A 55464-nucleotide genomic window follows, 5' to 3' on the forward strand; every position below is an offset into this window, starting at 1 on the left:
TGCAGCACGCCAGTCGCATCATTGGTGACTGGATCGGCTTCTATAACCACCGCCGGCCGCATCAGGCGCTGGGGATGAAGACACCGGCTGAGGCGTTTGCTTTAGCTGCTTGAGGTGAGCAGGTTTGGCTGGGTCATTACAGCCAGGCCCAGGCTGGGCTCATCCAGCATCAACACCTGCGGCTTGGCCATCAATGCTCGGCCTACCGCGAGCATCTGGCGTTCTCCGCCGGAGAGCGTGCCGGCGGCCTGCTTGCGGCGTTCCTTCAGGCGCGGGAACAGGGTGTACACAAAATCCTGCTGATCCAGATAGCCCGCTTCACCATGGCGACGACGCTTGTAGGCCCCCAGCAGCAGGTTGTCTTCCACCGTCATGTTGGCAAACAGTTCGCGCTTTTCCGGCACCAGCGAGAGGCCGCGTGCGACGCGCTCTTCGATCTCCATCCGTCCCACATCCTCGCCCTGGAAGACGATCCTGCCACTGGCCGTGGCGCCCGTGGGCAGCGCGCCCATCATGGCGTTGAGCAGGGTGGACTTGCCGGCGCCGTTGGGGCCGATGACGGTGACGATCTGGCCGGCACGCAGGGACAGCGTGGCATCGGCCAGCGCGGCGACCTTGCCGTAACGGGCCGAGAGGCCACTGACCTCCAGCAGGACCGGGGCAACGGCAGTGCGTACTTCAGCCTGCTCCTGCAGCGGCAGGCTCATGGTGACGGCGGGCATCATTGGGCTCCTCCGAGATAGGCTTCCAGCACGGCCGGGTGGACCTGGATCTGTGCCGGTGTGCCCTCGGCAATCTTGGTGCCGAATTCCATGACCACGATGTGGTCGGTCAATTGCATGACGAAGTCCATGTCATGCTCCACCAGCAGCACCGCCATGCCTTCGCCGCGCAGCTTGTCCAGCAGGGCTGCCAAAGCTTGCTTCTCCTTCAGGCGCAGGCCGGCGGCGGGTTCGTCCAGCAGGAGCAGCGCCGGGTCGCAACAGAGTGCGCGGGCGATTTCGAGGATGCGCTGCTGGCCCAGCGCCAGGCTGCCGGCAGGCCGGTCCAGCATGTTGCCCAGGCCGACGCGCTCCAGCTGGTGGCGGGCTTCCTGCAGGATGCGCGCCTCCTCGGACGCATTGGCGCGCACCAGACTGGCGAGGATGCCGCGCTGCGGGGCATGTTCACCCCGACGGAAGGCCCCCATGGCAGCGTTCTCCAGCACGCTCATGCCCGGCACCAGGCGTACATGCTGGAAGGTGCGGGCGATGCCGCGGCTGCAGATCTCGCGTGACGACAATCCCGCCAATGACTGGCCGCGATAGTCGAGCTTGCCGCTGGTGATCGACAACACACCGGTCACGAGGTTGAAGGTGGTCGACTTGCCGGCACCGTTCGGCCCGATCAGGCCGACGATCTCGCCAGCCTTGACCGCGAAGCTGACATCGTTGACCGCCACCAGTCCGCCGAACTGCTTGCGGGCCGATTCGACCTGCAGGATGACTTCCCCCCGCTGCGGCTTGGGCAACTGCGCCAGCGGCGCGCCACCTGTCCGCAAACTGTGCACCCGGCGCTGGCCGAAGCGCGCCTGCAGGCGCGGCCACAGGCCTTCGTTGGCGAACTGCAGGAAGATCACCAGGGCAATGCCGAAGACGATGGCTTCGAAGTTGCCGCCGCTCCCCAACAGGCCCGGCAGCCACTCCTGCAGGAAGTTGCTCAACACCGCCAGCAATCCCGCGCCCAGCAGCGCACCCCAGACATGGCCGGCACCGCCCACCACCACCATCAACAGGTAGTCGATGCCGTATTTCAGTCCGAAGGGCGTGGGATTGACCGCCAGTTGCAGATGCGCGTAGAGCCAGCCCGAAATGCCCGCCAGTACGGCAGCATAGACGAAGATGACGATCTTCAGGCGGGCGGTATCCACACCCATGGCCTCGGGCATGACATACCCATATTTGAGCGCCCGCACCGCACGACCGGCGCGCGAGTCGAGGAAGTTGACGACCGAACCCAGCGCCAGCATCACCACGCCCCAGATCAACAGATACATCGAGCCACCGTTGCCGAACTCGAAGCTGCCGATGCTGATGGCGGGGATGCCATTGATGCCGTCATGCTTGCCCAGCATCTCCAGATTGCCGAACAGGTAGTACAGCGACAGCCCCCAGGCAATCGTGGACAAGGGGAGATAGTGGCCGGAAATGCGCATGGTCAGCGCGCCGATCACCAGCGCCGAGCAGGCGGTCAGGGCGATGCCGGCCAACAGGCCGACCCAGGGCGAGAGGCCGAATTGGGTGGTGAGATAGGCGGTGGTGTAGGCGCCGATACCGACGAAGGCGGCCTGCCCGAACGAGATCAGGCCGGCCACGCCGGTCAGCAAGACCAGCCCCAGGGCGACGATGGCATACAGCCCGACATAGGACAGCAGGGTCACCCAGAACGGCGGCAGGCCCAACTGCGGCAGGGCCAGCACGATGGCGAAGAACAGCGCCGGCAAAGCGGCGCGATGGTGCATGAAGGATGGCATGGATGGCATGGTGGAGACCTCAGGCTTCTTCGTCGATGTGGTGGCTGGTCAGTGAGCGCCACCGCAGGATGGGCAGGATGACCGTGAAGACGATCAATTCCTTGAACGAGCTGGCCCAGAACGAGGAAAAGCTCTCGACCAGGCCCACGGAGACCGCACCCAGTGCCGCCAGCGGATAGCTGGCCAGTCCGCCGAAGATGGCGCCGACGAAGCCTTTCAGGGCGATGATGAACCCCGATTCGTAATTGACGATGGTGAAAGGCGCGATCAGGATGCCGCACAGCGCACCGATGCCGGCCGCCATCGCAAAGGACAGCTTGCCGGCCTGGTTGATACCCACACCCACCAGCCTGGCGCCGAGCCGGTTGACGGCGGTGGCACGCAAGGCCTTGCCGGTGAGCGTACGTTCGAAGAAGAGATAGATCAGCGCGATCAGCGCCGCCACCGTCACCAGTACGATCACGCTCTGTCCCGAAACGGGACTCTCGCCCAGGTTGAACTGCAGATCGGTGAAGGGCCGGGTGTTGCTGCCTTCCGGCCCGAACATCAAGAGCCCCAGCCCGACCATTGCCAGATGCACGCCCAGGGACACGATCAGCAGCACCAGCACGCTGGAATGCGCCAGCGGCTGGTAGGCCACGCGATAGATCATCGGCCCCATCGGCACCACGATGAGCAGTGCCAGCAGGATCTGCAGCGGCATGGCCAGTATCTGCAGGTCGATGTAACGGGTGATTGCGAGCACCAGCAGCGGCATCAGTACCTGCGTGGCCAGCATCCAGGGCCAGCGTCGCCGCAGGCGCGCACGCGATTGCGGCAGGCGTAAGGCACTGACGGCTTCCACAGCCAGCGTCACGCCGCCCAGTGCCAGCAACAGCAAGGCTGTGCCGGGGGCCTGGCCGTTCTGGATCGCCGCCAGCGTCAAGGCGCCGAAGGCGACGAACTCACCCTGCGGCAGGAAGATCACCCTAGTCACCGAAAACACCAGCACCAGCGCCAGCGACAACAGCGCATAGATGGCACCGGTGGTGATGCCGTCCTGCACCAGCACGGTCAATATGCTTGCATCCATTTGTCTCCTCCTGTTCTGCCCGGGCGTCGCAGTTCGGGCTGCGGCTGGCCGGGCAGGTCTCCGACTCCGTCGAGCCGTTTATATTTTTTATATCATTTACGCAATCGATGACTTCCGGCATCCGGCCGTTCAGTCATATGACTATGCGACCACCGGTCGCTTGGCCACCAGGGTCAGGATGTCGTAGGACGCGACCAGCTCGTCATCCTGGTTGCTGACCTCGACATCCCAGGCCACCACACCCTGGCCCTGCCCGTTGGCGTCCGTCCTGTTGCGGTCGATCTTGCGCTTGCAGGTCAGGCGCGCGCAGATGGTGTCGCCGATGCCCACCGGTTTGACGAAGCGCAGTGTGTCCAGCCCGTAGTTGGCCAGCACCGGCCCGGGTGCGGGCGAGACGAACAGGCCGGCCGCTGCCGAGAGCACGAAATAACCGTGCGCAATGCGCTTGCCGAAGGGCGACTGGCGCGCGGCGATCTCGTCGAAGTGCATGTAGAAATGATCGCCGGAAAGACAGCCGAAATTCACGATGTCGGCCTCGGTGACGGTGCGTCGATGGGTGCTCAGCGAATCGCCGATCTGCAGGTCTTCGAAATAGTGACGGAAGGGGTGGATGTCCGATTCACGGACTTGGGCGCCGCGCACATGCTCGCCGACCACCGCTGCCAGCATGGTGGGCGAACCCTGCACCGCACTACGCTGCAGGTAATGCTTGACCGCCCGCGCCCCGCCCAGTTCTTCGCCGCCGCCGGCACGACCGGGGCCGCCGTGCTTGAGCTGCGGCAGGGGTGATCCATGGCCGGTGGATTCCGGCGCCGATTCGCGATCCAGCACCAGCAGGCGGCCATGCCAGGCGGCGGCCGCAGGAATGACACGTGCCGCCACGGCGGGTGTGCGCGTGACCAGGCTGGCCACCAGGCTGCCGCGTCCCCGGGCGGCCAGGGCCAGGGCTTCGTCCAGGTCGTCGTAGGGCAACAGGGTGCTGACCGGGCCAAAGGCCTCGACTTCATGCACCGGGCTGCCGGCGGCGGTGTCGCGCGCCAGCAGCAGGGTCGGCGCGAAGAAGGCGCCCTCGGCCACACCCTCGCCCTGCGGCTGGAATGCCGTGCCGGCACCGAGCAGAATGTCCGCGCCCTGCTGCAACAGCGCCAACCGTTGCTCGACATCGCGCTGCTGGTCGCGGGAAGCCAGCGGCCCCATGCGCACCGACTCCAGCGCCGGGTCGCCGACCACGATCTGGCGCAACCGCGCCGCCAGCCGTTCAGCCACGGCATCGACCTGCTGACGCGGCACGATGGCGCGCCGGATGGCGGTGCATTTCTGGCCGGCCTTGGTGCTCATCTCGCGCGCCACTTCCTTGACGAACAGATCGAACTCTTCATCGTCGGGGGTGACATCGGGGCCGAGGATGGCGCAGTTCAGCGAATCGGCCTCGGCATTGAAGGGAATGGAATTGGCGATCAGATGGGGATGGGCGCGCAGCCGGGCTGCAGTGTCGGCCGAGCCGGTGAAGGTCACCACGTCCTGCACCTGCAGACGCTCCAGCAGGTCGCCGGTACTGCCGATGACCAGTTGCAGGCTGCCCACGGGCAACAGGCCCGATTGCTGGATCAGGCGCACCACCGCCTCGGCCAGGTAGCTGGTGGCGGTGGCTGGCTTGACGATGCAGGGCATGCCGGCCAGGAAGGTGGGAGCGAATTTCTCCAGCATGCCCCAGACCGGGAAGTTGAAGGCATTGATGTGCACCGCCACGCCGCCGCGCGGCACCAGGATGTGGCTGCCGGCAAAGCGGCCCTGCTTGCCCAGCGACAGGGCCGGGCCTTCGTGGACCAGGTTGGAGGACGGGAACTCGTTGGCGCCGATGCTGGCATAGGCAAACAGCGTGCCACCGCCGCCCTCGATGTCGATCCAGCTGTCGGCGCGGGTGGCACCGGTATGGGCGGAGACGGCGTACAGGCTTTCCTTGTGCGCCATCAGGTATTTGGCCAGCGCCTTGAGGATCGCAGCGCGCTGCTGAAAGTCCAGCGCCATCAGCGCGGGCAGGCCGTGGCGGCGGGCGTGTTGCAGCGCTTCGCCGAAATCGATGGCCTCATAGTGGGTGCTGGCGACGGTGCGGCCGTTGACCGCGCTGTGCAGCGCTTGGGCCGGACTTTCGCCGAACCAGCGGCCGGCGATGAAACTCTGTAGCAGGGGGGGACGGACGGTCATCGGAAACTCCTGTATGCGGGTAGGCGCACCACCCCGGAGCTGTGCCAGGGGTACGCGGTGAGTGATAGCGGATGCGGCGGGCGCGGCACCAGGCGGAGCGACGCGGCCTCACCCGGCTCAGGGGGTAGCGGGACTCAGGGCTGGTATTGCCAGGCACCGTCCACGATCTTGACCATCACGGTAGCCCGCTGGTCCAGCCCCAGGTGATCGGTAGCTGACATGTTGTAGATGCCGTGCACACCGGTGACCTCGCGGGTCGCTTCCAGGGCGTCGCGCAGGGCGGCGCGGAATTCAGAGCTGCCCGGTTTGGCGTGCTTGAGTGCTACGGGAATGGCCGCCTGCAGCAGCACACCGGCATCCCAGGCGTAGCCGCCGAAGAGCGAGACGCTGTCCTTGCCGTGCGCCGCTTCGTAGCGGGCGGTGTAGTCCAGCGCCACCTTGCGGATGGGATTGGTGGCCGGCAGTTGCGCGGCCACCAGCACGGGGCCGGCCGGCAGCAGCGTGCCGTCGAGCATCTTCCCGCCCAGGCGCAGGAAGTCGGCATTGGCCACACCGTGGGTCTGGTAGATCTGGCCCTTGAAGCCGCGTTCCTTCAAGGCGCGCTGCGGCACCACCGCTGGCGTACCGGAAGCCGCGATGAGGATGGCGTCAGGCTTGGCCGCCACCAGTTTCAGCGCCTGCGCGGTCGCCGAGGTGTCGGTGGGCGCGAAGCGTTCGTTGGCCACCAGTTCCAGTTTCTTGATGCCGGCGGCCTTCCTGAATTCCTCGTACCAGCCCTCGCCATAGGCATTGGCATAACCGATGAAGGCGATGCGCCGGTAACCGCGCGCTACCATGTCACGGGCGATGGCCAGGGACATCATGATGTCGTTCTGTGGCGTCTTGAAGACCCATTTCCTTTTCGCATCCATGGGCTCCACGATGCGGGCGGCGGCGGCCAGCGAGATCATCGGGGTCTGCGCCTCGGCCGCCACTTCGGTCATGGAAATGGAATTGGGACTGACCGAGGAACCGACGATGACATCGACATTGTTTTCGCTGACGAAGCGCCGGGCGTTCTTGACAGCCTGTGTGGTGTCGGAGGCATCGTCGAGGACGACGTAGTTGATCTTCTGGCCGGCGATAGTGGTCGGCAGCAACGCGATGGTGTTCTTTTCGGGGATGCCCAGCGAAGCGGCCGGGCCGGTGGTCGAGACGGTGACACCGACGTTGACGTCGGCGCGGGCAGCGAGCGCGCAGCCGGCCAGGGCCAGCGCGAGCAGAGGTCGGACAAAGTGCATGGAGTCTCCTTGGTGGTGTTGTCATTGTGGTGCTGCATGCCTGCAATGACGCTACCGGTCAGGGACTCACGTCATCGTTTCTTCCTGGCGGCGCCGTCCAGGCCCACGGCACCGATACCGCCGAACAACAGATCCGACACGACCACCGCCATGCGTTCATGGGTCAGCTCGCCATCGGGCTTGAGCCACATGAACATCCAGTTGATCATGCCGAACAGCAACATGGCCAGCGGCTTGGCCATGCGACTGCGATCCAGCTCCGGGCGCACCGCGCACATGGCATCGGCCACCGCCTGCACCACCTTGCGTTCGCCACCCAGGATGCGTTTCTGGTCGTCCGCTTCCAGGAAGCGCACATCCTCGGTCAGTACCCGGTGCTCGTTCTGGGCGTCCCGATATTCCTCCACGAAGCGCTGCACCAGCAGTCGCAGACGCGGTTCCGGCGCCAGTTCCTGCTGCGCCACGTCGTCCACCAGGCTGCACAGGCGATCGATATGACTCTCGCAGATGGTCATCAGCAGCTGGTGCTTGTCGGTGAAGTAGTGGTACAGCGAGGCCTTGGACAGCCCGCATGCCAGCGCCACCTCATTCATCGATGTGCCGACGAAGCCATTGCGCGCGAACAAGGCTGCCGCCTGCTCAATGATCGTCTCGCGCTGGTTGTCGTATCCCGCTGCACGCTTGCGTGGCATAAGTGCGTCCTTCTTCGATATTTCCGTAAAGTCATGATTGTGCCGTAAATCAAAACTCTTACGAAACATCCGCGCCACATCCGCCGCCATCGCTGCCGCCTGCTCCGCCTCCGGGTGTTCCCGTCTCCCTGCCCTTCGCGGGCTGCCGGTCCTGCGCTGCCCCGGGGAGGTCAGGAAAAAATCCTCAAAACATTATTGACCAACCGGTCGGTCGAAATTATTATTCCCTAAAAATCAGCGACAGGCAAATGCTTTTTTCCGGCCTCCGGCCAGCGCAAAAACAGTGTCTGCAACGCTGCAACAATCAGGCGGCACGCCCGACCAGGGCGGCTGCGCAAGGAGACGCGGTGCCCTGCTATTCGATCGAAGGCGTGATCCCGGTGGTTGATCCGCACGCCTATGTCCATCCCACGGCGGTGCTGATCGGCGACGTCATCGTCGGTCCGGATTGCTATGTCGGCCCGGCGGCCTGCCTGCGCGGCGACTTCGGTCGCATCGTGCTGGAGCGCGGCGCCAACGTGCAGGACACCTGCGTGATCCACGGTTTTCCCGGTCACGCGACCGTGGTGGAAGAGAACGGCCATATCGGCCACGGCGCGGTACTGCACAGCTGCACCGTGCGCCGCGATGCGCTGGTGGGCATGAATGCGGTGGTGATGGATGAGGCGGTGGTGGGCGAGCAGGCCATCGTGGCGGCCTGTGCCTTCGTGCGGGCCGGCATGCAGGTGACCCCGCGCACGCTGGTGGCCGGTGTCCCGGCCAGGGTGGTGCGCGAACTGACGCCCGAAGAAATCACCTGGAAACAGGCCGGTACCCGTACCTATCACGACCTGGCCCGGCGCAGCCTGCGCAGTCTGCGCGAGGTCAGCCCGCTGGGCGCGATCGAGGAAAACCGTCCGGCACCGGCGGCACCGCACGTGCAAGCCCTGATCGCCGCCAGGCGGGCGTAGCGGCGCGGTACGCGCTTGTCCGGTTTGCCGGTTGTCTTTTTAGCAGTTTCAGTTTTTCAGTTTCACTCACCTGAAGCGGGCCGATGCGGTCAGGACCTCGTTCGCCCGTCGCTCAGCGTGCAACCCTTTGATGGAGAAGCACCATGTATGCACAGATGGTAGACACCGGCCTGAGCAAGGTCCGTCAGGTCGAAGAGATGTCGCCGGAAGAACTGGCGTTCCAGGCGCGTATCGATGCGGGCGTCAAGATCGAGCCCAAGGACTGGATGCCGGAGGCGTATCGCAAGACCCTGATCCGCCAGATCTCGCAGCACGCGCATTCGGAAATCGTCGGCCAGCTGCCCGAGGGCAACTGGGTCACGCGCGCGCCGACCCTGCAGCGCAAGGCCATCCTGCTGGCCAAGATCCAGGACGAGGCCGGTCACGGCCTGTACCTCTACAGCGCCGCCGAAACGCTGGGCGTCTCGCGCGAGGACCTGCTGGCCGAGCTGCACGCCGGTCGTGCCAAGTATTCCAGCATCTTCAACTACCCCGCCCTGAACTGGGCCGACATGGGTGCCATCGGCTGGCTGGTGGATGGCTCGGCGATCATCAACCAGATTCCGCTGTGCCGTTGTTCCTTCGGGCCCTACTCGCGTGCCATGGTGCGGGTGTGCAAGGAAGAATCCTTCCACGCCCGCCAGGGCTACGACATCATGCTGGCCCTGTGTCGTGGCACCCCCGAGCAGAAGCAGATGGCGCAGGATGCGCTGAACCGCTGGTGGTGGCCGGCGCTGATGATGTTCGGTCCGTCCGATGCGACGTCGGTGCACAGCGCGCAATCGATGCAGTGGCGCATCAAGCTGTTCTCCAACGACGAACTGCGCCAGCGCATGGTCGACCAGACCATTCCGCAGATCGAATACCTGGGCCTGACCGTGCCTGACCCCGACCTGAAGTGGAACGAAGAACGCGGTCGCTACGACTTCGGCCAGATCGACTGGGACGAATTCCACAACGTCGTGCGCGGCAACGGCCCCTGCAACCGCGAGCGCCTGTCCACCCGCAAGCGCGCCTACGAGGACGGCGCCTGGTTCCGCGATGCCCTGGTGGCGCACGCCGACAAGCAGGCCAGCCGGAAGGCCGCCTGATCCGCCGGTTGTCCAATTTCAATCCCTTTCGCTTCAATTCACAACAATGCCAGTGGCCGCTCCCTGCGCGGCCCGCCAACAAGGAAATCGATCATGAGCAAGGAATGGCCTCTCTGGGAAGTCTTCATCCGCAGCCAGCACGGTCTGGCCCATAAACACGTCGGCAGCCTGCATGCCCCCGATGGCGAGATGGCCATCAACAATGCCCGCGATGTCTACACCCGCCGCAACGAAGGCGTGGGCATCTGGGTGGTGCGCGCTGCCGATATCGTCTCGTCCAGCCCGGGTGACAAGGCGCCGCTGTTCGAGCCGTCCAACAGCAAGGTCTATCGCCACCCGACCTTCTTCCCCATGCCGGCCGAACTGAAGAACCTCTGAACCGGAGCCCGACATGACAAGCAAAACCGATTACGTGCGACGCCTGGGCGACAACGTCCTGGTGCTCTCGCAACGCCTCTCCGAATGGTGTGGCAAGGGGCCGGCGCTGGAAGAGGACATGGCCCTGATCAATGTCTCGCTGGACCTGATCGGCCAGGCCCGCCTGTGGCTGAGCTACGCCGGCGAGCTGGAGGGACAGGGCCGCAGCGAAGACCAGCTGGCCTTCCTGCGCGACGCCCACCAGTTCCACAACCTGCTGCTGGTGGAGCTGCCCAATGGCAGCTATGCCGATACGCTGGCACGCCAGTTCCTGTTCGATGTGTGGCACTACTTCCTGCTGCAGGGCCTGTGCCAGTCCGACGATGCCCGCATCGTCGAGATCGCCCAGAAATGCTTGAAGGAAGTGACCTACCACGTGCGCCGTAGCACGGACCTGATCATCCGCCTGGGTGACGGCACCGAAGAGAGCCACCACCGCATGCAGGCCGCCATCGACAACTTGTGGATGTACACCGGCGAACTGTTCACGCCCGATGCGCTGGACACGGCGATGCAGCAACAGGGTCTGGCGCCTGCCCTGGATGAACTGCAGCAGAAGTGGCAGCAGCATGTGACCGAAGTCCTGCAGCTGGCCACCCTGCGCATTCCTGCGGCCGGTCTGTGGATGCAGAGCGGTGGCAAGCAGGGCCGCCATACCGAACATCTCGGCTACCTGCTGGCGGAAATGCAGTTCCTGCAACGCAGCTATCCCGGCGCGGCGTGGTGAGCGTGAGTCCGGCAACCCCGCCCGCGCAGGCGCAGAGCGACCTGGAAGCGCTGCAAGTGCGCATCTGGCAATGGCTGGACCAGATCGCCGATCCCGAGATCCCGGCGATCTCGGTAGTCGATCTGGGCATCGTACGGGCAGTGGAGTTGCGGCACGACCCGGCGCAGCAGATGCTCTGCACGGTGGTGATCACGCCCACCTACTCCGGCTGCCCGGCCATGGGCGTGATCGCCGCAGACATCGTGAGCACACTGCGGCAGCACGGGGTGCCGCACGTCAGTGTGCGCACCCAACTGGCGCCTGCGTGGAACACCGACTGGATGAGCGAAAAAGGCCGCCGCAACCTGAACCACTACGGCATTGCCCCGCCGGCGCAACAGGTGATCGACATCGGCGGTATCAGCCCGCAGCGTCATGCCGCGCCGAAAGTGCCCTGCCCGCACTGCGGCTCGACGCAGACCGTGTGCGTGAGCCAGTTCGGTTCGACCTCGTGCAAGGCGCTGTACCAGTGCAAGGACTGCCGCGAGCCATTCGACTATTTCAAGGCCCACTGAAGCAGGCCGCAGCGTGGCACCCGCCCCTCCCAGAACATGACACAAGGCACAACAACATGAGCAAATTCTATCCACTGACCATCGACAGCGTGAAGCAGGATACGCGCGACACCATCGTGGTCTCCTTCGACGTTCCGGCTGAATTGCAGGACAGCTTTTCCTATCTGCCGGGCCAGCATCTGACGCTGCGCTCGCAGGTCAATGGCGAGGAGCTGCGCCGCTCCTACTCGATCTGTTCGGCCGTGCAGGAAAGGCGCCTGCGGGTGGCCATCAAGCGCGCGCCGGGCGGGCTGTTCTCCAACTGGGCCAATGACCACCTGCAGGCCGGCCAGCAGATCGAGGTCATGCCGCCCATGGGGCAGTTCAATGTGCCGCTGGATGCGGCCAACCGCAAGCACTACCTGGCCTTCGCCGCCGGCAGCGGCATCACGCCGATGATGTCCATCATCAAGTCCACCCTGCTGACCGAACCGCACAGCCGGTTCACGCTGGTCTATGCCAACCGGGCCTCGTCCTCGGTGATCTTCAGGGATGAACTCACCGACCTCAAGGATAGCTACCTGGATCGCCTGAACCTGGTCTATGTGATGAGCCGCGAGCAACAGGATGTGGAACTGTTCAATGGCCGCATCGACCGCGCCAAGTGCGATGCCTTCCTGGCGTCCTGGATCAGGCTGGAGGATATCGATGCAGCCTTCCTGTGCGGCCCGCAGCAGATGGTGGACGCCATCGGCCAATCGCTGCAGGCGCACGGCCTGCCAAAGTCGCAGATCAAGACCGAGCTGTTCGCCGCCAGCGTGCCGGCGCGCAACCACGCAGCACGCCCGGTGATCGGCAGCAGCCAGTGCGAGGTGACGGTGATCGTGGACGGCACCCACAATGTCTTCACCATGGAAAAGGAGAAGGAGTCGGTGCTGGAAGCGGGCCTGAAGAACGGCATCGACCTGCGCCACTCCTGCAAGGGCGGCGTATGCGCCACCTGCCGCTGCAAGCTGGTGGAGGGCAAGCTCGACATGGATGCCAACTATGCGCTGGAAGACTATGAGATCGCGCGCGGTTTCGTCCTCAGCTGCCAGTCCTTCCCGGTCAGCGACAAGCTGCTACTGGACTTCGACCAGGACAACTGAGGCGGCCCGACCATGAACGCCCCATCCATCCTGTACGAATGCAAGGACGGCATCGCCGTCATCACCCTCAACCGCCCCGAGCGGCTCAACTGCTTCACCGAGACCATGCACCAGCAGCTGTACCAGGCGCTCACCGGCCTGCTGGACGATCCCGGGGTACGCGTGCTGTTGCTTACCGGCGCCGGGCGCGGCTTCTGCGCCGGGCAGGATCTGGCGGACCGCGCGGTCAGTCCGGACGGTGCCCCGGCCGATCTGGGGCAGTCCATCGAGCGCTTCTACGGTCCGCTGGTCAAGGTCTTGCGCGCCCTGCCCTTCCCGGTGATCTGCGCAGTCAACGGCGTGGCCGCTGGCGCGGGCGCCAACCTGCCGCTGGCCTGCGACATCGTGCTGGCGGCGCGTTCGGCCAGCTTCATCGAAGCCTTCTGCCGGCTAGGCCTGATCCCCGATACCGGCGGCACCTATTTCCTGCCGCGCCTGGTCGGGACCGCGCGCGCCATGGGCATGGCGCTGCTGGGCGACAAGATCAGCGCCGAGCAGGCCGAGCAGTGGGGCCTGATCTGGAAGTGCGTGGACGATGCCCAACTGATGGAGCAAGCCTACGCTCTGGCGCGCCGTTTCGCGACCGCCCCCACGCGCGGCCTGGCCGCGACCAAGGCCGCCCTGTACAGCAGCCCGGCGCATACGCTGGCGCAGCAACTGGAGCTGGAGGGCAACCTCATGCGCACCCTCGGTTACACCCGCGATTACAGCGAAGGCGTGGCAGCCTTCCTGGAAAAACGCTCACCCCACTTCACGGGAGAATGAGATGAACTCCGTTCCCCTCTCGCGCGCCCTGCCCGCCACCGCCGTGGTGGCCGTGATCGGCAGCGGGACCATGGGCGCCGGCATCGCCCAGGTCGCCGCCATCGCCGGCCATCCGGTACTGCTCTATGACAGCTACGATGGTGCCGCGATCAAGGCCATCGCCACCATCCGCGCCGAACTCGACCGCCTGGCCACCCGCGGCAAGATCAGCGAGGAACTGGCGCAGGCGGCCAGTGACCGCCTGTCGGCGGCCGGTTCGCTCAAGGCCTTGTCCTGTGCCGCCCTGGTGGTGGAGGCCATCGTCGAGCAGCTGTCGGCCAAGCAGCAGCTGTTCGAGCAGCTGGAATCCATCGTCGCCGCCCACTGTATCCTTGCCAGCAATACTTCGTCCCTCTCCATCACGCGCATCGCCGCGTCGCTGCGCCAGCCGCAGCGCCTGGTGGGCATGCATTTCTTCAACCCGGTGCCGCAGATGGCGCTGGTGGAGATCGTACGGGGCCTGAGCAGCGATGCCGTGGTGGCGCAATGCGCATATGACACCGCGGCAGCCTGGGGCAAGGTGCCGGTATTCGCCAGTTCCACCCCGGGCTTCATCGTCAACCGGCTGGCCCGGCCGTACTACGCCGAAGGCCTGCGCATCCTCAACGAGCGCGGTGCGCAGCCAGCCACCGTCGATGCCGTGATGCGCGAAGCCGGTGGCTTTCGCATGGGGCCGTTCGAGTTGATGGACCTGATCGGACATGACGTCAACTTCGCAGTCACGCAATCGGTATTCCAGGCCTTTTTCAATGATCCACGCTTCACGCCCTCGCTGATCCAGCAGGAGCTGGTGCAAGCCGGCCATCTCGGACGCAAGAGCGGGCGCGGCTTCTATCGCTATGACCAGAATCAGGCGCCGCCGCTGGTGGAGACCGAACCGCCTTGCGGCACGCCGCCCGTGCCGCTGCAGCTGTTCGGCACACATCCGCTGGTGGAAGTCATCCGCGCGCGCTACAAGAAGGGACGCGTCGAGTATCACCCGTGGCGCACCGACAACCTGCTGATGAAGGCCGGGCCCTGCCGGCTGTACGTGACCGAGGGCCGCACCGCGACCCAGCATTCCTACGATTACGACATGCCCGACCTGGCGCTGGTAGACCTGGCGCTGGACTATGCCAGTGCCACCCGGCTGGCGCTGACCAAGGCCGACCAGTGTCGCCCGCGTGCCTACGAAATGGTGGTCGGAGTATTGCAGGCCTGCGGCTTCGAAATCTCGCCGGTGGCCGATGTGCCGGGACTGATCGTCATGCGGACGGTCTGCATGCTGATCAACGAAGCCGCCGATGCGGTCAACCAGGGCGTGTGCAGCGCCGCCGATGCCGACATGGCGATGCAGAAGGGCGTCAACTATCCGCGTGGCCCGCTGGCCTGGGCCAATACGATCGGCATCAATACCGTGGCCAATGTGCTGCGCCAGCTCAGCGCCACCTATGGTGAAGACCGCTATCGCGTCTCGCCGCTGCTGCAGCGCCTGCAGGCCGCCAAGAGGAAATTCCATGAATGAGACCACATCCCCCGTGTCTGCGGTATCTGCCGCACCCGCCACCGCGCTGGAAGCCCAGGCCCTGGCCGAGGCCACGGTGCGGGCCATGTACCCGCGCGACCACGCCTCCCAGGCGCTGGGCATGAAGATCCTGGAGATCGCGCCGGGCCGGGCGCGCATGAGCATGCTGGTGCGCAGCGACATGCTCAATGGGCACGCCACCTGCCATGGCGGCTTCATCTTCGCGCTGGCCGACAGCTGCTTTGCGTTCGCCTGCAACAGCCGTAACCTCAACACCGTGGCATCGGGCTGCAGCATCGATTACGTGGCGCCGGCCTTCCGCAACGACGTACTCACCGCCGAGGCGCAGGAGGCCGCCCTGGCCGGGCGCACCGGGGTGTACGACATCACCGTGCGCAACCAGGACAACAAGCTGGTTGCCCTGTTCCGGGGCAAGTCCTATCGCATCAAGGGAGAAGTCATCGCCGGCCTGCACGCGGCGTCCTGAGCCCCGCACCACCCGAACCAGAACAACCTGAACAAGACCACAACGAGACTGGAGACGAGCATGACCACCCGCAATCCCCAACCCGGCGAACTGGACGCCATCGAGACCGCCAGCCGAGACGAACTGCAGGCCTTGCAACTGAAACGCTTGAAGTGGTCGCTCAGGCATGCCTACGTCAACGTGCCGCACTATCGCAATGCCTTCGACCAGGCCGGCGTGCATCCGGACGATCTCAAGAGTCTGTCCGACCTGTGGCGTTTTCCCTTCACCAGCAAGAAGGATCTGCGCGACCACTATCCCTTCGGCCTGTTCGCCGTGCCGCGCGAGCAGGTGGTGCGGGTACATGCCTCCAGCGGCACCACCGGCAAGCCCACGGTGGTCGGCTATACGCGTAACGACATCGATACCTGGGCCACCGTGGTGGCGCGCTCGATCCGGGCAGCTGGCGGACGGCGTGGTGACATCGTGCAGATATCCTATGGCTACGGCTTGTTCACGGGCGGCCTGGGTGCCCACTACGGAGCGGAAAAACTGGGCTGCACCGTCATCCCCATGTCGGGCGGCCAGACCGAGAAGCAGGTGCAGCTGATCCGCGACTTCAAGCCCGGCATCATCATGGTCACGCCCTCCTACATGCTCAACGTGATCGAGGAATTCCAGCGCCAGGGACTGGACCCGGCTGCCAGCTCGCTGCGGGTCGGCATCTTCGGCGCCGAGCCCTGGACCGATGCCATGCGCGAAGAAATCCAGCAGCGCGCCGGGATCGACGCGGTGGATATCTATGGCCTGTCCGAAGTGATGGGCCCGGGCGTGGCCAGCGAATGCATCGAGAGCAAGGATGGCCCGGTGATCTGGGAAGACCACTTCTATCCGGAAATCATCGATCCCGATACCGGCGAGGTGCTGCCCGATGGCGAGGAGGGCGAACTGGTCTTTACCTCGCTGTCGAAGGAGGCCCTGCCCATGATCCGCTACCGCACCCGCGACCTGACGCGCCTGCTGCCGCCGACTTCGCGCTCCATGCGCCGCATCGGCAAGATCACCGGGCGTTCGGATGACATGCTCATCATCCGCGGGGTGAACGTGTTCCCGACCCAGATCGAGGAACTGATCCTGAAGCTGCCGCAACTGGCACCGCAATACCAGCTGCAGATCGAGCGCCATGGTCACATGGACAGCATGTGCGTGTTCGCCGAACTGCGCGAAGACGCCTCCACCGAACATGTGGAGGCGCTGGAGAAGGAACTGCAGCACAGCATCAAGACCTACGTGGGCATTTCCACCAAGGTCACCGTGGTGCCGGCCGGCATGATCGAGCGCAGCTCGGTGGGCAAGGCCAGGCGCGTGATCGACAACCGCAAGAAGGCGGACACTCCCGGCAGCTCGGCCATCCCGGCCTGAGGCTGCACCGCTCCTCCCTCACAGAAAGACCACCACATGGAAGCATTGATCTGCGACGCCATCCGTACGCCCTTCGGCCGCTATGGCGGCGCACTGGGCACGATGCGCACCGACGACCTGGCGGCTGCGCCGATTCGCGGCCTGATGGAACGCAACCCGGGCGTGGACTGGCGCCACCTCGATGACATCTTCTACGGCTGCGCCAACCAGGCCGGCGAGGACAACCGCAACGTGGCGCGCATGGCGGGCCTGCTGGCGGGTCTGCCCATCGAGGCGCCGGGCACCACCCTCAACCGCCTGTGCGGCTCCAGCCTGGATGCGGTGGGCATGGCCGCGCGCGCCATCAAATCGGGCGAAGTGCAGCTGCTGATTGCCGGCGGCGTGGAGAGCATGACGCGCGCGCCCTTCGTGATGGGCAAGGCCGGCTCGGCCTTCTCGCGCGACGCCGCGATCTTCGACACCACCATCGGCTGGCGCTTCGTCAATCCGGCGATGAAGGCGCTGTACGGCATCGATTCCATGCCGGAAACGGCCGAGAACGTCGCCACCGATTTCAACATCAGTCGCGCCGATCAGGACGCCTTCGCGCTGCGCAGCCAGCAGCGCTGGGCGGCCGCGCAGCAGGCCGGCTTCTTCGCCGGCGAGATCGTGCCGCTGGCGATCCGGCAGAAAAAGGGCGATCCCCTCATCATCAGCACCGACGAACATCCGCGCCCCGATACCACCCTGGCCACGTTGTCCCGGCTGCTGGGTGTGGTGCGGCCCGACGGCACGGTGACGGCGGGCAATGCCTCCGGTGTCAATGACGGCGCCTGCGCCTTGCTGCTGGCCTCGCCTGCGGCGGCCGGGCGCTACGGTCTGACGCCGCGCGCGCGGGTGCTGGGCATGGCCGCGGCTGGCGTAGCCCCGCGCATCATGGGCTTCGGCCCGGCTCCGGCGGTGCGCAAGGTGCTGGCCCAGATCGGCCTGAGCCTGGCGCAGATGGATGTGATCGAACTGAACGAAGCCTTTGCCGCGCAAGGCCTGGCAGTGCTGCGCGAGCTGGGCTTGCCGGACGATGCGGCGCACGTCAATCCGAATGGCGGCGCGATTGCCATCGGCCATCCGCTGGGGGCTTCCGGCGCACGGCTGGTGACCACGGCGCTCCACCAGCTGGAACGCAGCCGGGGGCGCTATGCGCTTTGCACCATGTGCATCGGCGTGGGGCAAGGGATCGCACTGGTGATCGAGAGGCTGACGTGATGACCACTCAAGCGGAACGCGAAGACATCCAGGTGGCGCGTCATGGGGCGCATGTCCTGCATCTGCGCCTGAACCGGCCGGCGCTGCGCAATGCCCTGCGCAACCAGAGCCTACTGGAGATCGCCAGTGAACTGGCGCGCGCCGAGAGCGACGACAGTGTACGGACGGTGGTCATCAGCGGCAGCGAGCAGGTCTTCGCGGCCGGCGCCGATCTCAACGAGATGATCCACAAGGATGCCGTCGCCACCCAGCTCGATATACGCACCCAGTACTGGCGCGCCATCGCGCGCTTTCCCAAACCGCTGCTGGCGGCCGTGAACGGCTATGCGCTGGGGGCGGGCTGCGAACTGCTGATGCAGGCCGATATCGTCATCGCAGGTCGCAGCGCACGGATCGGGCAACCGGAAATCAATCTCGGCACCCTGCCCGGCGCCGGCGGCACACAGCGTCTGATCCGCACGGTGGGCAAGCCGCTCGCGATGAAGATGGTGCTCTCGGGCGAATTCATCGTTGCCGAAGAAGCGCTGCGCGCCGGGCTGGTGGCCGAGGTGACGGAAGACGAGGACACCCTGGGACGCGCGCTGGCGCTGGCCACCACCATTGCGCAGAAGTCACCGCTGGCGGTGCGCCTGGCCAAGGAAGCGATGCTGCAATCCTTCGAGCTGGGACTGGAGGCGGGTCTGCTGTTCGAGCGCAAGTCCTTTGCCCTGATGGCTGCCAGCGCCGACCGTCAGGAAGGCATCGCCGCCTTCCTGCAGAAACGCGCCGCCGTGTTCAGCGGACGCTGAAGCAGGCTCGGCCCAGCGCGTCGGGTCCGATGTTTGCAGCCTGGCAACAGGACTGGCGCGGCGGCCACACTTCACGAGCTTGCCATCGGGATCGGGTAAAATGCCCGGCCACGGCAGGCCCTGAACGCGCAGCGGCAATTGCATCCAAGCTTGCACCTGCATCCGCGCGCCGCGCCTCGCCCCGATACCAACCCGCCGGTTCCACGCCGGCCCTTCGCCAGTGCAGCACCATGAGCAAGCAAGCCCCCAGCGCCCGCGGCCGCAGCAAGAGCCGTGGCAAACCTGCCGCCGTTGCCGCCGACACTGCGCCGCAGGCGCACGAGATCCGTCCCGGCCAGTCCATCGAACTGTTGAAGGAACTGCACATCCTCACCCGCGACGGCAAGCTGAACCAGGACAGCCGCCGCAAGCTCAAGCAGGTCTATCACCTCTACCAGTTCATCGAACCGCTGCTGCAGGAAGTCCTGGATGACCATCCCGACGTGAGCCTGGTGGACCATGGCGCGGGCAAGTCCTATCTGGGTTTCATCCTGTACGACCTGTTCTTCAAGGCGCTGGCCGGTGCGCCGCGCATCTACGGCATCGAGACCCGCGAGGAACTGGTGCGCAAGTCCGAGGAACTGGCGGCGCGCCTGGGCTTTGGCGGCATGTCCTTCCTCAACCTGTCGGTGGCCGATTCGATCCGCTCGCCCAGTCTGCCGGAACGGATCGACGTGGTCACCGCCCTGCATGCCTGCGATACCGCCACCGACGACGCCATCCATTTCGCGCTGGCCAAGCAGGCGCGCTTCATCGTGCTGGTGCCGTGCTGCCAGGCCGAGGTAGCGTCGGTACTGAACCGCAACAAGGGCAAGTCGCTGGCCAATTCGCTCACCGAAATCTGGCGCCATCCCTTGCATACCCGCGAATTCGGCAGCCAGGTCACCAATGTGCTGCGCTGCCTGCAGCTGGAGGCGCATGGCTACAAGGTCAGCGTGACCGAGCTGGTGGGCTGGGAACACTCGATGAAGAATGAACTGATCATCGCGCAATACCGCGACCTGCCGCGCCGCCGTCCGGCCGAGCGCCTGCAGGAAGTGTTGCGTACGCTGGGACTGGAAGAGATGGGGACGCGCTTCTTCGCGCCGCAGGCGGCCTGAGCCGCGCGCGGACGGGAACGTTTCTTGCTGGTAAAAATCAGGTGCGTCGGCGTCAAGCCGGCGCCAATGCTGTCGATATATTGCATGAGAGCAAGGCCGGCCGCCACAAGCGCAACCGGCCGCTGGGAGGCCGGGCGACCGGCCAGGGCAAGGGGCCGGCCGGGCGCCGGAAAATGCAGATGAGCACATGAGATCCACCATCGCTATGGAATCACTGATTGCCGACAACGAACAACTGCGGGCCGAACTGCAGGAGCTGCTGCAACAGGCGCACATCAACCAGTCCATCATCGAACGGCATCAGGCCTTCGACCTCAAGCTGATCGGCGCCAGCGAATTCCGAGAGCTGATCGAAGTCATGCTCACGGTGATGCCGGGCGTCTTCAGCCTGGAGACCGTGACCCTGTCGCTGATCGATGGTGACTATGCGATCCAGCGCATCCTGCGTGACCTGCAGATCGGCGTCAACGAATTCCCCAAGCTGCTGTTCCTGTCGCAGCCGCTGGCCTTCATTGATGACCAGCATGCACTGCCAGAGGACAAGCCGCGCCTGGGCGAATACGTGGCCGCGCTGCATGGGCCGCTGTTCCCGCATTACGAGCCGGTCAGCGTGGCGGTGCTGCCGCTGGTGCGCCAGCACCGGCTGCTGGGCTATCTCTCGCTGGGCAGTGCCTATGGCGAGCGTTTCACGCGCTCGCTGGCCACCGATTTCATCGAACGCCTGGCCACCATCGCCGCGGTGTGCCTGGAAAACGTCATCAACAACGAACGCCTCAAGCATATCGGCCTGACCGATCCGCTGACCGGGGTGAACAACCGCCGCTACATCGAACAGCGCATGCAGGAAGAAGTGGCGCGCAGCCAGCGCGATCGCTCGGCCCTGTCCTGCCTGTTCATCGACATCGACCATTTCAAGCGGGTCAATGACCAGTTCGGCCACCAGAGCGGCGACGACGTGTTGCGCGAAGTGGCGGCGCGGATCAAGAAGGAGCTGCGCCTGTCGGATGCGCTGGGCCGTTTCGGCGGCGAGGAATTCGTGGTGCTGCTCACGCATGCCACGCGCGACGATGCGGCGCGCATCGCCGAGCGCATCCGCGCCGGCATCTGCAGCCGGGGGGTGATGATCGAAGGCTCGCGCGATCCGTTGAAGATCAGCGCTTCCATCGGCGCGGCGTCACTGTCGCCGCCGGATCGCGGACGTCCGGCCGGGGAAGTCAAGCAGGCCATGCTCAAGGCGGCCGACCAGGCGCTGTACCTGGCCAAGGAGGCCGGCCGCAATCGTGTGATGCTGGCGGCGTCGGACTGATCAGGCCGGCTGCGCGGCCGGCCGGCGGTCGCGCACGATCCAGGGTGCGGCGATGATGAGGATGCCGCCCACCACATCCTGCGGACGCAAGCCGGCCGCTCCCAGCAACCAGGCTGAGCTGCTGGCCACCAGGATTTCGGCCAGCATGATCACGGCCGTGATGTTGGCCGGCAGGCGCGCCACGCCATATTGCAGACTCAGATTGGACACCAGGAACAGCACCGCCCACAGCCCCACCACCGGCCAGGCGGCCGACGGCAGTTGCCAGGGCCAGGCGATGGCACCCGCCAGCGACAGGCCCAGGCCCAGCAGACCCGCCAGCAGGCCGCTGCCAGCCAGCATGGCGACGGCGCGGGCGCCATCGGAGAGCCCCTGGAGCCGACGCAGCAAGACATTGGTGATGGCAAACAGCAGACCGGCCAGCACCGCCATCCAGTCCGGCAGGCTCTGCGGCAAGGGCAGACCCAGGCGGGGCTGGTACAACACGACGAAGGCGCCGCCCAGACCCAGCGCCACGCGCGCCAGGGAGCGCGCGGTGATGGCTTCGTGCAGCACCAGTCGCGCCAGGATCACGGTCCAGATCGGCATCAGATAAAACAGCAGGATCACCCGCACCACATCGCCATAGGCCACCGCCACGTTGAAGGTACAGTTGGTCAGACCGGTGGCCAGGCCCACGCACCACAGCGTCGGATGACGCCACAGTTGCGGCAGCTCACGCCAGCGCAAGACCATGAGCAGCAGCGCACAGGCGCCGAAGATGGCTGCGGTGGCCCACACCGGATGCAGGCCCATGCCTTCCAGCGCACGCATGCCGGTCCAGGACAGGCCCCAGATGGTGGAGTTGAGCAGCAGCGCGGCGACGGCGGATTTTGGCAGTGAGTGCATGTGGTACGGGGGAAGCCAGGGGGATGCATACCGGGCGGATGGATCTGAGGCTGGCGCGAGTCTGGCATTTCCCGCACCGGAGCCGATCTGCGCCTGCCGATAGTCGGTATTAAGCCTGGCTTATGGTGTTCTCGATGCGCATTGATCAAACCAAAATGCCGTTCAGCGTGTCACTGAACGGCATCTGGGCCAAGGACGATGGGGATGGACTCAGGAAGCCTTGGCCCCGGCCTGCAGGCGCTCGTACTTTTCCATCAACTGCTCGCGGCTTTCACGCCAGGCCGGATTGAAGGGGATGCAGGCCACCGGGCAGACCTGCTGGCACTGCGGCTCCTCGAAGTGACCGACGCACTCGGTACACTTGTCCGGATCGATCTCGTAGATCTGCGGACCCATGTAGATGGCCTCGTTGGGGCATTCCGGTTCGCAGACGTCGCAGTTGATGCAATCGTCGGTAATCATCAGTGCCATTGCCGCACCTCGCTTGCTTGAAACATCATTGCCCTACCTTTACCTCTTGTGGATCGCCTGGCCTTATTGCTTGGCGATCTTTTCCTTGAGCCATTTCTCGACCGAAGGAAAGACGAACTTGGAGACGTCGCCGCCCAGCTGAGCGATCTCGCGCACGATGGTGCCGGAGATGAACTGGTACTGGTCGGAGGGCGTCAGGAACAGCGTCTCGACGTCCGGCAGCAGGTAGCGGTTCATCCCCGCCATCTGGAATTCATATTCGAAGTCGGACACCGCGCGCAGGCCGCGCACGATGACGCGGGCATTGTTCTGGCGCACGAAATCCTTCAGCAGGCCGGAGAAACTCTCCACCTGGACATTGGGATAGTGGCCCAGCACTTCATTGGCGATCGACAGACGCTCTTCGAGCGAAAAGAAGGGTTTCTTGTTTTTGCTGTCGGCTACGCCCACGACCAGCTTGTCGAACAATCCGGAAGCGCGGCGGACCAGGTCCTCATGCCCACGCGTCAACGGATCGAATGTCCCTGGATATACAGCTGTGACCATGGTGTCTCCTCACCGGCTATTCAATCAGAAGGCGCATTATGCCTCAATTCGGGCACTGCTTTTGCGTTGCAATAAATGATAGAAGACCATGCCGGCCTTGTCGGCGCGGACCACTTCCCAGTCTTGCATCCACGCCGGGGCATCGTCGCCGTCGAGCGGGAATTCGGCTTCGGCATAGACCAGCCCGGATGGGGTGAGCAAAGTCATGCAGGCCGGCAACACTTTTTCCAGCCAGCCCTGGTGATACGGCGGGTCGATGAACACCAGGCTGTAGCCACCGGGCACGCGCTGGGCCGCATGCTGGGCAGCCGCCAGGGCGTCGCCGCGCAGGATGGAGATGGCGTCGGCCTTGAGCTTGTCGCGATTGGCTTCCAGCTGGCGTACCGCCGGGCTGCTGTTTTCCACCATCACCACGCGACGCGCGCCACGGCTGGCGGCCTCGAAACCAAGGGCGCCGGAGCCGGCGAACAGATCCAGGCAGGCCACCTGGGCCCAGTCGCCATCGATCAGGTGGGTGATCCAGTTGAAGACGGTTTCGCGCACGCGGTCCGGCGTGGGGCGCAGACCTTCGGCGTCCAGCACCGGGAGCGGGGTGCGCTTCCACTGGCCGCCGATGATGCGGACCTGGTGCGGGCCGCGGTTGACGGGCTTGCGCGGCTTGCCGGGTGGGGCGGACTTGGGGGGACTGCTCTTGTTCATGACTTTCCTTGCTGCTTCCTTATTGAGCCTCTATTGGGCGTCGTCACCGACGATGACCGTGGACAGCTGCGTCGGCTGCACATGGCGACGGAACGCGGCGCGCACGTCCTGCACGCTGACGGCGCGGACGCGTTCGATCCAGTGATCCAGGTAATCCAGTGGCAGGCCGTAGAAGCCGATGACCGAGAGGTTTTCCAGCAACTTGGCGTTGCTGTCGATGCGCAGCGCGAAACCGCCGGCCAGGTTGTCCTTGGCGGCCTTCAGTTCGGCGGCGGTGGGGCCGTCCTGGAGGAATTTGTCGAGCGTGGCGCGGGTCACGCGCAATGCTTCGGCGGTCTGTTCCTTCTTGGTCTGCAGGCCGATCTGGAAGGGGCCGGGCTGGGCCAGTGGCGAGAAACCGCTATAGACGCTGTAGCTCAGGCCGCGCTTTTCGCGCACCTCGTCGGTCAGGCGCGAGACGAAACCGCCGCCGCCCAGCACATAGTTGCCCACCGTCAGCGCGAAGAAATCATTGTCGCCACGCTGCAGGGCCGGGGCACCGATGAGGATATGGGATTGCGAGGCCGGATGGGCGATGCGCGTTTCTCCTCCTTTAGGCGTGGGCACCGGTGGCAGCGCCGGCAAAGGTGCGCCCTGTGGCAACTGGCGGGTGAGCGCGCTGGCAATGGCACGGGCCTGGGCTTCGGTGATATCGCCGATCAGGGCGATGACGGCGCGATTGGCCACGTAATGGGCGCGGTGGAAGGCCACTAGGTCATCACGGGTGATGGCCTGCAGGCTGGCTTCGTCCGCGTCGACGGCGTAGGGGTGCGTGCCATAGGCCGCTTGCATGAAAGCTTTTTCGGCGATGGCTTCAGGCTTGGTCAATTCTTCCTTGATGTTGGCGATGGCCAGTGCCTTGTCGCGATCCAGCCCGGCCTGCGGGAAGCTGGGATGGGCCAGCATGCGCGCCAGCAGACCTAATGCGACGTCGCGCTGGGCCGGGGCAGACAGGGTGCGCAGGCTCACGCCGGCGCGGTCCTGGCCGGCCCCACCCTGCTGCTGGGCGGCGACATCGGCGAAGCCATCCAGGATCTGCGCTTCGGACAGGGCAGCATTGGCACCATCAGCACCCTGGCCGGCGTCCACGCCACGCGTGAGGCTGGCCACGGTCAGTTCGGCCAGGCCAGCCTTGGCGGCGGGATCACGGCGCTGGCCGGCGTCGAATTGCACGCTCACGTCCAGCATGGGGATGGAATGGTTGGCCACGAACAGTACGCGGGCGCCGTCGGGCTGGGTCCACGACTGGATGGCCAGGGCTGCCGAAGCAGGGGCGCTGCTCAGCAGGCTCAGCGGAAGGAGGAGAAAACCTAAGTATTTTTTCATGGAAGCCTGGAATCGAAACCTGCGGATCATCCGCGTTGTGCATCTTGTTCATTGCCCTTGGCGCTGGCCAGCCACTGCAGGATGGGCTGCCATTGCTCCAGATCACGCTGTACGCGGGAGGGGGCGATATCCCACAGCGTCAGGCCGTGCGCGGCCAGTTGGACGTAGTTCTGGGTGTCGCGCAGATAACCCAGCACCGGCAGTTTCAGGCCCTCGATGAAGCGCTGCAGCTGCTCGGCCGAGCGGGTACGGGCATCGACCCGCATGCCGACGATGCCGACCTCGATCTCGCCTTCGCGCACCGCCTTTTCACCGGCCAGCCGGCGCAGGAAGTCCTGGGTGGCGAGGATGTCGAAGATCGAGGGCTGCAACGGCACCAGCACCTTGTCGGCCAGCTTGAGGGCGTCGTTGAGGCGCCAGCCATGCAGCCCGGCCGGGGTATCGAGCACGACGTGGCTGGTGCCCTTGGGCGGCTTGGCGACGTAGTCTTCGCTGACCTCCCAGGTGGCAATCGGACGGGCCTGCTCCGGGCGGATGGCGAGCCAGGCGCGTGAAGACTGCTGGCGGTCGATATCCCCCAGCAGGACGCCATGGCCCTGGCTGGCGAAATAGCCGGCCAGGTTGGTGGCCAGGGTGGTCTTGCCTACGCCCCCCTTGGGATTGGCGACGACGATGACGGGCATGTTTCCTCCTGCAAGAACGGGGAAGACGAGCGGCGCGACGCGCCTCAGTGCAACAAGCCGGCCGGCGGCGGTGCCGGCTTCCTGCCCTCCAGCGGCAGCGGCACCAGCGTGGCCACGGTCAGGGTATCGTCCGTGAAGTATTTGCGGGCCACCGCCTGCACCTGCGCGGCGGTCACGCTGTTGAGGCGATCGATGATGCGGTCGATGTTCTTCTGGCCCAGCCCGACGGTTTCCATCATGCCGATTTCCATGGCCTGGCCGAACACCGAGTCGCGCTTGTAGACCTGGGAGGCGATCAGTTGCGTCTTCACGCGCTGCAGTTCCTGTTCCGACACGCCCTCGCTGGCGATGCGGCTCACCTCGGCCCGCAGCAGGGTTTCCAGCTGTTCGGTGGTGACGCCATGGGCCGGGCTGCCTTCCAGCGTGAACAGCACCGGGCCGCGCGCCACGCCGCTGTAGCTGGCGCCGACCGCGGTGGCCTGGTTGCCGGTGCGCACCAGATGCGCGGTCAGGCGGGCGTTGTCATAGCCATCCAGCACGGCAGAGAGCACGTCCAGTGCATAGGCTTCCTGGTCCTGCTCCACCTGGCGCAGGGCCGGCACCTTCCAGGCCATCACCACATAGGGATTCTCGGCCGGGGCCTTGACGGTGACGCGGCGCATGCCCAGCTGCTGGGGTTCGTTCTGCGGCTTGACCGCCGGCAGGGCATGGCCCGGAATCTTGCCGAAATACTTCTTGGCCAGGGCCAGTACGCGCTGGGCATCGACATCGCCGGCCACCACCAGGGTGGCGTTGTTGGGGGCATACCACTGGCGGTACCAGGATGCGATGTCCTGCACCGTCATGTGCTGCAGGTCGTCCATCCAGCCGATCACCGGATGGTGGTAGGGATGGGCGGTCCAGGCGGCGGCGTTGAGAGCTTCATTCAGGAGGCCCATGGGCTGGTCATCGGTGCGCCAGCGGCGCTCCTCCATGATGACGCGGATTTCCTTGGCGAATTCGTTGGCGTCGAATTGCAGGTTGGCCATGCGGTCGGCTTCCAGGGCCATGACCTTTTCCAGATGGCTCTTCTCGATCTGCTGGAAGTAGGCGGTGTAGTCATTGGCGGTGAAGGCATTTTCCTGCCCGCCCAGTTCGGCCACCAGGCGGCTGAACTCGCCCACCTTATGGTTGCGGGTGCCCTTGAACATCATGTGTTCCAGCGCGTGGGAGACACCGGTGGTGCCGTTGAACTCGTCGACCGAACCGACCTTGTACCAGACCATCTGCACCGCCGTGGGTGCGCGCCGGTCTTCCTTGACCACCACCTTCATGCCATTGCCGATCACGAATTCGCGCGCCGGCTCGGCCTGTGCCGGGGTGATGCCACCGGCCAGCAGGCTGAAGAGGGCAGTGGCGAGAAGGGCTCTGATCTTCAAATTCATGGGCTGTGCTCTGATAAAATGCTGGATTCATTGACCCTGGCGGCCATGCGCGGGTCTTGTGGAAGGGCAATTGTAACCTGTCCACTGCGGTTGTCAGGACAGCCATGCGCGCCTCCCCTCCCGCCTTCCCGCCCCGGCCGCAGCCCGAATCCAGCCTATCGCCATCCGATGTTCAGTTTCTTCAAGAGAAAACCCAAACCGGAAGCGCAGCCCGCGCTGCCGCCCCAGCCCGAAGCGGCGCCGCAGCCGGCTGCCACTCCCGTAGAGCCGGTACCGGCCGTACCTGCTGCTCCCGTTGCACCCGCACCGATGGTGTCTGCGCCCGCAGTCGCGCCTGTCGCGGCGCCTACCGTGGCCCCTGCGCCGCCAGTGCTGCCCGAGGCAGTTGCACCCGTCGAGGATGCGGCCGAGGAAGAAGCCGAGATCGTCGCCGCGCCCGAGCCGGAACCGGAGGTCAAGCGTTCCTGGCTGTCGCGCCTGAAGGCGGGCCTGTCCAAGACCTCCAGCAATCTCACCACCCTGTTCGTGGGAGCGCGCATCGATGACGATCTCTACGAAGAACTGGAATCGGCATTGCTGGTGTCGGACGCCGGCGTCGAGGCCACCCAATGGCTGCTGGACGAACTGAAGAAGAAGGTCAAGGCCGAGCGCCTGACCGAGGCCGCCCAGGTGCGTACGGCCTTGCGTACGCTGCTGATCGATCTGCTGCAACCGCTGCAGCGTCCGCTGGTGCTGGGCCGCGAGAAGCCGCTGGTGATGATGATCGCCGGCGTCAACGGTGCCGGCAAGACCACGACCATCGGCAAGCTGGCCTTGCACCTGCAGGCCCATGGACAGTCGGTACTGCTGGCCGCCGGCGACACCTTCCGCGCTGCCGCCCGCGAGCAGCTGGCTGTCTGGGGCGAGCGCAACAATGTGCAGGTGATCGCGCAGGAATCCGGTGATCCGGCCGCGGTGGCCTATGACTCGGTGCATTCGGCGCAGGCGCGCGGCACGCATGTGGTGATGGTCGATACCGCCGGCCGCCTGCCCACGCAATTGCACCTGATGGATGAACTCAAGAAGATCAAGCGGGTCATTGCCAAGGCGATGAGCTCGGCCCCGCATGAAGTGCTGCTGGTTATCGATGGCAACACCGGCCAGAATGCGCTGGCCCAGGTCAAGGCCTTCGATGATGCGCTGGGGCTGACCGGGCTGGTGGTGACCAAGCTGGACGGCACCGCCAAGGGCGGTATCCTGGCCGCCATCGCCAAGACCCGCCCGGTGCCGCTGTATTTCATCGGCGTGGGCGAGAAGATCGAAGACCTGCAACCGTTCAACGCCACCGAATTCGTCGATGCCCTCCTGAGCTGAACTGATGATTGAATTTACCCGGGTTTCCAAGCAATACGCGCGCGAGGTCTACGCCCTGCGCGACATCACGCTGTCGGTAAAGAAGGGCGAATTGATCTTCCTGGCCGGCCCTTCGGGCGCCGGCAAATCGACGCTGCTGAAGATGATCGCGGCCATCGAGCGGCCCACGGCGGGCAAGCTGAGCGTCAACGGCACCGACATCGGTGGCATCAAGGCTTCCGGCCTGCCCTACCTGCGCCGCAATCTGGGGTTGATCTTCCAGCAGCAGAAGCTGCTGCTGGACCGCAACCTGCTGGCCAACGTGATGCTGCCACTGATCGTCACCGGTTCCTCGCGCCAGGACGCCGAAAAGCGCGCCCGCGCCGCGCTGGACAAGGTGGACCTGCTGGGCAAGGCCATGTGTGAACCGCTGGAACTGTCCGGTGGCGAGCAGCAGCGGGTGGCCATTGCACGGGCCATCGTCAACCGTCCGCAGATCATCCTGGCCGACGAACCGACGGCCAACCTGGACCGCGCCAATGCCAACAAGGTGCTGGCGGCCCTGAAATCCTTCCATGGCGTGGGCGTGACCTGCCTGATCTCGACCCATGATGAGCAATTCCTGACCGGTGCCGACCGCATCGTCTATCTGGACCGTGGCCGCATCGTCGATGGCTGGCACAACGGCGTGGCCAATCCGGTGGAGGTATCGCCATGAACTGGCTGAGACAGCATTTCGCCGCCATCGCCGACGCCTTGCGCCACCTGCTGCGCTCGCCGGGCAACTTCGTGCTCAACGTGCTGGTGGTCTCGATTGCGCTGGCGCTGCCCTTCGCGGGCCTGTCGGCGCTGGAAAACGTGCGCCCGATCTCGGACCAGATGTCGGTGGAGCCGGAAATCAGCATCTTCATGAAACCCGAGGCCAGCCGCGAGGCTGCGCTGGCGGTGGGCAAGACCATCAACCAGGTGTTGAAGGACAGCAATACCAACGGCAAGGTCGAGTTCATCCCGCGCGAGAAGGCCTTCGATGCCTTGAAGAGCAAGACTGGCCTGGCCGATGTGCTCAATACCTTGGGCAGCAATCCGCTGCCGGACAGCTTCGTGGTGCGCCTGCCGGGCTTCGAGAACGCCATGAATGCCGGCCGCGTCGATGACATTGCGCAGCAACTGAAGAAGCAAGCCGGCGTGGATACGGTGCAGATCGACTCGGAATGGGTCAAGCGGCTGGCGGCGTTGCTGCGCATCCTGCGGCTGGTGCTGCTGTTCCTCGGCATCACGCTGGGTGCGGTGGTGGTAGCGGTGGTGTTCAATACGATCCGCCTGCAGGTGATGACGCAGCGCGACGAAATCGAGGTGTCGCGCCTGTTCGGGGCGACCAATTCCTTCATCTACCGGCCCTTCTATTACACCGGCGCCCTGCTGGGCGGATGCGCCGGACTGGTGGCGCTGGGGCTGGTGGTGGCGGCACAGCAACCGCTCAATGCGGCCATCCTCGATTTCGCGCACCTGTATGCGTCGGAATTCCAGCTGGCCCTGCCCAGCCCCATGGCCATCGCCCTGCTGCTGGCTGTGAGCGCCCTGCTGGGCCTGTTCGGGGCGATGCTCTCGGTGCATCGGCAACTGGCCCGCAAGGCCTGACGCTGTTCCTGGCGCATCCAGATCGAAGCCCGCAGCAGCGGGCTTCGGCTTTTCTGGCATCGGAAACGTCGGTGGAACTCCTCGCCCTGCAATAATTCCAAGTCCTGTACGTCTTCCCACGGGTGGTCGCCGGCCTTGCCGGCAAAGCGGCACTTCTGTCTGTGCTCCCTTTTCTGCCCTGGCGTCTGCCCCTTTCCAGCCCCGTGGCGCGCTGCAAAAATTGTTACAAGTTTCTCGCCTGCTTTTGACCCGCATCGCAACTTTTGTCGCCCAAAGGCGACTAATATGGAGGGGAAATAATGCAATGAGGGACTGATCAGCAATAGTCGTCGACTATCAACGCTTCCCAATCATGCTATTAGCACTCTGGGGTGACGAGTGCTAGAATACCTTATCGAATTGCTCCAGTTTTATGTGAGCACTGCAACAAACCGAGACGATGCGCCCGCTGCGCATCTGCCGCGCCAAGCCACCGGCGCCGGCCCCAAAGCTTACCGCTTCATACTGTTTCCGCTAGGAACGAGGAGAATCCATGAAAACTGCGTCTGCACAAACTGCACTCATGCCTGCCGAGTCCAATGCACTCGCGCTGGGTTTTTCCGGCAGCCTGGGCAATATCGACGCGTATATTTCCGCAGTGAACCGCCTGCCCATGCTGACCCACGAGGAAGAGATCAAGCTGGCGCGCGACCTGCGCGAAAAGAATGACCTGGGCGCCGCCCAGAAGATGGTGTTGTCGCACCTGCGCCTGGTCGTCTCGATCGCCCGTGGTTACCTGGGCTATGGCCTGCCGCACGCCGACCTGATCCAGGAAGGCAACATCGGGCTGATGAAGGCCGTCAAGCGTTTCGATCCGGCGCAGAACGTGCGTCTGGTGTCCTACGCCATGCACTGGATCAAGGCCGAGATCCACGAGTACATCCTCAAGAACTGGCGTCTGGTGAAGGTTGCTACCACCAAGGCCCAGCGCAAGCTGTTCTTCAACCTGCGCAGCCACAAGGAAGGCCTGGATGCGATGACCCCGGCTCAGGTTGAGGCGCTGGCCAAGACCCTGGACGTCAAGCGCGAAGAAGTGATCGAGATGGAAACCCGTCTGTCCGGTCGCGACATCGCCCTGGAGTCGCCCACCGACGATGAAGATGACAAGTTCGCGCCCATCGCCTACCTGTCTTCCGACAATTCGGAGCCGACCCGTGTCATCGAGGCCAAGCAGTACGATCGCCTGCAATCGGAAGGCCTGGAAGCCGCACTGTCCAAGCTGGATGACCGCTCGCGCCGTATCGTCGAAGCCCGCTGGCTGGCCAATGACGATGGTTCGGGTGCCACCCTGCATGAGCTGGCCGATGAATTCGGTGTGTCTGCCGAACGTATTCGCCAGATCGAAGCGGTGGCATTGAAGAAGATGAAGACTGCGCTGCAGGCTTATTCCTGAGCCGCCTGATCCGCATCGCAGCATCAAGAAAGGCGCCCTCGGGCGCCTTTCTTGTTTCCAGCTCTGGATGAGCTCTCCGGCTCAGCTCAGCAGTAGCTTGATGTCATGCGTCAGGGTCTGCGGTCCCTGGCCGTGCTTGACGAACAGGCGGATGTGGCCCTGGGTATCGAACACATAGCTGCCGGCCGTGTGGTCCATGGTGTAGCTGCCTGGCTGCTTGCCAGGTACCTTCTGGTAGAACACCTTGAATTCCTTGGCGACCTTCTCGGTCTGCGGCAGGTCACCGCGCAGGCCCAGGAAACGCTTGTCGAAGGCCGGTACGTATTGCGACAGCACTTCCTGCGTATCGCGCTCGGGATCGACGGTGACGAAGAGCACTTGCACCTTGTCCGCATCGGGCCCCAGTTCCTTCATGACATTGGCCATCTCGATCATGGTGGTCGGGCAGACGTCCGGGCATTGGGTGTAGCCGAAGAACATGACCACCACCTTGCCCTTGAAATCGGCCAGCGTGCGCGGCTTGCCGTTGTGGTCGGTGAGGGCGAAGTCCTTGGCGTAGTCCAAGCCGGTGACATCGGTATTGTTGAACTTCAGCTCAGGCTTGGACGGGCCGCAGGCCGCCAGCAGCGTTGCGCAGCCGGCCAGCAGCAGCGCCGAGAAAAATCTTTTCATGGGCTCAGAAACCGCGGAACAGAAAATAGTGATCCACCAGCAGCACCGCAAACAGGATGGACAGGTAGACGATGGAATAGGCGAAGGCCTTGCGCGCGATCAGGTCGGTGTAGCGGCGATAGATCTGCCAGGAATACCAGAAGAAGATCGCTCCCAGCACGACCGCCGTGGCCAGGTAGATCAGGCCGCTCATGCCGATGGCGAAGGGCAGCAGGCTCACGGCGAAGAGCGCGATGGTGTACATCAGGATGTGCAACTTGGTCACATCCATGCCGTGCGTGATGGGCAGCATGGGCAGGCCGGACTTGGCGTAGTCGTCACGGCGGTACATGGCCAGCGCCCAGAAGTGCGGCGGCGTCCAGATGAAGATGATCATCACCAGCACCCAGGCCTGCATCGGTACGTCGTTGGCGATCGCGGCCCAGCCCAGGGCGGGTGGCATGGCGCCGGCCAGGCCGCCGATGACGATGTTCTGCGAGGTGGCCGGCTTGAGGATGATGGTGTAGATGATGGCGTAGCCGACGAAGGTGGCGAAGGTCAGCCACATGGTCAGCGGATTGACCAGGTTGTACAGCACCCACATGCCCAGGCCGCCGAGTACGCCCGAGAACACCAGCGTCTGCGGCACCGTGATTTCGCCGCGCGCCAGTGGCCGGCGGGCGGTGCGGGCCATGCGCGAATCGATCTCGCGCTCGACCAGGCAATTGATGGCGAAGGCGGCACCGGCCAGGAGCCAGATGCCGACCGTCCCGAAGATGACCTTGTGCCAATCCGGCAGATCGGGCGTGGAGAGGAACATGCCGATCACGGCACAGAACACGGCCAGCTGCGTCACACGCGGCTTGGTCAGTGCCCAGTACTGGGCGATGCGGTTGGGTTGGGCGGTCAGTGTGGTCATAGCGTGACGGGCCGGGCGGATGCTGGTGGAGCAGCGACGGCCAGGCCGGAGGGTGCGTAACGGACCTTGTAGTTTAACATGACCATGAGGATGACCAGCAGCGCCGCCCCGCCGTTATGGACCACGGCAATGGCCAGCGGCCAGTTCAGATAGATGGTCGCCAGACCGGTACAGAGCTGCAAACCCAGCACGGTCAACAGCCAGCGGGCAGTCTTGCGCAAGCCCTCGTCACGCAGGGCGCGGTGTGCCAGCCATACAACATACAAGATCACGACAAAGGCAAAACTGCGGTGCACCCAGTGGATCGCGGTCAGCGCTTCGACCGGCAGGAAGTCGCCGGCCGAGGTCATGCCCAGGTGGCGCCACAGGGTAAAGCCATGCTCGAAGTCCATCTGCGGCACCAGCTGACCGTTGCAGAGCGGGAAATCGGAACAGGCCAGCGCTGCATAGTTGGTACTGACCCAGCCCCCCAGCGCGATCTGCAGCGCCAACAGGGCGGCGCCGATGGTAGCCGGCACGATCAAGGCACGCCCGGCCGCAGAAACCGGCACATGGGACTCCTGTCGCGCGCCCAGCCAGGCCAGCATGGCCAGCAATGTCAGGCCCAGCAGCAGGTGAATCGTGACGATGACCGGTTGCAGCTTCATGGTCACGGTCCAGGCACCGAAGGCCCCCTGCAGGCAGACGAAGCCCAGCAGGGCCGTAGGGAACCAGGGACGGAACTGCAGCTCGCTCCCGCCCGACCTGATCCAGCGCCGCCACGCCGTCACCATCAGCACGATGATCAGGAAGCCCACCGCCATGGCGAAATAACGGTGGATCATCTCGATCCAGGCCTTGGCCCAGGTGACCGGGCCGAAGGGCATGGCTTCCTGGGCGGCATTGATGTGTTCATGCGCCAGCAGCGGATTGGCATGGCTGTAGCAGCCCGGCCAGTCGGGGCAGCCGAGGCCGGAATCGGTCAGGCGCGTGAAGGCACCGAACATGATCAGGTCGAAGGTAAAGAACAGCGTCACCCACACCAGCTTGCGGTATTTGTTGGCCACACCCTGTGCGCGCGAGACCAGCGCCAGGGGGATCAGGGCGACCACGAGCCCGGTCAGGCCCAGTTGTATCAGCGTCGTTGCATTCATCTTGATTCAAACTTGCGTCAGCATGCGTGCCGGCCCGGGCATCACCCGATGGCCGAAGCGCGCAGCAGCTTGGAAATGTCCTTCTTCATCTTGCCGGGATCGGGATCCTTGGGGAAGCGCATCATCAGATTGCCCAGCGGGTCGATCAGGTAGATGTGGTCTTCGACCGAGGTACCAGCATCGACCGGCAACCAGGACTGCAATTTGCCGGCGTCAACCCGAAGGATATCGGTTCCGTCGTATTCGCGCAGGAGCAGGGTCTGGATCGGTGCGCGATCGGTCACCAGCCAGACGCGTTCGATGCGCTCCATCTCCTTGCCCTGCATCAGCCGCAGCTGGCGCATGGTCAGCAGTTTCTGCTGGCAGGGCGCGCCGCATTCGCCGCGATCCACCTGCAACATCACCCACTTGCCCTTGTAATCCTCAAGCCTGGCGGGACTGCCATCGATGGCGCTGCTGCCCAGGTCGGGAATCGGATACTGGCGCGGGTCGATCAAGGCGCCGTAGTTGTTGCGGCTCTGCGGCTTGATCACGTAGTACGTGAAATAGGAAGCGATCAGCGGCGCCGCACAGACCGCCACGATGGCCAGCATCTTCCAGCGCCCGAGGCGACGGCGGCGCGCATCATCGGAGGGCGCCGGCTTGGCAGGGACTTCAGGCTTTGTCATGACGACCACGTTTGTATCCTGTCACGATGAAAAAAATCAGCGCCATGGCGGCCAGTGCATACCACTGCACCGCGTAACCGCGATGGCGGTCGATACCCAGCGAAGGTGCGGGCCAGTCGCGTACCAGCGCATCACCGGGCTTACCGCCCTGCTCTATCACCAGCGGCGAAAGCACCATGCCGCTGGCCTGCGACAGCGCGGGGATGTCCAGATTCTGCAGGATGGCCTGCGGCCGGGGCGCATCGGCCTGGCCCAACTGCAGCACGTGGCCGGCATCATGGCGCAGCACGCCCTCCACTTCCGTCACACCCAAAGGTGGTGCCACCTGCGGTACCCGCGTGCGATCGGCGGCATCACGCGGCGCCCAGCCGCGCGCCACGACCACGGCCTGCGGGCTGCCTTCCGGCTTGAATAGCGTGAGCACGTGAAACCCGACGGCGCCATTGTAGGGACGATTTTCCAGATAGAGCGTCCACTGCGGAATGAACTCGCCACGCAGCTTGATATGGCGGAATTCCATATCGCTGGTGACCGCTTCCGCAGGCAGGGTCAGCAATGGCGTTTCGCTCGCACGCGCCTGCATGCGCTGCTGCAGGGCGGTTTTCTCCGCCGCCCGATGACTCTGCCATTGCCCCAGCGCGATACCGGCGGCGGCCACCACCAGCGTGGCGCAGAAGGGGATGAGGCGGAAGCGGAATCTGGTCGGCATCGATGAAGTTTGGCCTTACAATGGCCTCAGAAACGGGATGCAAAAACTAAACCAACGCAGCATACCGCAAGCCAGCGGACCGAGACAGGAATTCTACCGCCATGAAAATCATCGTCGCCATCGCCTTCATCCTGATCCTGGCCAGCCTGGCCTCGGCGCTGATCTTCCTCATGCGCGACAAGGGCAAGAGCAATCGCACGGTACAGGCGCTGACACTGCGGGTGGGCTTTTCGGTGGCGCTGTTCCTGTTCATCCTGCTGAGCTACAAGCTGGGCTGGATACAGCCGACCGGCATCCGCTGAAACGCCCCCTCACATGAAAAGGCCGCACCGAAGTGCGGCCCCTGTCTGCCTCGAACCGGCCAGACCTACAGCCAGTACACCACCACGTACAGTCCCAGCCACACCACGTCCACGAAGTGCCAGTACCAGGCCGCGCCCTCGAAAGCGAAGTGATGAGTGGGCGTGAAGTGCCCGCGCAGCACCCGGTACAGCACCACCGACAGCATGATCGCGCCCATAGTCACGTGGAAGCCGTGAAAGCCGGTCAGCATGAAGAAGGTCGAGCCGTAGATGCCGGAGCTGAGTTTGAGGTTCAGTTCGCTATAGGCATGGATGTATTCATAGGCCTGGAAGCCCATGAACACCGCGCCCAGCAGGATGGTCAGGAACAGCCACACGGCGGTTTGCGTACGATGGCCGGCGCGCATGGCGTGGTGCGAGATGGTCAGCGTCACGCCCGAGGTCAGCAGTAGCAGCGTGTTGATGGTGGGGATCGGGAATGGGCCCATGGTGGTGAAGTTCTCCACCGTTCCCGCCGGCCCGACATTACCCCACTGCCCGCTGAAATCGGGCCAGATCAGCTTGTGGTCGAGGTCGGCCAGCCAGGGCATGGTGATGCTGCGGGCATAGAACAGTGCACCGAAGAAGGCGGCGAAGAACATCACCTCCGAAAAGATGAACCAGCTCATGCTCCAGCGATAGGAGAGGTCGATGCGCTCGCTGTAGAGGCCGGATTCCGATTCGCGGATGGCGTCGCCGAACCAGTAGTACAGCACCACCAGCACCATCAGGATGCCGAGGATGTTGACATAGGGCGCCCACGATACGCCATTGACCCAGGCCGAGGCCCCGATCATGGTGATGAGCATGGAGATGCCTGCCATCATCGGCCAGCGCGACGGGCCTGGGACGAAATAATGGGGCGCCTTGGCTTGCTGAGAACTCATGTTCTTCTCCCGGTACGAAATCCGATTATCCTTGCCTGGGCGGCGTGGGCATTCAGCACTATCGAATGCTCTTGCGATCCAGGTTCACTTTTTCTTAATGCTCTTTCAGCGCGGCGCGGCCGCTCATCCACCTGCTGCGCTGCGCACCACCAGCCGGACAACGATCACCAGCACCGTCACGAAGATCACCGCGCCGAGGATGCCGGCGATGATCACGTGCACCGGATTGAGCCTGGCGGCATCCGATTCGTAATCCTTGCGCTTGCGCACGCCGAAGAAGGACCAGAACACCGCCTTCATCGTCGCGCCGAACGAGGCCTTGCGTTGCGTCGCCTGTTTCAACTGGTCATTCAAACCGTCTCCTCCCCGCCGGCCCGCATCAGCCGGCAGTCTTGTCCTTGCCGTTGATCTCGAAGAAGGTATAGGACAGCGTGATGGTGGTCACGTCCTTGGGCAACTTCGGATCGATATAGAACACCACCGGCATCTGCTTGGCCTGGTTGGGGCCCAGGGTCTGCTGGGTAAAGCAGAAGCACTCCACCTTCTTGAAGAAGGCCGCCGACTGTTGCGGCGCGTAGCTCGGGATGGCCTGGGCGTCGACATTGCGCGGCTGGGTATTGACCACCTCGTAGGTGACCTGGGTCATCTCGCCCGGATGCACCTGCATGCTGGTCACCGTGGGCCGGAAACGCCACGGTCCCTGGGCATTGCCATCGAACTCCACCGTGATCGTGCGCGTCTTGTCGATCTGCGTATTGGCCGGCGCCTCTACCGTCACGTCCTTGGGGGTGAGGAAATTCACCCCGGTCACCTCACAGATCTTGCGATAGACCGGGATCAGCGCGTAACCGAAACCGAACATCAGTACCGCCACCACGACCAGCTTCCTGAGCATCGTGCGGTTCAGGCCACGCTCTTCTGCTTGTTGCTCCTGATCCGATGGACGAGTCATTTGGCGAACCAGATACGGTTGATGAAAATCCCCACGAAGAAGGCCAGCGCCACCAGCCCCAGCAGCAGGCCGGTACGCAGGTTGTTGGGCTTCTTGCGTTCGCTCATGGCGGCTCCGTTGACGTAGGTTGTCTTGTCCACAGGCGCTTACTTCACCACCGGCGGTTCTTCAAAGGTGTGGAAGGGCGCCGGGCTGGGCACGGTCCACTCCAGGCCTTCGGCGCCATCCCAGGGCTTGGCTTCGGCCTTCTGGCCGCCCTTGATGGACGGGATCACCACGAAGAACAGGAAGTACACCTGCGACAGGCCGAAACCGAAGGCGCCGATGGAGGCGACCATGTTGAAATCGGTGAACTGCGCCGGGTAGTCGGCATAGCGACGCGGCATGCCGGCCAGACCCAGGAAGTGCATCGGGAAGAAGGTGATGTTGAAGGTGATCAGCGAGGCCCAGAAGTGGAACTTACCGCGCCATTCGTTGTACATGTAGCCGGTCCACTTGGGACCCCAGTAGTAGTAACCGGCGAAGAGCGCAAACAAGGAACCGGCCACCAGCACGTAGTGGAAGTGGGCTACCACGTAATAGGTGTCCTGCATCTGGATGTCGATCGGCGTAACCGCCAGGATCAGGCCGGTGAAGCCACCCATGGTGAAGACGAAGATGAAGCCCACCGAGAACAGCATCGGCGTCTCGAAGGTCATCGAGCCGCGCCACATGGTGGCGATCCAGTTGAAGATCTTCACGCCGGTGGGCACGGCGATCAACATGGTGGCGTACATGAAGAACAGCTGCGCGGTGACCGGCATGCCGGTGGTGAACATGTGGTGTGCCCAGACGATGAAGGACAGGATCGCGATCGAGGCGGTCGCATACACCATGGAGGCATAGCCGAACAGCGGCTTGCGGGCGAAGGCCGGGATGATCTGCGAGACGATGCCGAAGGCCGGCAGGATCATGATGTAGACCTCGGGGTGACCGAAGAACCAGAAGATGTGCTGGTACATCACCGGGTCACCACCGCCGGCGGCGTTGAAGAAGGAGGTGCCGAAGTGACGGTCGGTCAGCGTCATGGTGATGGCACCGGCCAGCACCGGCATGACGGCGATGAGCAGGTAGGCGGTGATCAGCCAGGTCCAGCAGAACATGGGCATCTTCATCAGCGTCATGCCGGGCGCGCGCATGTTGAGGATGGTGACGATGATGTTGATCGAGCCCATGATGGAAGAGGCGCCCATGATGTGCATGGCGAAGATGCCCATGTCCATGCCCGGCCCCATCTGGGTCGACAGCGGTGCGTACAGCGTCCAGCCGGCGGCGGTGGCACCACCCGGCACCAGGAAGGAACCGGCCAGCAGCAGCGCGGCCGGAGGCAGCAGCCAAAAGGAAAAATTGTTCATCCGCGCAAAGGCCATGTCGGAAGCGCCGATCTGCAGCGGGATCATCCAGTTGGCGAAGCCGACGAAGGCCGGCATGATCGCGCCGAACACCATCACCAGGCCGTGCATGGTGGTCAACTGGTTGAAGAATTCGGGACGGAAGAATTGCAGACCGGGATGGAACAGCTCGGCCCGGATCAACAGCGCCAGCACCCCGCCCGAGAGCAGCATGGTGAACGAGAACCACAGGTAGAGCGTGCCGATGTCCTTGTGGTTGGTGGCGAAGAGCCAGCGGCGCCAGCCGTGGGGATGATCGTGCGCGTGATCGTGGTGATCGCCGTGAGAATGCCCATGCCCGTGATCGTGGGAATGGTCGGGGGCGTGGTCGACAGTGGTAGTCATGTCCGGTTCTCCAAACGATTACTTGCGGGCGGCCAGCACTTCGGCGGGCTGCACGATGTTTTCCTGGGCCTTGTTGGACCAGGTGTTGCGCGTATAGGTGATCACGGCGGCGATCTCGGTATCGTTAAGCACACCCTTCCAGGCCGGCATGGCGTTCTTGCCGTTGAGCACCAGATGGATCTGGTCGGCCTTGGGACCATTGACCACGGCGCTGCCGTCCAGCGCCGGGAAGGCGCCCGGCACGCCCTTGCCGTTGGCCTGGTGGCAGGCCACGCAGTTGGCGGCGTAGACCTTCTCGCCACGCTGCTTCAACTCGTCCACGGTCCAGGTCTTGTTGGGATCATCGGCCTTGGCGGCCATTTCCTTCTTCTTTTCGTCGACCCACTTCTTGTAGTCGTCATCGCTGACCACGTTGACCACGATGGGCATGAAGGCGTGGTCCTTGCCGCACAGCTCGACGCACTGGCCGCGATAGGTGCCGATCTTCTCGGCGCGGAACCAGGTGTCGCGCACGAAGCCTGGGATGGCGTCCTGCTTCACGCCGAAGGCGGGGATGGTCCAGGAGTGGATCACGTCGTTGGCGGTGGTGACGATGCGCACCTTCTTGTTGACCGGCACCACGACGGGGTTGTCCACCTCGATGAGGTAGTTGTCGTTCTTCTTCAGCGAGGGATCGGTGATCTGCTCGCGCGGCGTGGCCAGGTTGGAGAGGAAGGAAATGCCTTCCCCTTCGCCCTTGAGGTAGTCGTAGCCCCACTTCCATTGCATGCCGGTGACCTTGATGGTGAGGTCGGCGTTGGAGGTGTCCTTCATGGCGACCACCGTCTTGGTCGCCGGCAGGGCCATGCCGATCACGATCAGGAACGGGACCACGGTCCAGGCGATTTCCACGGTCGTGCTTTCGTGGAAGGTGGCGGCCTTGTGGCCGACCGATTTGCGGTGCTTGATGATGGAATAGAACATCACCCCGAACACCGCCACGAAGATCACCAGGCAGATGATCAGCATGAGGATGTGCAGGTCGTAGATCTGCTCGGCGATCTTGGTCACCGGCGGCTGGAAGTTCATCTGCAGCACGGCCGGTCCCCCCGGACTGTCCACCACTGCCCAGGCCGGCAAGCCGGCTGCCAGCAGCGAGGCACCGAGGGTCAGGGATTGAAGGCGCTTCGCAAGTTTCATGGATTTCCTCAAAAGCCCAAAATTATAAGAATGAGAGTGCAGCCGTCCCGCCGGCCCTGGCGGAGAGTGTGCGCTCCAGCTCCTGCGCGAATTCGTATCGCTTCCACTCGCTCATGAACCGTCCCACTTCCACGCGCTGCCCCCGGCTCTCCAGGGCCACCAGTGCCTGGCGTCCTGCTGGAAAAGCGATGCGCATGCCATGCAACTGCAATTTGCTGCGATGCCTGCAACTGCCCTGGAAGAGTTCGACTACCAGGCCATCGTCGACCAGCATCACTACTTCGCGATCCGTGGCGTGACGGGCGTAGACCAGCATGGCCGCGCCCACCGCCGACAATTCAATGACTGAAAAAACCAGGATGGTCCAGGCGCCGTGGAGCGTGAAGCCCAGCGCGACCGTGAGTGAAACCGTACAAAGGATTGCGAAGACCCACGCCAGCTGACGTGGCGCAATCGAACAATTGCGCTTCAATATCCATTCCCGCGTCTCCATAGCACCTCGCCAGCATGATTGTCGGTCGAGCGTGTCTCTGTTTCGATCCGCTGCAGGATCACTCACTGGATGGCGGGGGCGGCCCGGTCTTGCTGGGTGGCCTGCCTGGTCTTGGCGCTATCCGTGGCTATCCGTTTTGCGGTCTTTATTTATTCTTGCTATTTGTTCGTGCTGGAATTTCTTTGTGTGAATTTTTTTACCCATTTGAGTATAAGGGCTAACGTCGCCATGGATCAAGCACGCACCGCCGCATTGACAACGGCGGCGCCGGCTGCCGCACCAGCGCTCCCCACTGCCTGCCGCACAGCGGCCAGGGGCCTGGCTTGGCGGGCGGCAACAGGGTGTGCAGGGTGAGGCCGGGCGTCACGATACAGCAACTGGACCACAGGCCAGATAGTGCTGTGCGACTAAGGCTTATATGAAGTGGCGGATGACGCCACGCGCCAGGCGGCGGCTAGCGCGGCGGGCGTTCGAAGCGGATGATGCTCTCGCCGGCGGCCGTGGTCTTGGGTACCGGCCGGAAGGCGTGGCCATAGACGATCTCGAAGGTCAGCGGAATCTTGCCGTCGGGCTTGCGCATAGCCTCGAAGGCAGCCAGCAGGCGCTGGTACTGGTCGCGGCTCATCATGCTGCGGCGCCGCGATTCCAGCGGATTGCCACCCCAGGCACGCACGTCTTCGAGCAGGCGCTGCGGCGTTTCATAGGTCACGGTGATGGTCTCCATGTCCATGACGGGCGTGGAGAAGCCGGCGTTGACCAGCATGTCGCCGAAGTCGTGCATGTCGACGAAGGGCAAGGTGTGCGGTGCAAGATCGATGTTCTCGAAGGCGCTGCGGACCTCGCGCAGAGTATCGGGGCCGAAGCAGGAAAACATCAGCAGCCCTTCTACCCGCAGCACCCGGCGCCATTCGGCAAATACCCGGTCGGGCTGCGGGTGCCAGTGCAGGGCCAGGTTGGACCAGACCAGGTCCAGCGCATTGGCTGCCAGCGGCAGCTGGGCGAAATCGGCGCAGGCCAGTTGAGGGCCGTTGGCACCGGCACCAGAGCTGGCGCCCAGCCATTTGTTGATGGAGCCAAAGAGCCGGTTCATGGCCGTCTGCGCACCGCGCTGGTGCTCGGCGGCCCGGGCCAGCATGCCGTAGGCACCATCCAGGCCGATCACGCTGGCCTCGGGGTAACGCTTCTGCAGCACCGGCAGATCGGCACCTTCGCCGCAACCGGCGTCGAGCACCTCGCGCGGTTCTATCTTCACCAGAGCCAGGCGCTCCTGCATGCGCGCCGACACTTCGCGACGCAGGAAATCGGACTCGGCCACCCGTTGCGGCTGGCCGAAACGGCGACGTACCAGGGGCAGATCGATGGGAGCGCTCAGCTTGGCGCTGGCAGAAGGCGGCGGCAGGGACATCGGGAATAGACTTGGGAAACAGGTGGGCAGCAGATCCGGGAGGGCTGATGCGATAATGCGCGTAGTTTAGTCGAAATCCATTTTTCCCGGGCGCCGCACGCATGGACCCCAAACCGCCAACTTCCCCCGCCAAACCAGCCCAGGCCAAGCCTGCCGGCGCTTATCGCGCCGTCACTGGCAAGCCGCCGACGTCGTCGAAGCCGTCCATGTCGTCGAAACCGTCGAATTCGGGCAAGCCGGCCGGTCCCGGCTGGCTGCAGCGGCTGCTGGCGCACATGCCGCAGTTGCTGCCCTCGTCCTGCGCGCTGTGCGGCGCGGCCGGGCGCGAGACGTTGTGCGCGCCCTGTCACAAGCGCTTCTATACCCGCCAGCACCGGCGCTGCATCCAGTGCGCCCTGCCGATGCCGGTGACCGGCAAGGAACTGCGCTGCGGCGCCTGTCTCAAGGATCGCCCGGCCTTCGACGCCACCATTGTCGCCACCGATTACTTCGCGCCGTCCGACCAGCTGGCCCTGGCCCTGAAGTTCGGCGGCGACCTGCGCCTGGCCCCCTTGCTGGCCCGCCTGATCTTCGACGCCTCGCGCCGCAACCCGGTACCCGGCAGCGACGTGCAACTGGCCATGCCCAGCCTGCTGGTGCCGGTGCCGCTGGGACTGTCCCGGCTGCAGGAGCGGGGTTTCAACCAGGCCCTGGAAATTGCCAAGCCGCTCTCCCGGATGATGGAAATCCCCCTCAATGGCCGCCTGCTGGAGCGCAAGAAGGAAACTCAGGCGCAATCGGCCCTGCCGGTGGGCGCGCGGGCCCGCAACGTGCGCTCGGCCTTCGCCCTGCCCTTCGCGGCGATGGACCAGGTCCGAGGCCTGCACGTGGGCATCGTCGACGATGTCATGACCACCGGCGCCACCTTGAATGAGGTGGCGATCGTGCTCAAACGGCACGGCGCGCGCCGGGTGACCAATCTGGTCTTTGCACGCACCCTGCCGACCTGAGCGGGGGTCGGCTCACTTATTCCTTTTATTGCTTGTCCCATTTTTCCCGCAGGAGAGTCTTTTGTTCCACGTCGTCCTGGTCGAGCCGGAGATCCCTCCCAATACCGGCAACATCATCCGCCTGTGCGCCAATACCGGCGCACAACTGCATCTGGTCGAGCCGCTCGGCTTCCCGCTGGACGATGCCAAGATGCGGCGCGCCGGGCTGGACTATCACGAATACGCCAACATGCAGGTGCACCCCGACTGGGACAGCTTCCTGGCGCACCGGCGCGAGGACCCGCAGTTCGATGAAACCCGCATGTTCGCCATGACCACCCATGGCTCGACGCCTTTCGCGGGGCTGGCCTTCCGTCCTGGCGACACCTTCGTCTTCGGCTCCGAAACGCGGGGACTGGCGCCGGAGCGGCGCGAATCCTTCCCCACGACGCAACGCATCCGCCTGCCGATGCGCCCGGGCAATCGCAGCATCAACCTGTCCAATACGGTGGCGGTGGTGGTCTATGAGGCCTGGCGGCAGAATGGCTATGACGGCGGTAGCTGATTAGCGCTCGCGCTCATGAAAAACGGCTCCCGAGGGAGCCGTTTTCTTTTGCAGCGTCAGATGGCTGAGGATCACCCCAGCAGCAGGGCATCGTCGGAAAGTTTCTCTCCGCGCGTCTGCTCGAACATCTTCAGCAGGTCCGGCACGTCCAGCCCGGCGCGTTCCGGCCCGGAGACGTCCAGCACCACGCGACCCTGGTGCAGCATCACGGTGCGGTCGCCGTAGTCCAGCGCCTGGCGCATGCTGTGGGTCACCATCATGGTGGTCAGCTTGCTCTCGGCGACGATCTTGGCGGTCAGCTCCAGAACGAAGGCAGCGGTCTTGGGGTCCAGCGCGGCAGTGTGCTCGTCCAGCAGCAGGATACGCGAGGGTTGCAGCGACGCCATCAGCAGGCTCACTGCCTGGCGCTGGCCGCCGGAGAGCAGACCGATGCGGTCGGCCAGGCGATTCTCCAGACCCAGGTTGAGGATGGAAAGCTTCTCGCGGAACAGCTCGCGCATCTTGCCGCGAATGGCGAAGTTGAAGCCGCGACGACGACCACGCGCCATGGCCAGGGCCATGTTTTCTTCGATGGTCAGCGCTTCGCAGGTGCCGGCCATCGGGTCCTGGAAGACACGCGCCACCAGACCGGCACGGTCCCACGCCTGCTTGCGGGTGACATCGGTGCTGTCGATCTCGATCTTGCCGCTATCGACCAGCAGGTCACCGGAGATGGCATTGAGGAAAGTGGACTTGCCGGCACCGTTGGAACCGATCACGGCCACGAACTGGCCGGTCGGGATTTCCAGCGAGAGGCCGCGCAGGGCCGGGTTCTCGATGGGGGTACCGGGATTGAAGGTGATCTTGAGATCGGTGGCTTTCAGCATCTCAGGCCCCCTTTCGCAGCAGTTTGAGCTTGCGCTTGCCCATGGGCAGCACCAGCGCCAGCATCACCAGCACGGCGGTCACCAGGTTCAAGTCCTGCGCTTGCAGGCCGATGAAGTCGCTGTTGAGCGCCAGGGCGATGAAGAAGCGATACAGGATCGCGCCCAGGATCACCGCCAGGGTGGTCCACACCAGACGGCGCGCCGGCAGGATGTTCTCACCGATGATCACGGCCGCCAGGCCGATGACGATGGTGCCGATCCCCATGGAGATGTCGGAGCCGCCCTGGGTCTGCGCGAACAGCGCACCGGCCAAGGCCACCAGGGAGTTGGCCAGCGCCATGCCGGCCAGGGTGGCGCGACCGGTGGCGATGCCCTGGGCGCGCGCCATGCGGGCGTTGGCGCCAGTGGCGCGCATGGCCAGGCCGATTTCGGAGGAGAAGAACCAGTCCAGCAGCAGCTTGGCGCCGATCACCACCACCAGCAGGATCAGCGGCCGGGCGACGTAGTCGGGGATCGAGGCCGGCTGCAGGATGGTGAAGATGGTCGGCTCCGAGATCAGCGGCACGTTGGGCTTGCCCATCACGCGCAGGTTGATCGAGTACAGCGCGATCATCATCAGGATGCTGGCCAGCAGGTCCATGATCTTCAGCCGCACGTTCAGCCAGGCGGTGGTGAAGCCGGCCAGGGCGCCCGCCAGCAGCGCAATGAAGGTGGACAGGAAGGGGTTGTAGCCGGCCGCGATCATGGTCGCCGCGACCGCGCCGCCGAGCGGGAAGCTGCCATCGACGGTCAAGTCGGGAAAGACCAGAATGCGGAAGGAAATCAGCACTCCGAGGGCGACCAGACTGAAGATCAGACCGATCTCCAGGGCGCCCAAGAGGGTATACAGTGACATAAAAGGGCTTTCATAAAAAAAACACATCCGGCACGACGTGTTAAGTCATGCCGAATGTTTTCTGTGTTACGCCGACAACTGCTGGGGTGGGCAGCCGCCAGCGGTGCATGTCCGAACCGTCGGAAGGGCTTAGTTGAGCACCTTGGTGGCCGACTTCAGGAACTCCGGCGACAGGGTCACGCCCTGCTTTTGCGCCGCCGAGGTATTGACATAGAGTTCCAGGTTCTTGACGGGCGAAGAGGCGATCTCGCCGGCCTTCTCGCCCTTCAGGATACGTGCCACGACCTTGCCGGTCTGGCGGCCCATATCGTAGAAGTTCACGCCCAGCGCCGCCACGGCGCCACGCTTGACGCTGCCGGTATCGGAAGCGATCAGCGGGATCTTGGCATCGTTGCAGACCTTGGCCAGCGATTCGAAGACCGAGACCACGTTGTTGTCGGTGGTGGTGTACATCACGTCGATCTTGCCGATCAGGCTCTTGGCAGCGGGGGCCACGTCCACCGAGCGCGGTGCGGCGGCTTCCACCAGGGTGAAGCCGGCCTTCTGCAGTTCGCCCTTGAGGTTGTTCAGGGCCGACACGGAATTGGCTTCGCCGGGATTGTAAACCACTCCGACGCGCTTGGCCTCGGGCACCACGCGCTTGATCACCTCGACCTGCTTGACCGGGTCCAGCATGTGCGACAGGCCGGTAACGTTGGTGCCGGACGGCTTCCAGTCCTTCACCAGCTGGGCGGCCATGGGATCGGCGATGGCCGAATAGACGATGGGGATGGTCTTGGTGGCGGCCACCATCGGTTGCGCCGACGGGGTCCCGATGGCCACGATCACGTCGGGATTGTCACCGACGAACTTCTTGGCGATCTGGCCGGCGGTACCGGCATTGGCCTGGGCGCTCTGGAAATCCCACTTCAGGTTCTTGCCGGGCTCGAAGCCTTCGGCGATCAGTTCGTCCTTGGTGCCGTCGCGCACGGCATCCAGCGCCGGGTGTTCGACGAAGGACGTAATGGCTACCACTTTCTCGGCAGCCAGGGCCGACGCGCACACGGCACTCAGCGCCAGCGCGCCAGCGATGGCGCGCAGGGATTGGGACAGGGCAAACATGTTCATCTCCTCATTCGTTGGTGGTCGGCGCCTCGGCATGATGGTGGCCGGGCCTCCTGTAGGTATGTAGATAGATCGAAGGCTGCTGGCTTCGCTTGAAACGCCGATCCCGCCTTGCAGCGGGATCGACGGGTTACTTGTTTATTGCTTGATCACGGTCTTGGCCGAATTCACCAGTTCCGGAGCGAGCGTGACGCCTTGCTTCTGGGCGGCAGCGGTGTTGACGAACAGTTCCAGCTTGCTGCTGGTGGCCGAGGGAATGTCGCCCGGCTTTTCGCCCTTGAGGATGCGGCCGACCACCTTGCCGGTCTGGCGACCCAGGTCGTAGTAGTTCACGCCCAGGGCGGCGATGGCGCCACGCTTGACGCTGTCGGTGTCGGAAGCTACCAGCGGGATCTTGGCGTCGTTGCCGACCTTGACCAGCGCCTCATAGGCCGAGACCACGTTGTTGTCGGTGTTGGTATAGATCACGTCGACCTTGCCGATCAGGCTCTTGGCGGCCGAACCGACGTCCACCGAGCGCGGTGCAGCGGCTTCCACCAGGGTCATGTTGGACTTGGCCAGCAGCTCCTTGAGGGCCTTGACCACCACGGCGGAGTTGGCTTCGCCCGGGTTGTAGACCATGCCCACGCGCTTGGCGTTGGGCACCACCCGCTTGATCAGGTCGATCTGCTTGTCCAGTTCCAGCAGGTCGGACACGCCCGTGACGTTGGTGCCGGAGGCCTTCCAGTCCTTCACCAGTTGGGCCGCGACCGGGTCGGTCACGCCGGAATAGACCACCGGGATGCTCTTGGTGGCGGCCACCAGGGCCTGGGCCGACGGGGTGGCGATAGCGACGATGACATCGGGCTTGTCACCGACGAACTTGCGGGCGATCTGGGCGGCGGTGCCGGTGTTGCCCTGGGCGCTCTGGTATTCCCACTTCAGGTTCTTGCCGGCTTCGAAGCCTTCTTCCTTCAACTCGTCCTTCACGCCGTCACGCACGGCATCCAGGGCCGGGTGTTCAACGATGGCGGTCACCGCCACCGACTTGTCGGCAGCCATGGCCGGCGCTGCGCAGACAGCGGCCAGGGACAGGGCGGCGACCATGGCGCGCAGCGTCAGCTTGTGGTGGTAGGACATGCAGTCTCCCTAGAAAAATATGGATGGATTAACCGAAAACCCGAAAAGACGGTAAGTCTAGCGTAGCGGATGTGAACAATCAATTTGCAACGGCGCATATCTCTGCGCGGTGAAGGTCACCGCCGGCCCAGCCTGGGGGCGGGCTACGCGCGCCCGGGCGAACACTCGCATTCGTCTGTGCGCACTTTGCCTGATCGCGGCGACACTGCAGGTCACAAGTCAACGATTGCTATAATCTCCGCCCATGTCCTCGCGCCTCTTCCCGTCGCTGCCCGCCTCCCGTCGCCGTCCCCGGCTGCGCGCGTGGGCCAGCCTGTGGATGGTGCTGGCCATGGTGGCCACGCCCTGGTGGCAGCAGGCGCTGGCACGTAGCGCCCGCGAAGCACCGGCCATGGCCATCTGCAGCGTGGGCGGCGGCAGCGGCGGCAGCCCGGCGCATCTGGCCGCCGGTCACTGCCCGCTGTGCTGCAGCGGCCAGCATGCGGCAGCCCCGCCCGCCGCGTCCTTCCCCACTGGCGCGCTGCCGGGCATCAGCTATCCGCTGGCGCGCTTCTCCCCCACCGGGCGCCCGCCCAGCCCGGCGCCGGGCGCCGCACAGGCGCGAGCGCCGCCGGCCTGATCGGTATTTCCGGACATGCACATGCTTACCCTCACGGGCCATGCCATCGAAGGTCGAGGCAGCCCGTCCGATCAGGATTTGAAAAAGGACCAAACAATATGCAACATTTCTTCCAACGCGGCGCCACCCTGGCGCTCACTGCCGCCCTGCTGGCCTTCGCTCCGCTGTCGCAGGCACATGACTACAAGCTGGGCCAGCTGGAAATCGGCCATCCCTACGCCCGCGCCACCGTTCCCGGCCAGCCGGCAGCAGGCGCCTACCTGAGCATCGAAAACAAGGGTGCCGCCGCGGACCGCCTGGTGGGGGTTTCTTCACCGGTCTCCAAGAGCGGCGAAATCCATACCATGGCCATGGAAGGCAATCTGATGAAGATGCGGGAAGTCGATGGCGGGCTGGAGATCAAACCCGGCCAGAAGATCGCCATGCAGCCGGGCAATGGCTACCACATCATGCTCATGGGCCTGTCCAAGCCACTGCAGGCGGGCGAAAAGCTGCCGCTCACGCTGACCTTCGAGAAGGCCGGCAAGATCGAGGTCACCGTCAACGTCCAGGACCCGGCCGCGGCCGGCGCCAAGGATGACATGAAGGACATGAAGGGCGACATGAAGGGCCATATGCACCACTGAGCAGGCCCGGCCCGACGGGCCATGCTCTGAAACCACAAGGCCGGCAGCGGGCGATGCCCCTGCCGGCCTTGTCGTTGGCGGTGCCCAGCGGCGTGTTCAGCCCGCCAGCTTGCGCACCTTGGCCAGCAGCTTGCTGGTGGAACGGTCATGTTCGAAGGCGATCGCCAGCACCTGGCCGCCATAGGCCGCCACCGCCTGGCCTTCGGGGATGGCGTGCATGTCGTAGTCGCCGCCTTTGACGTAGATATCCGGATGCGCTTCCTGCACGGCTTCCAGCGCCGTGTCTTCGTCGAAGGGCACCACCAGCGCCACCGATTCCAGTGCGGCCAGCACCGCCATGCGGTCTTCGCAGGTATTGATGGGACGGTCATCGCCCTTGCCCAGGCGCTTGACCGAGGCGTCGGTATTGGCCGCCACCACCAGCGAGGCGCCCTGGGCGCGGGCCTGCGCCAGGTAGGTTACGTGGCCGCGATGCAGGATATCGAACACGCCATTGGTCATCACCACCGGCTTGGGCAGTTGGGCCACGCGGGCCTTGAGTTCTTCGCGGGTGCAGAGTTTGGATTCGAAATCGGCCATGGTGGTGGGCTGGTGTGGACTGTGGGGTGGATCGGAACGGAACGCGGCGCGTCCCATGAAAAAAGCCGCAACCTCGGTTGCGGCTTGCGATTGTACTGCCTGTGCTACCCGGTGTGCTGCAGCGGCGCTCAGGCTGCGGCAGCGCCCGCCGGCAGGATGCGCTGGGTCACTTCCTTGCGGTAGCGGTTCAGCTCCTGGACGTTGCTGAAGGTACGTTCGAACAGCAGCGACATGTTGTGCAGGATGCGGTCCACGACCTTCTTTTCCCATTCGCCGTCGAACTTGATCTGGTTGTCCAGCCAGCGTTCCAGCCATTCCGGATCGGGCAGGCGGCTTTGCACGGTGTCGTTGGGGAACAATGCCTGGTTCACGTGCAGGTTGGTCGGGTGCAGCGGCTTCTCGGTGCGGCGGGCCGATGCCATCAAGACACCGATCTTGGCGAAGGCCGCGCGGGCCTTGTCGCCCACTTCGTTCAGGGCCTTCTTCATGTAGCGCAGATAGGCGCCACCGTGGCGGGCTTCATCCTGGCTGATGATCTTGTAGATCTGCTTGATGACCGGTTCGGTGTGCCAGTCGGCGGCGCAGCGGTACCAGTGGTTCAGGCGGATCTCGCCGCAGAAGTGCAGCATCAGGGTTTCCAGCGGCGGGGCGGGATCAAACTCGAAACGCACGTTGTGCAGTTCTTCTTCGGTCGGGCACATGTCCGGACGGAAACGGCGCAGGTATTCCATCAGCACCAGCGAGTGCTTCTGTTCCTCGAAGAACCATACCGACATGAATGCCGAAAAATCGCTGTCCCCGCGATTGTCGCGCAGGAACATCTCAGTCGCCGGCAGTGCCGACCATTCCGTGATGGCATTCATGCGGATGGTCTGCGCCTGTTCGTCGGTGAGCAAGGAAGCGTCGAACTTGTCCCAGGGAATATCCTTATCCATATTCCAACGGACCTGCTCTAGCGATTTGAACAATTCTGGGTACAGCATCTCAGTAGGGACCTATATGCGTTAAGTGTTTGATTTTAACAAGATTTTCCTGATCCATACTAAAACGCTCAGGTTTCAGCAATATGACAGCTGGCCGGACGCGTCTGCGCCCAGGGCCAGGCATTGCCATGGCGAGGATCAGGGGGAGGTTGGCTTGCGGGAGGCTGGCTTCTTGTTTTGCCGGGATTGTACAACACCCGTCCGGGCCGGGGCGCTCGTATTTGCCGCGCTCTTCGGCGCTTTCTTGACCGGTGGCTTCCTGGGCGCCGCCTTGGCCACCTTGCCTGCCTTGGGAGCGCCAGCCGGCTTGGCTTTGGGGCTGCCCTTGGACTTCGGCGGCACTGTCTTATTTTCGCTACGCTTGGCCGGCCTGGGCGCCTTGGCAGGCTTCAACAGCGGCTCGTGATCGGCCTGGGCGCCGGCCAGCGCATTGCCGACAGCATGCTTGAATTGCTCCTGCAACACATTCCACCAGGCATTGGGATTGGCGATGGCGGACTGGAAATCGGCTGCCCCCGGGCTGCCGGCCTCGGGCGGCTGCGGCGCCGCCGCGGCGTCGGGCGGGCTGTCCTGGGCGACGGCCGGCTCGGGTTCCGCTTCCGGGGTGGCCGCCTCGCCCGCTTCTGCCGCCTCCGATGCCGCCTCCGCGGGGGCCGCGCCCGGCCACAACGGGAAACCGAACGGGAACGGCGGTGCGGCCGCCGGTTCCTGCTCGGCATCGTCGACCTGATCGTCGGCCGCCTCGGCTGCCGGCGTCCCGCGCGAGGCCATGATGGCGCTCATGGCCTGCAAGGTGGACAGAGTGGCGCTCTGCACTTCCAGGGTCTGGATGGTGGCCTTGAGCATGTTCAGGTTCAGCTCCAGCCAGGAAGCGACGGTCTTGAGATCGGTGATCTTCTTGTTGATGTCCTCCACCGAGAGCGAGGGCGTGGCCATGGCCGGGGCGCCCATGCTGCTCCACATCTTCTTCATGAATTCGATGGTATCGCCTACCGAGCCGGCGCCCGGCATCTTGTCGTGGTTCAGCATTGATCGCTCCTGTTGTTGTGTTCTGGTCGTCAGCGCGGCGGGCGCTGCATCCGGCAGGTGCTCGGCAGTGCGGTCTGCTCGGCCGGGATGAAGCGCTCGGTGCGGAATCCGTAACCGCTGCCCTCATTGTCGAAGCGGATGCCGCCGCTGTCGGCACGCTGCATCTGCATCAGGTACAGCGGCTGGATCAGCTGGTGATCCTCGGCCCGCATCGTGGCCTGGTGGAAAGCGTTCTGATAATGCGCGCCTTCCAGGGCATATGCAACCGCCTTGGGATCGGTGCTCCTGGCCTTTTCGATGGCCTTGACCAGCATCTCGATCATGACCTGCATGCGCAGGTAAAGGTAGTCATCCTTGGGCTGGGGATAGCGTTTGCGGAATTCCTGATAGTAGGCATCGCTGGGCGAGCCAGGGTTCCCGCCGGCATTCGGATGCCACTCCGCCACCGCCCGCACCACGCCCACGCCGGCCTCGCCGATGGCTGCCGGAGCCCCCAGGCTGTTGGCATAGAAGGTATAGAACTTGGCCTTGAAACCGGCGTCACGCGCGGCCTTCACCAGCAGGGTCAGGTCATTGCCCCAGTTGCCGGTGATGACGGCGTCCGCCCCGGCGCTGCGCATCTTGGCGATGTAGGGGGCAAAATCCTTGATCTTGCCGATGGGGTGCAGCTCATCACCGACGATGGCGATGTCGGGGCGCTTGGCCGCCAGTTGTTCACGGGCGGCCTTGGCCACCTGGCGGCCGAAGCTGTAGTCCTGGCCGATCAGGTAGACCTTGCGGGTCGTCGGATCGGCCTTGATGGCCTCGGTCAGGGCCTGCATGCGCATGTCGGCGCTGGCGTCGAAGCGGAAATGCCAGAAGCTGCATTTCTCATTGGTCAGGGCCGGGTCCACCGCCGAATAGTTCAGGAACAGCACGCGGCGATCCGGTTCACGCTGGTTGTGCTTGTTGACCGCATCGATCAGGGCTGCCGCCACCGCCGAGCTGTTACCTTCGATCAGGAAGGGGATGCGCTCATCGGTGAGCTGACGCAATTGCACCAGCGAGTCTTCCACACCGAGCTTGTTGTCGAAGGTGGAGAGCTGCAACAGGTGCCTGCCATCGGGCAGGTTGACGCCGCCCCGCGCATTGACGCGTTCGATGGCATAGCTGATATTGCGCACCACGGCCTCGCCGGCATTGGCGAAGGGGCCGGAAAGACCATCGATCATGCCGATGCGCACCGGTGGCAAGGCGGGCGCGGCCTGCACTGCATGTGCCGGCAATGACAGTGAAAGCGAGGACACGAGCAGCGCCGCAAGGGAGAGCTGACGGAAGGACAAGGACAGGTTCATCATTCGAAAGAGATAGCGTCAACAGTGCAAAGGCGCAAACGCGCATTGTACGTTGTTTGAATGGCCGCTCTTTTGATCTCCGCCCCCACGACGCTGCCAGCCTGATCCGATAAACTGGTGCACATGAGCGAAGTTTCCCACCCACCCCGGCGCTGGCCGCGCCTGCTGCTGCTGATTGCACTGAGCCTGGCGCTGCACGCCCTGCTGGTGGACTGGGGGCGACGCCAGATCATCCTGCCGGGCGCCACGCAGGAACAGGCCATGACCGTGGAACTGCGCCCCCTGCCGCCCCCCGAACAACCGGTGGCGCTGCCGGTTCCCAGACCGACACAACCCCGTGCAGCCAAGCCGGCCAGTCGTCAAGCCGCGCCGGCGCATCGCAGCGAGCCTTCCATCGAACCGCCTGATGAACCGATACGGGAGACCGTCGAGCCCATCTATACACCCGCCCCGGAAGCGCCGCACTCCACGCCCGCCACCGCGACGGCCACGGCATCGGACGATGGCACTGGCAAGACCTCGGATGGCAACGGCCAGGGAACGGCGGGCGCCGGTGCCGAGGGCGGCCAAGCCCAAAGCGATGCGCCCGGAAAGTCCTACCAGACCAGCGCACCACCGAGCGTACTGCTGCGCTACGACGCCACCGGCACCAAGGATGGACGGGCCAGCTACGGTCGCGGCAGCATCGCCTGGCACAACGACGGCCAGCGCTACCGCGTCGAAGGCAAGGCCAAGGTGCTGGTCTTCACCGTGCTCAATTTCTCCAGCCAGGGCGATCTGGATGCGGGCGGTCTGGCGCCGGAGCTGTACACCGAGCAGACCGGCTTCAAGTCGGCCACCAACACCCACTTCAACCGCGAGCGCAACGTGGTCAGCTTTTCTGCCTCGACCACCACCTATCCGCGACGCGGCGGCGAACAGGATCGCGGCAGCGTGATCTGGCAACTGGCTGCCATCGGTCGCGGCGACCCGGCACAGTTCCGGGCGGGTGCGGTGATCGACATGTTCGTGGCGGGCGTGCGCGATGGCGAGGTCTGGCGCATGCAGGTGCAGGGCGAGGAAGACCTGACGCTGCCCATCGGCGAGCTGCACACCTGGCATGTGGTGCGTATGCCCAAACCCGGCTCTTATGATGATCGCGTCGACATCTGGCTGGCTCCCCAGCACGAGTGGTACCCGGTGCGGGTGCGCTATACCGAGCCGCCCACCAAGGGCAGCGATTTCATCGACCTGTCGCTGTCGGGAATCGAAGCCGCGCCGCCATGAGCCCTGCCGCATTCGCGAAGTCCTGTCAAAATCCGAAACAATTGCGCACAATTGCGTCCCGGGAATGACAGAACCGTCACCGCTGATCGGAGTCGTAACGCTGACAACGGATCGGGCCGGTGGCCCGATCCCATCCATAGAGACCCCTTACGAAGAGCTCGCCATGAACCGTTTCCCCCTCCGCCTGCTGACCCGATTTTCCGCCCTGACCCTGGCTGGCCTGCTGGCCAGCGCTCCGCTGCTGGCCGCCGACGGCCCGCATCCGGTCGAAAAACGTCCCTTCAACCTGCCGCCCTCGGCCGAGCTGCACTACAGCATCCAGGCCAAGCAGAGCGGCCTCGACCTCAAGGGCGAGGGCTTGGTCAAGTGGACCCAGAGCAAGACCGCCTACAGCGTGACCACCGAGACCCGCGCGATGCTGCTGGGCAAGATCCTGGAAACCAGCAGCGAAGGCGCCATCGATGCCTACGGCCTGGCCCCGGCCCGCTTCGTGGAAAAGCGCCTGCGCCGCGAACCCTCGACCACTACCTTCAACCGTGAACAGA

59 protein-coding genes and 1 pseudogene (1 of these 60 only partly in view) are annotated in these 55464 nt (G+C 64.4%); 26 read left to right on the forward strand and 34 right to left on the reverse strand.

All coding sequences use genetic code 11. The features are described 5' to 3' along the window. Window positions 1-17: 17 nt before the first annotated feature. On the forward strand, window positions 18-113 hold the full coding sequence (locus VE092_RS10085) for an integrase core domain-containing protein (protein WP_324876430.1): 96 nt from the start codon (window positions 18-20) through the stop codon (window positions 111-113). 3 nt (window positions 114-116) lie between these two features. On the opposite strand, the pseudogene VE092_RS10090 reads toward VE092_RS10085, so the two are convergent. From VE092_RS10090 to VE092_RS10115, 6 genes and pseudogenes are all read right to left on the reverse strand, one after another. After that, a pseudogene (locus VE092_RS10090) lies at window positions 117-707 on the reverse strand (ABC transporter ATP-binding protein); the annotation flags it as partial. Between the two features lie 14 nt (window positions 708-721). After that, entirely contained in the window at window positions 722-2512 is a 1791-nt protein-coding gene (locus tag VE092_RS10095; RefSeq protein WP_324876432.1) for a branched-chain amino acid ABC transporter ATP-binding protein/permease, read from the reverse strand. Between the two features lie 19 nt (window positions 2513-2531). Next, window positions 2532-3584 (reverse strand): branched-chain amino acid ABC transporter permease, encoded by a 1053-nt coding sequence (locus VE092_RS10100; RefSeq protein ID WP_324876284.1) that lies wholly within the window; start codon window positions 3582-3584, stop codon window positions 2532-2534. Between the two features lie 141 nt (window positions 3585-3725). Beyond that, window positions 3726-5789 carry a phenylacetic acid degradation bifunctional protein PaaZ gene (gene paaZ / locus VE092_RS10105; protein ID WP_324876286.1) on the reverse strand — a complete coding sequence of 688 codons (2064 nt, stop codon included), beginning with the start codon at window positions 5787-5789 and terminating at the stop codon, window positions 3726-3728. Between the two features lie 134 nt (window positions 5790-5923). Next, on the reverse strand, window positions 5924-7069 hold the full coding sequence (locus VE092_RS10110; protein ID WP_324876288.1) for an ABC transporter substrate-binding protein: 1146 nt from the start codon (window positions 7067-7069) through the stop codon (window positions 5924-5926). 71 nt (window positions 7070-7140) lie between these two features. Then, complete coding sequence (locus tag VE092_RS10115; RefSeq protein WP_324876290.1) at window positions 7141-7761, reverse strand: TetR/AcrR family transcriptional regulator; 621 nt, start codon at window positions 7759-7761, stop codon at window positions 7141-7143. A 347-nt stretch (window positions 7762-8108) separates the two neighbouring features. On the opposite strand from VE092_RS10115, the gene VE092_RS10120 reads away from it, so the two are divergent. From VE092_RS10120 to VE092_RS10185, 14 genes are all read left to right on the forward strand, one after another. Then, entirely contained in the window at window positions 8109-8711 is a 603-nt protein-coding gene (locus VE092_RS10120) for a phenylacetic acid degradation protein PaaY (protein WP_324876292.1), read from the forward strand. A 143-nt stretch (window positions 8712-8854) separates the two neighbouring features. Further along, window positions 8855-9841 carry a 1,2-phenylacetyl-CoA epoxidase subunit PaaA gene (gene paaA, locus VE092_RS10125; protein WP_324876294.1) on the forward strand — a complete coding sequence of 329 codons (987 nt, stop codon included), beginning with the start codon at window positions 8855-8857 and terminating at the stop codon, window positions 9839-9841. A gap of 93 nt (window positions 9842-9934) precedes the next feature. Further along, entirely contained in the window at window positions 9935-10219 is a 285-nt protein-coding gene (paaB, locus tag VE092_RS10130) for a 1,2-phenylacetyl-CoA epoxidase subunit PaaB (protein ID WP_006461548.1), read from the forward strand. A 13-nt stretch (window positions 10220-10232) separates the two neighbouring features. After that, window positions 10233-10985 carry a 1,2-phenylacetyl-CoA epoxidase subunit PaaC gene (gene paaC / locus VE092_RS10135; RefSeq protein WP_324876297.1) on the forward strand — a complete coding sequence of 251 codons (753 nt, stop codon included), beginning with the start codon at window positions 10233-10235 and terminating at the stop codon, window positions 10983-10985. Continuing rightward, window positions 10979-11539 (forward strand): 1,2-phenylacetyl-CoA epoxidase subunit PaaD, encoded by a 561-nt coding sequence (gene paaD, locus VE092_RS10140; RefSeq protein WP_414653455.1) that lies wholly within the window; start codon window positions 10979-10981, stop codon window positions 11537-11539. The genes paaC and paaD overlap by 7 nt, the downstream gene beginning before the upstream one ends. 56 nt (window positions 11540-11595) lie before the next feature. Further along, on the forward strand, window positions 11596-12666 hold the full coding sequence (paaE, locus tag VE092_RS10145) for a 1,2-phenylacetyl-CoA epoxidase subunit PaaE (protein WP_324876301.1): 1071 nt from the start codon (window positions 11596-11598) through the stop codon (window positions 12664-12666). Between the two features lie 12 nt (window positions 12667-12678). Further along, complete coding sequence (gene paaG / locus VE092_RS10150) at window positions 12679-13470, forward strand: 2-(1,2-epoxy-1,2-dihydrophenyl)acetyl-CoA isomerase PaaG (protein WP_324876303.1); 792 nt, start codon at window positions 12679-12681, stop codon at window positions 13468-13470. A gap of 1 nt (window position 13471) precedes the next feature. Beyond that, window positions 13472-15013 carry a 3-hydroxyacyl-CoA dehydrogenase gene (locus tag VE092_RS10155; RefSeq protein WP_324876306.1) on the forward strand — a complete coding sequence of 514 codons (1542 nt, stop codon included), beginning with the start codon at window positions 13472-13474 and terminating at the stop codon, window positions 15011-15013. Next, complete coding sequence (gene paaI, locus VE092_RS10160) at window positions 15006-15500, forward strand: hydroxyphenylacetyl-CoA thioesterase PaaI (RefSeq protein WP_324876308.1); 495 nt, start codon at window positions 15006-15008, stop codon at window positions 15498-15500. The genes VE092_RS10155 and paaI overlap by 8 nt, the downstream gene beginning before the upstream one ends. Before the next feature lie 60 nt (window positions 15501-15560). Further along, window positions 15561-16901: a phenylacetate--CoA ligase PaaK gene (gene paaK, locus VE092_RS10165; protein ID WP_324876310.1), complete on the forward strand. Its 1341-nt coding sequence runs from the start codon at window positions 15561-15563 to the stop codon at window positions 16899-16901. A 36-nt stretch (window positions 16902-16937) separates the two neighbouring features. After that, a complete protein-coding gene (gene pcaF / locus VE092_RS10170; protein WP_324876312.1) occupies window positions 16938-18143 on the forward strand; it encodes a 3-oxoadipyl-CoA thiolase in 1206 nt (401 codons plus the stop codon). Then, window positions 18143-18931, forward strand: a complete 789-nt coding sequence (locus tag VE092_RS10175; protein ID WP_324876314.1) for an enoyl-CoA hydratase-related protein — start codon at window positions 18143-18145, stop codon at window positions 18929-18931. Before pcaF ends, VE092_RS10175 begins: the two co-directional genes overlap by 1 nt. 230 nt (window positions 18932-19161) lie before the next feature. Next, window positions 19162-20070: an SAM-dependent methyltransferase gene (locus tag VE092_RS10180; protein ID WP_324876316.1), complete on the forward strand. Its 909-nt coding sequence runs from the start codon at window positions 19162-19164 to the stop codon at window positions 20068-20070. Window positions 20071-20257: 187 nt separating this feature from the next. Beyond that, a complete protein-coding gene (locus VE092_RS10185; protein ID WP_324876318.1) occupies window positions 20258-21376 on the forward strand; it encodes a GGDEF domain-containing protein in 1119 nt (372 codons plus the stop codon). On the opposite strand, the gene VE092_RS10190 is transcribed toward VE092_RS10185, so the two are convergent. The 7 genes from VE092_RS10190 to VE092_RS10220 all read right to left on the reverse strand — a co-directional run bounded on the left by VE092_RS10190 (window position 21377) and on the right by VE092_RS10220 (window position 27452). Continuing rightward, the gene (locus tag VE092_RS10190) at window positions 21377-22264 is read right to left on the reverse strand and encodes a DMT family transporter (protein WP_324876320.1); all 888 of its coding nucleotides are present in this window, start codon (window positions 22262-22264) and stop codon (window positions 21377-21379) included. Between the two features lie 210 nt (window positions 22265-22474). Next, the gene (locus VE092_RS10195) at window positions 22475-22735 is read right to left on the reverse strand and encodes a YfhL family 4Fe-4S dicluster ferredoxin (RefSeq protein ID WP_102663732.1); all 261 of its coding nucleotides are present in this window, start codon (window positions 22733-22735) and stop codon (window positions 22475-22477) included. Between the two features lie 63 nt (window positions 22736-22798). Then, window positions 22799-23281, reverse strand: a complete 483-nt coding sequence (gene coaD, locus VE092_RS10200; protein ID WP_006461533.1) for a pantetheine-phosphate adenylyltransferase — start codon at window positions 23279-23281, stop codon at window positions 22799-22801. Window positions 23282-23317: 36 nt separating this feature from the next. Continuing rightward, window positions 23318-23980 carry a 16S rRNA (guanine(966)-N(2))-methyltransferase RsmD gene (gene rsmD, locus VE092_RS10205; protein ID WP_324876324.1) on the reverse strand — a complete coding sequence of 221 codons (663 nt, stop codon included), beginning with the start codon at window positions 23978-23980 and terminating at the stop codon, window positions 23318-23320. Window positions 23981-24010: 30 nt separating this feature from the next. After that, entirely contained in the window at window positions 24011-25345 is a 1335-nt protein-coding gene (locus VE092_RS10210) for a pitrilysin family protein (RefSeq protein WP_324876326.1), read from the reverse strand. Window positions 25346-25371: 26 nt separating this feature from the next. Beyond that, window positions 25372-26028 (reverse strand): ParA family protein, encoded by a 657-nt coding sequence (locus VE092_RS10215; RefSeq protein WP_324876328.1) that lies wholly within the window; start codon window positions 26026-26028, stop codon window positions 25372-25374. Between the two features lie 44 nt (window positions 26029-26072). Further along, window positions 26073-27452, reverse strand: coding sequence for a pitrilysin family protein (locus VE092_RS10220; protein ID WP_324876330.1), 1380 nt, complete (start codon window positions 27450-27452; stop codon window positions 26073-26075). A gap of 168 nt (window positions 27453-27620) precedes the next feature. Here VE092_RS10220 and ftsY point away from each other — a divergent pair, with 168 nt between their 5' ends. The 4 genes from ftsY (at window position 27621) to rpoH (ending at window position 31854) form a co-directional block, all read left to right on the forward strand. Continuing rightward, complete coding sequence (gene ftsY, locus VE092_RS10225; protein WP_324876332.1) at window positions 27621-28805, forward strand: signal recognition particle-docking protein FtsY; 1185 nt, start codon at window positions 27621-27623, stop codon at window positions 28803-28805. Between the two features lie 4 nt (window positions 28806-28809). Then, a complete protein-coding gene (locus VE092_RS10230; protein ID WP_006461527.1) occupies window positions 28810-29502 on the forward strand; it encodes a cell division ATP-binding protein FtsE in 693 nt (230 codons plus the stop codon). Then, complete coding sequence (gene ftsX / locus VE092_RS10235) at window positions 29499-30422, forward strand: permease-like cell division protein FtsX (protein WP_324876335.1); 924 nt, start codon at window positions 29499-29501, stop codon at window positions 30420-30422. The genes VE092_RS10230 and ftsX overlap by 4 nt, the downstream gene beginning before the upstream one ends. 532 nt (window positions 30423-30954) lie before the next feature. Next, window positions 30955-31854, forward strand: coding sequence for an RNA polymerase sigma factor RpoH (gene rpoH / locus VE092_RS10240; RefSeq protein WP_077236081.1), 900 nt, complete (start codon window positions 30955-30957; stop codon window positions 31852-31854). Between the two features lie 81 nt (window positions 31855-31935). On the opposite strand, the gene VE092_RS10245 is transcribed toward rpoH, so the two are convergent. From VE092_RS10245 to VE092_RS10265, 5 genes are read right to left on the reverse strand one after another with little or no spacing between them, the layout of a single operon-like run. After that, window positions 31936-32526 carry an SCO family protein gene (locus tag VE092_RS10245; protein WP_324876339.1) on the reverse strand — a complete coding sequence of 197 codons (591 nt, stop codon included), beginning with the start codon at window positions 32524-32526 and terminating at the stop codon, window positions 31936-31938. A gap of 4 nt (window positions 32527-32530) precedes the next feature. Then, a complete protein-coding gene (gene cyoE, locus VE092_RS10250) occupies window positions 32531-33424 on the reverse strand; it encodes a heme o synthase (RefSeq protein ID WP_006461523.1) in 894 nt (297 codons plus the stop codon). Further along, window positions 33421-34557, reverse strand: coding sequence for a COX15/CtaA family protein (locus tag VE092_RS10255; RefSeq protein WP_324876342.1), 1137 nt, complete (start codon window positions 34555-34557; stop codon window positions 33421-33423). Before VE092_RS10255 ends, cyoE begins: the two co-directional genes overlap by 4 nt. Before the next feature lie 41 nt (window positions 34558-34598). Continuing rightward, window positions 34599-35225, reverse strand: a complete 627-nt coding sequence (locus VE092_RS10260; RefSeq protein WP_324876344.1) for a cytochrome C oxidase subunit I — start codon at window positions 35223-35225, stop codon at window positions 34599-34601. Beyond that, the gene (locus VE092_RS10265) at window positions 35212-35934 is read right to left on the reverse strand and encodes an SURF1 family protein (protein WP_324876346.1); all 723 of its coding nucleotides are present in this window, start codon (window positions 35932-35934) and stop codon (window positions 35212-35214) included. Before VE092_RS10265 ends, VE092_RS10260 begins: the two co-directional genes overlap by 14 nt. 101 nt (window positions 35935-36035) lie before the next feature. On the opposite strand from VE092_RS10265, the gene VE092_RS10270 reads away from it, so the two are divergent. Next, a complete protein-coding gene (locus VE092_RS10270) occupies window positions 36036-36236 on the forward strand; it encodes a twin transmembrane helix small protein (protein ID WP_006461519.1) in 201 nt (66 codons plus the stop codon). A gap of 65 nt (window positions 36237-36301) precedes the next feature. Here the strand turns inward: VE092_RS10270 and VE092_RS10275 are convergent, their stop codons facing one another. From VE092_RS10275 to VE092_RS10310, 8 genes are all read right to left on the reverse strand, one after another. After that, complete coding sequence (locus VE092_RS10275; RefSeq protein WP_324876348.1) at window positions 36302-37162, reverse strand: cytochrome c oxidase subunit 3; 861 nt, start codon at window positions 37160-37162, stop codon at window positions 36302-36304. 123 nt (window positions 37163-37285) lie between these two features. Continuing rightward, window positions 37286-37462 carry a DUF2970 domain-containing protein gene (locus VE092_RS10280; protein ID WP_324876433.1) on the reverse strand — a complete coding sequence of 59 codons (177 nt, stop codon included), beginning with the start codon at window positions 37460-37462 and terminating at the stop codon, window positions 37286-37288. Between the two features lie 79 nt (window positions 37463-37541). Then, complete coding sequence (locus VE092_RS10285) at window positions 37542-38114, reverse strand: cytochrome c oxidase assembly protein (protein ID WP_324876350.1); 573 nt, start codon at window positions 38112-38114, stop codon at window positions 37542-37544. Further along, window positions 38111-38221 (reverse strand): cytochrome oxidase small assembly protein, encoded by a 111-nt coding sequence (locus tag VE092_RS10290; protein WP_006461515.1) that lies wholly within the window; start codon window positions 38219-38221, stop codon window positions 38111-38113. Before VE092_RS10290 ends, VE092_RS10285 begins: the two co-directional genes overlap by 4 nt. Before the next feature lie 39 nt (window positions 38222-38260). Beyond that, on the reverse strand, window positions 38261-39889 hold the full coding sequence (ctaD, locus tag VE092_RS10295; RefSeq protein ID WP_324876353.1) for a cytochrome c oxidase subunit I: 1629 nt from the start codon (window positions 39887-39889) through the stop codon (window positions 38261-38263). Between the two features lie 18 nt (window positions 39890-39907). After that, on the reverse strand, window positions 39908-41068 hold the full coding sequence (gene coxB, locus VE092_RS10300) for a cytochrome c oxidase subunit II (protein ID WP_324876355.1): 1161 nt from the start codon (window positions 41066-41068) through the stop codon (window positions 39908-39910). Window positions 41069-41090: 22 nt separating this feature from the next. Continuing rightward, on the reverse strand, window positions 41091-41561 hold the full coding sequence (locus tag VE092_RS10305) for a DUF2244 domain-containing protein (RefSeq protein ID WP_324876357.1): 471 nt from the start codon (window positions 41559-41561) through the stop codon (window positions 41091-41093). A gap of 454 nt (window positions 41562-42015) precedes the next feature. Continuing rightward, complete coding sequence (locus tag VE092_RS10310; protein ID WP_324876359.1) at window positions 42016-42966, reverse strand: methyltransferase domain-containing protein; 951 nt, start codon at window positions 42964-42966, stop codon at window positions 42016-42018. Between the two features lie 101 nt (window positions 42967-43067). Between VE092_RS10310 and VE092_RS10315 the strand changes: the two genes are divergently transcribed. Continuing rightward, window positions 43068-43955, forward strand: coding sequence for a phosphoribosyltransferase family protein (locus VE092_RS10315; protein ID WP_414653457.1), 888 nt, complete (start codon window positions 43068-43070; stop codon window positions 43953-43955). Window positions 43956-44016: 61 nt separating this feature from the next. Then, the gene (locus VE092_RS10320; protein WP_006461509.1) at window positions 44017-44499 is read left to right on the forward strand and encodes a tRNA (cytidine(34)-2'-O)-methyltransferase; all 483 of its coding nucleotides are present in this window, start codon (window positions 44017-44019) and stop codon (window positions 44497-44499) included. Window positions 44500-44570: 71 nt separating this feature from the next. Here VE092_RS10320 and VE092_RS10325 read toward each other — a convergent pair whose 3' ends face one another. From VE092_RS10325 to VE092_RS10340, 4 genes are all read right to left on the reverse strand, one after another. Then, on the reverse strand, window positions 44571-45365 hold the full coding sequence (locus VE092_RS10325; RefSeq protein ID WP_324876364.1) for an ABC transporter ATP-binding protein: 795 nt from the start codon (window positions 45363-45365) through the stop codon (window positions 44571-44573). A gap of 1 nt (window position 45366) precedes the next feature. Beyond that, window positions 45367-46260, reverse strand: coding sequence for an ABC transporter permease (locus VE092_RS10330; RefSeq protein ID WP_324876366.1), 894 nt, complete (start codon window positions 46258-46260; stop codon window positions 45367-45369). A 129-nt stretch (window positions 46261-46389) separates the two neighbouring features. Then, window positions 46390-47361: an ABC transporter substrate-binding protein gene (locus tag VE092_RS10335; protein ID WP_324876368.1), complete on the reverse strand. Its 972-nt coding sequence runs from the start codon at window positions 47359-47361 to the stop codon at window positions 46390-46392. A gap of 141 nt (window positions 47362-47502) precedes the next feature. Continuing rightward, window positions 47503-48483 (reverse strand): ABC transporter substrate-binding protein, encoded by a 981-nt coding sequence (locus VE092_RS10340; RefSeq protein ID WP_324876370.1) that lies wholly within the window; start codon window positions 48481-48483, stop codon window positions 47503-47505. A 244-nt stretch (window positions 48484-48727) separates the two neighbouring features. On the opposite strand from VE092_RS10340, the gene VE092_RS10345 reads away from it, so the two are divergent. Both VE092_RS10345 and VE092_RS10350 read left to right on the forward strand, forming a co-directional pair. Beyond that, the gene (locus VE092_RS10345) at window positions 48728-49102 is read left to right on the forward strand and encodes a DUF2946 family protein (protein WP_324876372.1); all 375 of its coding nucleotides are present in this window, start codon (window positions 48728-48730) and stop codon (window positions 49100-49102) included. 98 nt (window positions 49103-49200) lie between these two features. Then, window positions 49201-49728 (forward strand): copper chaperone PCu(A)C, encoded by a 528-nt coding sequence (locus tag VE092_RS10350; RefSeq protein WP_324876374.1) that lies wholly within the window; start codon window positions 49201-49203, stop codon window positions 49726-49728. Between the two features lie 96 nt (window positions 49729-49824). Here VE092_RS10350 and rfaE2 read toward each other — a convergent pair whose 3' ends face one another. The 4 genes from rfaE2 to VE092_RS10370 form a co-directional block, all read right to left on the reverse strand. After that, on the reverse strand, window positions 49825-50307 hold the full coding sequence (gene rfaE2 / locus VE092_RS10355) for a D-glycero-beta-D-manno-heptose 1-phosphate adenylyltransferase (RefSeq protein WP_324876435.1): 483 nt from the start codon (window positions 50305-50307) through the stop codon (window positions 49825-49827). Window positions 50308-50435: 128 nt separating this feature from the next. Then, window positions 50436-51290: a diiron oxygenase gene (locus tag VE092_RS10360; RefSeq protein WP_006461501.1), complete on the reverse strand. Its 855-nt coding sequence runs from the start codon at window positions 51288-51290 to the stop codon at window positions 50436-50438. Between the two features lie 138 nt (window positions 51291-51428). Continuing rightward, complete coding sequence (locus VE092_RS10365) at window positions 51429-52319, reverse strand: PhaM family polyhydroxyalkanoate granule multifunctional regulatory protein (RefSeq protein WP_324876377.1); 891 nt, start codon at window positions 52317-52319, stop codon at window positions 51429-51431. A 29-nt stretch (window positions 52320-52348) separates the two neighbouring features. Continuing rightward, window positions 52349-53653 (reverse strand): branched-chain amino acid ABC transporter substrate-binding protein, encoded by a 1305-nt coding sequence (locus tag VE092_RS10370; RefSeq protein WP_324876437.1) that lies wholly within the window; start codon window positions 53651-53653, stop codon window positions 52349-52351. Window positions 53654-53776: 123 nt separating this feature from the next. Between VE092_RS10370 and VE092_RS10375 the strand changes: the two genes are divergently transcribed. Beyond that, window positions 53777-54919, forward strand: a complete 1143-nt coding sequence (locus VE092_RS10375; RefSeq protein ID WP_324876379.1) for a DUF3108 domain-containing protein — start codon at window positions 53777-53779, stop codon at window positions 54917-54919. Between the two features lie 163 nt (window positions 54920-55082). Then, window positions 55083-55464 carry the beginning of a DUF3108 domain-containing protein gene (locus tag VE092_RS10380; protein ID WP_324876381.1) on the forward strand. 389 nt of this gene lie beyond the right edge of the window, so 382 of the gene's 771 nt are visible here — the first part of the coding sequence; its start codon is at window positions 55083-55085; the stop codon falls past the right edge of the window.

It is taken from the genome of Herbaspirillum sp., from assembly GCF_035644555.1.
Lineage (GTDB): Bacteria > Pseudomonadota > Gammaproteobacteria > Burkholderiales > Burkholderiaceae_D > Herbaspirillum.

Excerpts from the sequence above, each read along its gene's own strand:
- VE092_RS10215 (WP_324876328.1), bottom strand. The coding sequence starts at position 26,028 with ATGCCCGTCATCGTCGTCGCCAATCCCAAGGGGGGCGTAGGCAAGACC.
- VE092_RS10285 (WP_324876350.1), bottom strand. The coding sequence starts at position 38,114 with ATGACTCGTCCATCGGATCAGGAGCAACAAGCAGAAGAGCGTGGCCTG.
- VE092_RS10275 (WP_324876348.1), bottom strand. The coding sequence starts at position 37,162 with ATGAGTTCTCAGCAAGCCAAGGCGCCCCATTATTTCGTCCCAGGCCCG.
- ftsY (WP_324876332.1), top strand. The coding sequence starts at position 27,621 with ATGTTCAGTTTCTTCAAGAGAAAACCCAAACCGGAAGCGCAGCCCGCG.
- VE092_RS10195 (WP_102663732.1), bottom strand. The coding sequence starts at position 22,735 with ATGGCACTGATGATTACCGACGATTGCATCAACTGCGACGTCTGCGAA.
- VE092_RS10265 (WP_324876346.1), bottom strand. The coding sequence starts at position 35,934 with ATGCCGACCAGATTCCGCTTCCGCCTCATCCCCTTCTGCGCCACGCTG.
- VE092_RS10315 (WP_414653457.1), top strand. The coding sequence starts at position 43,068 with ATGGACCCCAAACCGCCAACTTCCCCCGCCAAACCAGCCCAGGCCAAG.
- VE092_RS10270 (WP_006461519.1), top strand. The coding sequence starts at position 36,036 with ATGAAAATCATCGTCGCCATCGCCTTCATCCTGATCCTGGCCAGCCTG.
- VE092_RS10185 (WP_324876318.1), top strand. The coding sequence starts at position 20,258 with ATGAGATCCACCATCGCTATGGAATCACTGATTGCCGACAACGAACAA.
- VE092_RS10370 (WP_324876437.1), bottom strand. The coding sequence starts at position 53,653 with ATGAACCTGTCCTTGTCCTTCCGTCAGCTCTCCCTTGCGGCGCTGCTC.
- VE092_RS10360 (WP_006461501.1), bottom strand. The coding sequence starts at position 51,290 with ATGCTGTACCCAGAATTGTTCAAATCGCTAGAGCAGGTCCGTTGGAAT.
- coxB (WP_324876355.1), bottom strand. The coding sequence starts at position 41,068 with ATGAAACTTGCGAAGCGCCTTCAATCCCTGACCCTCGGTGCCTCGCTG.
- VE092_RS10245 (WP_324876339.1), bottom strand. The coding sequence starts at position 32,526 with ATGAAAAGATTTTTCTCGGCGCTGCTGCTGGCCGGCTGCGCAACGCTG.
- VE092_RS10110 (WP_324876288.1), bottom strand. The coding sequence starts at position 7,069 with ATGCACTTTGTCCGACCTCTGCTCGCGCTGGCCCTGGCCGGCTGCGCG.
- VE092_RS10350 (WP_324876374.1), top strand. The coding sequence starts at position 49,201 with ATGCAACATTTCTTCCAACGCGGCGCCACCCTGGCGCTCACTGCCGCC.
- rfaE2 (WP_324876435.1), bottom strand. The coding sequence starts at position 50,307 with ATGGCCGATTTCGAATCCAAACTCTGCACCCGCGAAGAACTCAAGGCC.
- VE092_RS10260 (WP_324876344.1), bottom strand. The coding sequence starts at position 35,225 with ATGACAAAGCCTGAAGTCCCTGCCAAGCCGGCGCCCTCCGATGATGCG.
- VE092_RS10335 (WP_324876368.1), bottom strand. The coding sequence starts at position 47,361 with ATGTTTGCCCTGTCCCAATCCCTGCGCGCCATCGCTGGCGCGCTGGCG.
- ftsX (WP_324876335.1), top strand. The coding sequence starts at position 29,499 with ATGAACTGGCTGAGACAGCATTTCGCCGCCATCGCCGACGCCTTGCGC.
- rsmD (WP_324876324.1), bottom strand. The coding sequence starts at position 23,980 with ATGAACAAGAGCAGTCCCCCCAAGTCCGCCCCACCCGGCAAGCCGCGC.
- VE092_RS10305 (WP_324876357.1), bottom strand. The coding sequence starts at position 41,561 with ATGGAGACGCGGGAATGGATATTGAAGCGCAATTGTTCGATTGCGCCA.
- VE092_RS10115 (WP_324876290.1), bottom strand. The coding sequence starts at position 7,761 with ATGCCACGCAAGCGTGCAGCGGGATACGACAACCAGCGCGAGACGATC.
- VE092_RS10310 (WP_324876359.1), bottom strand. The coding sequence starts at position 42,966 with ATGTCCCTGCCGCCGCCTTCTGCCAGCGCCAAGCTGAGCGCTCCCATC.
- cyoE (WP_006461523.1), bottom strand. The coding sequence starts at position 33,424 with ATGACCACACTGACCGCCCAACCCAACCGCATCGCCCAGTACTGGGCA.
- VE092_RS10340 (WP_324876370.1), bottom strand. The coding sequence starts at position 48,483 with ATGTCCTACCACCACAAGCTGACGCTGCGCGCCATGGTCGCCGCCCTG.
- VE092_RS10180 (WP_324876316.1), top strand. The coding sequence starts at position 19,162 with ATGAGCAAGCAAGCCCCCAGCGCCCGCGGCCGCAGCAAGAGCCGTGGC.
- paaI (WP_324876308.1), top strand. The coding sequence starts at position 15,006 with ATGAATGAGACCACATCCCCCGTGTCTGCGGTATCTGCCGCACCCGCC.
- VE092_RS10325 (WP_324876364.1), bottom strand. The coding sequence starts at position 45,365 with ATGCTGAAAGCCACCGATCTCAAGATCACCTTCAATCCCGGTACCCCC.
- paaK (WP_324876310.1), top strand. The coding sequence starts at position 15,561 with ATGACCACCCGCAATCCCCAACCCGGCGAACTGGACGCCATCGAGACC.
- VE092_RS10365 (WP_324876377.1), bottom strand. The coding sequence starts at position 52,319 with ATGCTGAACCACGACAAGATGCCGGGCGCCGGCTCGGTAGGCGATACC.
- pcaF (WP_324876312.1), top strand. The coding sequence starts at position 16,938 with ATGGAAGCATTGATCTGCGACGCCATCCGTACGCCCTTCGGCCGCTAT.
- VE092_RS10290 (WP_006461515.1), bottom strand. The coding sequence starts at position 38,221 with ATGAGCGAACGCAAGAAGCCCAACAACCTGCGTACCGGCCTGCTGCTG.
- VE092_RS10230 (WP_006461527.1), top strand. The coding sequence starts at position 28,810 with ATGATTGAATTTACCCGGGTTTCCAAGCAATACGCGCGCGAGGTCTAC.
- paaC (WP_324876297.1), top strand. The coding sequence starts at position 10,233 with ATGACAAGCAAAACCGATTACGTGCGACGCCTGGGCGACAACGTCCTG.
- ctaD (WP_324876353.1), bottom strand. The coding sequence starts at position 39,889 with ATGACTACCACTGTCGACCACGCCCCCGACCATTCCCACGATCACGGG.
- VE092_RS10375 (WP_324876379.1), top strand. The coding sequence starts at position 53,777 with ATGAGCGAAGTTTCCCACCCACCCCGGCGCTGGCCGCGCCTGCTGCTG.
- paaE (WP_324876301.1), top strand. The coding sequence starts at position 11,596 with ATGAGCAAATTCTATCCACTGACCATCGACAGCGTGAAGCAGGATACG.
- VE092_RS10330 (WP_324876366.1), bottom strand. The coding sequence starts at position 46,260 with ATGTCACTGTATACCCTCTTGGGCGCCCTGGAGATCGGTCTGATCTTC.
- paaA (WP_324876294.1), top strand. The coding sequence starts at position 8,855 with ATGTATGCACAGATGGTAGACACCGGCCTGAGCAAGGTCCGTCAGGTC.
- VE092_RS10210 (WP_324876326.1), bottom strand. The coding sequence starts at position 25,345 with ATGAAAAAATACTTAGGTTTTCTCCTCCTTCCGCTGAGCCTGCTGAGC.
- VE092_RS10100 (WP_324876284.1), bottom strand. The coding sequence starts at position 3,584 with ATGGATGCAAGCATATTGACCGTGCTGGTGCAGGACGGCATCACCACC.
- VE092_RS10345 (WP_324876372.1), top strand. The coding sequence starts at position 48,728 with ATGTCCTCGCGCCTCTTCCCGTCGCTGCCCGCCTCCCGTCGCCGTCCC.
- VE092_RS10155 (WP_324876306.1), top strand. The coding sequence starts at position 13,472 with ATGAACTCCGTTCCCCTCTCGCGCGCCCTGCCCGCCACCGCCGTGGTG.
- VE092_RS10095 (WP_324876432.1), bottom strand. The coding sequence starts at position 2,512 with ATGCCATCCTTCATGCACCATCGCGCCGCTTTGCCGGCGCTGTTCTTC.
- rpoH (WP_077236081.1), top strand. The coding sequence starts at position 30,955 with ATGAAAACTGCGTCTGCACAAACTGCACTCATGCCTGCCGAGTCCAAT.
- VE092_RS10190 (WP_324876320.1), bottom strand. The coding sequence starts at position 22,264 with ATGCACTCACTGCCAAAATCCGCCGTCGCCGCGCTGCTGCTCAACTCC.
- paaB (WP_006461548.1), top strand. The coding sequence starts at position 9,935 with ATGAGCAAGGAATGGCCTCTCTGGGAAGTCTTCATCCGCAGCCAGCAC.
- VE092_RS10175 (WP_324876314.1), top strand. The coding sequence starts at position 18,143 with ATGACCACTCAAGCGGAACGCGAAGACATCCAGGTGGCGCGTCATGGG.
- paaG (WP_324876303.1), top strand. The coding sequence starts at position 12,679 with ATGAACGCCCCATCCATCCTGTACGAATGCAAGGACGGCATCGCCGTC.
- VE092_RS10255 (WP_324876342.1), bottom strand. The coding sequence starts at position 34,557 with ATGAATGCAACGACGCTGATACAACTGGGCCTGACCGGGCTCGTGGTC.
- paaZ (WP_324876286.1), bottom strand. The coding sequence starts at position 5,789 with ATGACCGTCCGTCCCCCCCTGCTACAGAGTTTCATCGCCGGCCGCTGG.
- VE092_RS10280 (WP_324876433.1), bottom strand. The coding sequence starts at position 37,462 with ATGAAGGCGGTGTTCTGGTCCTTCTTCGGCGTGCGCAAGCGCAAGGAT.
- coaD (WP_006461533.1), bottom strand. The coding sequence starts at position 23,281 with ATGGTCACAGCTGTATATCCAGGGACATTCGATCCGTTGACGCGTGGG.
- VE092_RS10220 (WP_324876330.1), bottom strand. The coding sequence starts at position 27,452 with ATGAATTTGAAGATCAGAGCCCTTCTCGCCACTGCCCTCTTCAGCCTG.